The organism is Tissierella simiarum (genome assembly GCF_018917865.1).
Classification (GTDB): Bacteria; Bacillota; Clostridia; order Tissierellales; family Tissierellaceae; genus Tissierella_C; species Tissierella_C simiarum.
The window spans coordinates 1-57,671 of record NZ_JAHLPM010000001.1 but is presented as its reverse complement, the minus strand read 5'-3'; the positions used below and the strand labels follow the sequence as shown (position 1 = coordinate 57,671).

The window sequence follows — 57,671 nt, the reverse complement described above, 5'->3', positions numbered from 1 at the left end:
GAAGAAATAGATGCTAATACTAGAGAGTATAATAATGTATTTCAAAAAGTTGCTACTAGAACAGAGATGATTCATAATGATGTAGAAGATAATACCATTAAAGTCACTGAAGCAAAGAATATTATTGCAAGTAGCTCTAATTTAACTGAAGATATGAAAAATGATGTAGATAAATTAATTGATACGACAAGAAGTATAGAGCAATTATTGCAGGATATTAATGGTATTGCAGAAAAGATAAATATTTTAGCCTTAAATGCGGCAATTGAAGCTAATAGAGCTGGAGAACATGGAAGAGGATTTGCTGTTGTAGCTACTGAAATCAGAAATCTATCCAATAATACGAAGGAATTAGTAAACTCCTTATCTTCTTTTGTAGAAAAAATCCACGAATATTCAGATGAAAGTGCTGTAAGTGTGAAAAGAACAGTAGAAGGAGTAGTCATAATAAAGTCTAGTTTAACAGATATAGAAAGGGTATTTTTTGATATATCAAAAAATACCAAAAGTATAGCAGAAGATATAAAAAACCTAACTTTATCTGGGGAAGGGTTAAGTCAAGCTATTAGTGAGGCAAGCAGTGCTATGTTGGATAGTGCTAATATAGCAGGAGAAGCTGCTTTAGCTAGTAGTCAATTAGTGGATATATCTGAAGAAATAAAAAGTGTAGGTAACTCTATAGAAGAATTAGAAAGAATAGTTATTGATGTAGCTGGAAAAAGTGGTGAAATGGCTACTAGTAAGTATTTTAAACTGGATAATGATAGATTTGTACATAGAGTTGGTTCTGCTATAGGAGCTCATAAAGATTGGATTAGAACTTTAGAAAATATGGTTACAAATATGAAAGTAGTTCCACTTCAAACTGATGATAAGAGATGTGCTTTTGGTCATTTTTATCATTCTGTTAAACCGACTAACCCTAGAATACTAGAAACATGGCAAAAGGTAGATGATTACCATAAAAAGCTTCATGGTTCTGGCGATAAAGCAATAGAGTTTATAGGAAGAGGGAATAGAGAGGGAGCTCTTAGATTATTAGAAGAGACCAAGAAAGATTCTTTGGTATTGATAAATCTATTTCAAGATATGGTAGAAATTGCAGAAGAATTGACCGAAAAAGAAATAAATGTATTTTAGTAAAATCCATACCTTTTTAGGTATGGATTTTATTTATAAAAATGTATAAAAACATGTATAAAAATGTCAAGAAAAGAGATGGTTTAGGTAAATTTATGTAATTGATACTTCATAGGTAATGAAATACAATCGTTTGTAATTGATTAGAAATTTTTGTAAATAGGGATTTAAAGAGAAAAACTTGCAACTTTAAAGGGGATAAAAGTATGTATGAAAATAAGGAATTTTTAGCTATTCATGATTTTGTTAATAATTTACTTAAAGTAAATAAACTATTTGATGTTATAAGAATCATTGATCCTATAAGAAATTTAATAGTCTATTATAATGATTTATCTGAAATTGGAGTACCATATTTTTGTAATAATTTTCTAAATATAGATGAGAAATGCGAAAACTGTATTTCTACTAGAGCATTAAATGAAGATGAGACCTATATAAAGATTCAATATGAAGTAGATAAAATATATATGATAACAGCTGCTAAGGTTTCAATAAATAGAAAGGAATATCTTATGGAAATGATAAAAGATATTACTATTAGCTTAGTTGCTGACTTAGGAGAAAAAGAGGAACTTAAAAATATTATATCCGACCTTAATAAAAAATTAGTTATAGATGAGCTGACAGGAGTATATAATCGAAGGTACATAAATGAAAGGCTTCCAGAAGATATATATAATGTAGACTTAAATAATAAAAAGATTTCTATTATTATGGCAGATATAGATGGATTTAAAGAAATCAATGATAACTTCGGCCATATGGCAGGAGATGTTGTTTTGAAAGAAGTATCTAATATAATAAAGAAGAATATTAGAAACAAGCATGATTGGGCAGCTAGATTCGGTGGAGATGAATTTCTTATAGTTGTTCAAAATACAAATAAAGATATTGCATATATGATATGTGAGAAAATAAGGAGAAGTATAACAAATAAATCTTTTTTTTGCAGAGACAAGGAAATAAAAGTGACTGCAAGTTTTGGTGCATATACCCTTGAACCTAATATTAAAAATATTGAAGAAGTTTTAAAGAATGTTGATGAAAACCTATATGAAGCTAAACGACTTGGTAAAAATAGAACAGTATCTTCCTAATAAAATGTAATATACAAAGTTTAAGACGAAGTTCTTAACGTAGATATAGAAAAAAGAAATTGGTATTGTTAAGTAGATAACAAAGGGTGATGTACGTATGAAAAGTAAAAATGATGAGTCTATATCTGAGACAGTAGATATATTGTTAAAAATGGAGAATTTTTATGATGCGGCTAGAATAATAAATCCAATTAAGAAACAGGTAGTATATTGCAATAGTTCTACTGTAGAAAATATTCAATCCATTTGTTATGATTTATGGAATTTAGGAACCGAATGTGAAAATTGTATTTCTACACGAGCCATTGAGGAAAATAGAACATTAACCAAAATAGAATTTAATGAAGATAAGGTTTTTCTAATTATGGCTTCTCCTATGAAAGATAATAACTATGTAATAGAAATAATTAAGGATATAACAGATAGTAGCATAAAGGATTTAGAGATAGGTAATATAAAAGAAGTAAAGAATCGATTTTATGAAATAAACGATAAAATATATATAGATCAGTTAACTGGGGTAAATAATAAAAAATTTATGAAAGAAAAATTACCTTATAATATATATAACGGATATAAGTTAAAAGAAGAAAGAACCTTTATTATTGTAAATATCGGGTTTTTCAATTACATAAAAAATACGTATGGTGAAGAAGTTATAAATAACTTTGTAGTAAAAATATGTAGTATTATTCAGTCGAATATTAGAAATGGATATGATTGGGTTATAAGATATTCAGAAGATGAATTTATTATTTCCATAATTAATGGAGGAAAAGATGTAGCTTTAAGAGTAATAGAGAGAATTCAGGATGAAGCAAAACAATATGCTTTAAAACATAATAGACTATATTTAGATAATATATTAAGTTTTAGTATATGCTTTGTAAAATTAGGATGTAATGATACTCCTAAAATTATGTATATTAAGAATAAATACCACGAAAAAGAAAATACATATCCTATGAAGGATACTATAGTATATATTTCAGAAATGATACAGACCTATGAGAAAAAGTTTGATAAAAATATTTTCCCTAATATAATGGATAAAAAGTTAGCAGAAATTCTACACTATATATACGATAACATGAAGGATGTCACCTTAGAAAAAGTAGCTAGAAAATTTCATTTTAATCCTAGCTATTTAAGTAGATTGATTAAAGAAAGTACCAATAGAAGTTTTAGTGAAATTTTAAAGAATGCTAGATTAAAAAAATCCAGCTTACTTTTAAAAAATACTGATATTAGTATAAGTAAAATTTCAGAAGAAATAGGATATAAAAATCCTAATAGATTCTATAAAGTTTTTAAAGATAAATATGGAATGACTCCAGGTGAATATAGAAATTCAATATACAATAAAGAATATAGCGAAAGACAAGAAAACGCTTGAGTAGATAATTTAACATATTCTTTTTATATGACTTTGTAGTTTTGTATTATATAATAATTAGTAAAGATAAAAGTCTTCACTAATATGTTTAATTTTATTATCTATAGTTGAAATTTACTTTGAAATATCTTAAAACAATAAAAAAACATCTCAATTTGTAAAGGGATGTTTTTTTATTGGATAAATTCTTTCTTTATTATATAATGGAAAGGAAACAAATGTTTTTTAGGATGGTGAAATTTAATGGATTATTTATCTGGACTTAATGATAGACAGAGAGAAGCAGTTCTTCATACAGAAGGGCCGTTGTTGATATTAGCCGGAGCAGGATCGGGCAAGACTAGAGTAGTTACTCATAAAATAGCATATTTGATTGAAGAAAAAGGAATTTTCCCGGGAAATATTTTGGCAATAACTTTTACAAATAAGGCTGCTAATGAAATGAAGGAAAGAGTAGCTGATTTATTAGAAGAACATGTAGAAGATATGTGGATGGGAACTTTTCATTCCATATGCGTTAGGATACTTAGACGAGATATTGATAAAATAGGATTTAATAGAAGTTTTACTATATATGATAGAGATGACCAAATAACTTTAATGAAAGAGTGTATAAAGGAAAAAAACTTAGATAAGGAAGTGTATAAAGAGAGATCAGTGTTAGCTGCAATAAGTTCTTTAAAGGATACTATGACAGAACCTGATACATATGTAAACCAAAATTATAAGGATTATTACAAAAGAAATATAGGAGAATTATATGAATTATACCAAGAAAAGCTGAAACAATATAATGCATTAGATTTTGATGATTTAATCATAAAAACCGTATTGCTTTTAAAGACCAATCCAATGGTATTAGACTATTATCAGAAAAAGTTTAAGTATGTATTTGTAGATGAATATCAAGATACAAACAAAGTTCAATATGATTTAGTTAAGTTATTATCTGGTAAACATAGGAATATATGTGTAGTAGGGGACGGGGACCAATGTATTGCCGAAGGCATGAAAGTAAATACACCTAATGGAGAAGTAAATATAGAAGATTTGGAAAAGGGGAACATGGTTTATTCATCTGGTGGCTGTGGAAAAGTGATGGCAGGTACTATAGATGCAATAATGAAAAAGGAATACCAAGGACCCATTATATACATTAAAACAGAAAGCGGGAAAGAATTAAAGCTTACACCCAATCACATTATGTTTTCTAAGTTAAATCCAGAACCTGGAGTATTTTATGTTTATCTCATGTATAAAAAGGAGTTGGGATATAGAATAGGACAAACTCAAGGTGTTAGATCTTATGAAAAAGGTGAGATAAAAAACGGACTAGCTGTTAGGATGAACCAAGAAAACGGAGATAAAGCATGGATATTAAGAGTGTGTAATTCTAAGGAGGAAGCTACTTATTATGAATTATTATATTCTACAAAGTATGGAATACCTACAATGATTTTTCATCCACGAGGTAGAAGGGTAGCACTAACACAGGAATCTATTAATAAATTCTTTAATGAAATTGACACAAGAAGTAATGTAATTAAACTTATGGATGATTTGTTAATTTTTGAAGAATATCCATTGATTAGACAAGGAGCAGTAATAAGAAAAGGTGTTTCTAGAAGAATCGTTAATTTAACCTATTTTGGAGGAAAAGTTACTGGAAGTGATGATGGCTGGCATAGCCATAGAATTGATTTCAATACATCAGGAGATGAATTAAGAGAAAAAGCTATAAATAATGAATTCAATACAAGGAAAGGGCAAAGAAATACTTGGAGAATTGAAACAGAAAGAAAAGATTATGATGAGGCTTATAAGCTAGCTGCTGAAATCATTACTTTAGAGGAAGATATTGAAATAAACCAAAGAGCAAAGCTATCTAAAGATACTACATTTAATTTTATGCCAGCTTCTCATATAAAACCTTCAATGAGTATAGCGGTATATAATAATGATGAAATTACTGAAGAGATTGTTAGTGAAGTAAGAGTAGAGGAGTATGATGGTTTTGTGCATGATTTATCTATACCTAATTTAAGACAATATGTATGCCAAGGTATAGTGGTTCATAATTCCATTTATGGTTGGAGAGGAGCAGATATAACCAATATATTAAACTTTGAAAAAGACTTTCAAAATTCTACAACTATAATATTAGAACAAAATTATAGATCTACTCAGAACATATTAAACGTTGCAAATAAAGTTATAAGAAACAATTCGGAAAGGAAAGATAAAAACCTTTGGACTAGTAATCACGAAGGAGATCCTATAAGTTATGATGCTTTATTGGATTCGGAAGACGAAGCTTTATTTGCTGCAAATAAAATAGAAAAATTAATTGATGAAGGATACAAGCCTTCAGATATGGCTATTCTTTATAGGACCAATGCTCAATCTCGTTCCTTTGAGGAAGTTTTTATAAGAAAAAATCTTCCTTATAAAATTGTAGGGGGATTAAAGTTCTATGATAGAAAGGAAATAAAGGATATAATAGCATATTTAAAATTGGTTCAAAATCCAGTAGACAATATATCTTTAAAAAGAATTATTAATGTACCGAAAAGAGGTATTGGAAATGCAACTATTGAAAAGATAGAAGAATATGCCCTAGAGAAAGAGGAATCTATGTATAGCGTTCTTTTAAGTTTAGACGATATACCTGGATTATCAGCTAGAGCAAAAAATAGTCTTAACCCTTTTGTAGACATGATGAATAGATTTATGGCTATGAAGGAGATAATGGGTATAAAAGAGTTTATTGAAGAAGTTATTTATTCTACAGGGTATATAAAGGAACTAGAAAAAGAAGATACAATTGAATCTCAAACTAGGATAGAAAATATTAAAGAGTTTATTTCTGTAGCTGTGGATTTTGAGGTTCATTCAGAGGAAAGTAGTTTAGAAGAGTTTTTGGCAAATATAACTTTACTTTCTGATATAGATAAAACAGAAGATACAGATAATGTAGTAACTATGATGACGGTTCATAGTGCGAAAGGATTAGAATTTCCAGTAGTATTTTTAGTAGGTATGGAGGAAGGTTTATTTCCTATAGCCAGAGCCTTAGATAGTGAAAGTGACTTAGAAGAAGAAAGACGTCTTTGTTATGTAGCCATTACTAGAGCAGAAAAGCTTTTATATATTACCAATGCTAAAATAAGGACTATTTATGGAAATGTTAACTATACATTACCCTCTAGATTTATTGAGGAAATGGGAGAAGTCATAGTAAAAGAAGAGAAGACTAAAGAAAGCTTTAAGGAACAGCTAATATCTGTTAAAGATTTTACCTTAAAGAAAGATACAAGAGAACCAAGACCTTTTATAGTACAGCAGAAACCAGCAGTAAAAAAGGATATCAACTTGGATATCAATATTGGAGATAAGGTAAGACATAAGAAATGGGGAATGGGTACCATAGTCCAAACCAAAGATAGAGAAGGAGATAAAGAATTAGTTATTGCTTTTGATAAGGAAGGATTAAAGAGACTTCTTCTTTCCATAGCACCTATTGAAGTGGTGAAAGGAGATTAGCCATGAATAAAAAAAATAGAATTAAGGAATTAATAAATATAATTGAAGATTTGAACTATCATTACTATACTTTAGATGAACCGAAAGTAAGCGATAAGGAATATGACAAACTGTATGATGAGTTGGTTAACTTAGAAAAAGAAACTGGAATTATCTATTCTTATTCACCAACTCAAAGAGTTGGTGGGCATATTTTAGATAGATTTCAAAAGCATGTTCATCTAGGCAAGCTTTGGAGTTTGGATAAAAGTCAAAATGAAGGTCAGCTTATAAATTGGGATACTAGAGTAAGGAAAATAATTGGAGAATATAACAATGAAAATGAAGATAAACTTCCTCAGCCTACTTATATTGTAGAATATAAATTTGATGGACTTACAATAAATTTAACCTATAAAGATGGAGAACTTGTTCAGGGTGCTACAAGAGGAAATGGCACTATCGGGGAAGCAATTTTAAGTCAGATTAAAACAATAAAGTCTATTCCTTTAAAAATTGATTTTAAAGGAACTATGGAAGTTCAAGGAGAAGGATTAATGCCTTTATCTGTTCTCGAAGAATATAATAGGACTGCTTTAGAACCTTTGAAAAATGCAAGAAATGCAGCAGCAGGGGCCTTAAGAAATCTAGATCCTAAGGTTACTGCTGAGAGAAAATTATCGGCTTTCTTTTATAATATAGGATATATTGAAGGTAAAACATTTAATAATCATAGGGGAACCTTAGAATTTTTAAGAGAAAATAGATTACCTGTTTCTCCTTATGTTAAAGTCTGTCATTCTATTGAAGAAGTTATTCAAGAAATTGAAAGAGTAAAGGAAGATAGACACGACTTAGACTTTTTAACAGATGGATTAGTTATTAAAATTGATGATATTAGGACTAGGGAAGTTTTAGGTTACACTAATAGGTTTCCAAGATGGGCTATTGCCTATAAATTTGAAGCAGAAGAAACTACTACAAAGCTACTGTCTGTAGAATGGAATGTAGGCAGGACTGGTAAGGTTACACCAACCGCTCTTTTAGAGCCTGTAGAAATAGGTGGAGTTACTGTGAAAAGGGCAACTTTAAATAATTGTGATGATATTGAAAGAAAAGGAGTGCGTCTAAATTCAAGGGTTCTAATAAGAAGGTCTAATGATGTAATACCAGAAATTATGGGAATTATGGAAACAGAAGAGGAAACTTATCCTATTGAAAAACCTGTTTATTGTCCTGCTTGTGAAAGCGAGTTAATTCAAAATGGAGTTCATATATTTTGTCCTAACTCATTAACTTGTAAACCACAATTGGTATCTAGAATGGTTCATTTTGCTAGTAGAGACGCTATGAACATTGAAGGCTTTAATGAAAAAACAGCAGAGAAATTATTAGAAGAACTAAATTTAACGGATATTCCTGAAATCTATGAAATAAAATATGAAGATCTTATAAATTTAGAAGGTTTTAAAGATAAAAAAACTAACAACCTACTTGAAGCTATAGAGAAAAGTAAGGATACAACTTTAGCATCATTTATTTATGCTCTAGGCATAAATAATGTGGGAATAAAAACGGCAACAGATTTAGCAAATCATTTTAAATCTCTAGATAACATAAAAAAAGCTACCTTTGAAGAACTATTACAAGTGCCAGAAGTAGGAGATATTATTGCAAATAGTATTTTAGAATTTTTCCATGATGAAAGAATTTTAGCAGGAATAGATAAACTTATTTGGGAAGGCGTAAGGCCCCATTATGAAGAGATAGAAATTAAAGAATCTTTTTTTACGGGAAAAACAGTAGTTATAACAGGAACTATGGAGGGCTTAACTAGAAATGAAATAAAGGATAGAATTGAAAGTATGGGCGGTAAGGTTTCAGGTTCTGTAAGCAAGAAGACGGATTATGTAATTGTAGGAGAAAATCCAGGTTCTAAATATGAAAAGGCAGTTGAATTAGAAATAGAAATCATAGATGAAGAAAAATTATTGGAAATATTGAATAGTTAGTATTTCTACATTCTTCCAATATTCAGAAAAATATTATATAATAGTTAATTAGATAACAATTATATAATTTGAAGGAGGAATATCATGTTTAAGAAAACTAAAAGATTAAGTCTTTTGCTAACAATTATTATGGTATTTTCAATAACTACTACAGCATTAGCAAAAGAACAGAAAGCAGAAAGTTATTTAGATGGTAAATCAGCTCTAGTATTTATGACAGACTTTGGACTTAAGGATGGAGCAGTATCTGCCATGAAAGGTGTTGCCTTTGGTGTAGATAAAGATTTAAGAATGTTTGATTTAAGCCATGATATTACTAGTTATGATATATGGGAAGGGGCTTATAGGTTAAAACAAACAGCTAGTTATTGGCCAAAGGGAACAGTTTTTGTGAATGTAGTAGATCCAGGTGTAGGAACAGATAGAAATTCAATAGTACTAAAAACTAAAACGGGACACTATTTTGTAGGACCAGATAATGGACTATTTACCTTAATAGCTGAAGATATGGGAATAGAAGAAGTACGTAGAATTGATGAAAGTAAAAATAGATTGGAAGGTTCAAGTAAATCTTATACTTTCCATGGAAGAGATATATTTGCATATGTAGGAGCAAGACTTGCTTCTGGAAATTTAAAGTATGAAGATGTAGGACCTAAATTAAAAAATGAAGTAGTAAAGATTTCCTATCAAAAACCAGAGCTAAAAGGCAATACAGTTTCAGGAAATATACCAATATTAGACATACAATATGGAAACATATGGTCTAATATTTCCGATGAATTGTTTGAAAAACTAAATCCTAAGGTTGGAGAAGTTTTTCAAGTAGAAATTTATAATAAGGATAAATTAATTTATAATGAAAAAGTACCTTATGCCAATAGCTTTGGGGATGTAGAAGATGGGAAACCATTATTATATTTAAACAGTTTATTGAATGTATCTGTAGCTTTAAACATGGATAGTTTTGCTGATACATATAAAGTAACTTCAGGGCCAGATTGGACTATAAAAGTGACTAAAATAGTAAAATAGAACTCTTTATTAAATAGTAGGATAAAATTATCCTACTATTTGATTTTTATCTATATAAGATGGTAAAATATATAGGAAATGGTTAGATTGAGGAGGAAAAAGGATGATATCTAAAGAAGATGTGAAACATATAGCTAGTTTAGCAAAGCTAAAATTTTCCGAAGAAGAACTAGAAGACTTTACGAATAAATTTTCCCATGTATTAACCTATGTGGAAAAATTACAAGAAGTGGATACAGAAAATGTAGAGCCAACTTATCAAGTAAATGAACAGATTCAACTTTTAAGAGAAGATGAAGTAGTTGAAGGATTAAGCAGAGAAGATGTATTAAAAAATGCACCAGATAAACAATATGGATACTTTAAGTTACCTAAAGTATTAGATTAGTGAGGTGAAAATTGTGGAGATAACAAAACTTTCGGCAAGAGAAATGAGAAAGAAATTAATAGATAAGGAAATTTCCAGTAAAGAAATAATAGAAGCTCATATAAAGAAGATAGATGAAGTAGATGGTGATATAAATGCTTTTATTACTTTAACTAGAGAAGAAGCATTGAAACAAGCTGATGAAATAGACAGAAAAATTAAAGATGGAGAATCCATAGGTTCCTTAGCAGGAATACCTATTGGTATAAAGGATAATATAGTTACAAGAAATATAAAAACTACTTGTGGATCAAAGATATTAGAAAATTTTATCCCTCCCTATGATGCTGCGGTAATAGAAAAAATCAAAGGTAAAGACGGAATAATTTTAGGAAAAACCAACATGGATGAATTTGCTATGGGTTCATCTACTGAGACTTCCTATTTTGGATCAACTAAAAATCCTATAGATTTAGAAAGAGTTCCTGGAGGTTCATCAGGTGGATCTGCAGCAGCAGTTAAGGCTGGTGAAGTAGCTCTTTCTTTAGGCTCAGAAACAGGCGGTTCTGTTAGAGAACCAGCAAGTTTTTGTGGTCTTGTAGGAATTAAGCCTACTTATGGATTAGTATCTAGATATGGAGTTATTCCTATGGCTAATTCCTTAGATCAAGTTGGGGTATTTGGTAGAGATGTAGCAGATGCTGCTTTGATGCTTAGTGGTATTGCTGGTTATGACATAAAGGACTCTACTTCCATGAAAGTAGAAGATACTGATTATTTAACTAAATTAGCAGAAGATATAAAAGGAATGAGGATAGGGTTACCAAAAGAATATTTTAATATAGATATGGATAAAAGAGTTAAGGAAGAAGTATTAAAGGCTGTTAAAGTCTTTGAAAAACTAGGAGGAGAAGTGGAAGAAATATCTTTGCCTTATGCTGAATACGGACTTCCAACTTATTATATAATTGCTACTTCAGAGATTAGCTCTAATTTAGCAAGATTTGATGGTATTAGATATGGTTATAGAAGTAAAGACTATTCATCTTTAGATGAGATTTATATAAATACGAGATCTGAAGGATTCGGTGAAGAAGTTAAGCGTAGAATTATGTTGGGAACATATGCTTTAAGTAGTGGATACCATGATGCTTACTATAAGAAAGCTCAAAGAGTTAGAACTCTTATAAAGAAAGACTTTGATGAAGCATTTAAAAAATATGATATAATTCTTTCTCCAACAGTACCTACTCTTCCTTTCAAACTAGGAGAAAAAATAGAAGATCCGCTTGCTATGTATATGTCTGATTTAATGACTGTATCTGTAAACTTAGCAGGTATTTGTGCTTTATCTATGCCTTGTGGAATGGTAGAAGGTTTACCTGTAGGATTACAAATAATTGGAGATAGATTTAAAGAAATGAATATACTTAAGGCTGCCTATGCCTTTGAAAGGGAAGGTGAATCAAATGGCATATAAAACTATAATTGGATTAGAAATTCATACAGAGTTAATGACTAAAACCAAAATGTTTTGCGGTTGTACCAATGCCTTTGGGGGAGAAGCAAATACTCACTGCTGTCCAGTATGTATAGGACTTCCAGGTACATTACCAGTACTCAATAAACAAGGTGTGGAATTTGGTATAAAAGCAGGTATAGCTTTTAATTGTGATATTGCTACAAAAACGAAAATGGATAGAAAAAACTACTTTTATCCGGATTTAGTAAAAGGATTTCAAATAAGTCAAGATGATATACCTTTATGTGATGGAGGATATGTAGAGATAGAGTTAGAAGAAGGGACTAAAAAGGTACATCTTCGCAGAATTCACATAGAAGAAGATACGGGAAAATCTACTCATACAGAAGATGGAGATACGCTTTTAGATTATAATAGATCTGGTGTACCTCTAATAGAAATAGTAACAGAGCCAGAAATGAATACACCTGAAGAAGCTAGACTATTTTTAGAAAAACTTAGAGCTACGTTAAAATATATAGAAGTATCTGACTGTAAAATGGAAGAAGGATCTTTACGATGTGATGTTAATATAAATGTGGTAGATACAGAAACAGGAGCAAAGACTAAGATAAGTGAACTTAAAAATTTGAACTCCTTTAGAGCAGCAGTAAAAGCTATGGAATATGAAGAAAAAAGGCATATAGCTCTTTTAAAAGAAGGTAAGAATACAATTAAAGAAACTAGAAGATGGGATGAGGTAAAGAACGAAACTATCTCTATGAGACAAAAAGGAGAAGTATCTGATTACAGATATTTTCCTGAATCTGATATAGCGACTATTGAAATAGAAGAAGAGTGGATTGAGGAAATAAGGAGAAGCTTGCCAGAATTACCTCATGATAAAAAAGAAAGATTTATGAAGGAATATGATCTTCCTGAATATGATGCAGGTGTATTGACTCAATCTAAGGAAGTATCCTTATTTTTTGAAGAAACTATAAAACATTGTAATGATTCAAAGCTAGTTAGTAACTGGATTATGGGAGATGTTTTGAGAAGATTGAAGGATGAAGAATTAGAAATAGAAGATCTTAAATTTGGACCTAAAGATTTATCAGATTTAATTTCTTTAGTTAAAGAAGGAAAAATCAATAATAATACTGGTAAAAAAGTATTAAAGGAAATGTTTGATACAGGAAAAAATCCTGAAACTATAGTAAAAGAACAAGGATTAATTCAAATAAGTGACGAGGGAGAACTTAAGGAAATAATAGAGAAGATATTATCTGAAAATGAACAATCTATTATTGACTATAAAAACGGTAAGGATAGAGCTTTAGGATTTATTGTAGGGCAAACAATGAAAGCTACAAAAGGTAAAGCTAATCCTCAAATTGTAAATAAAATGGTTGTAGATATGATAAATGAAAGGTAGTAACAATTACAATTATATTATTTTTAAATATTTAAATTTCAATTAGATGGGGAATACTAATCCCCATCTTTTTTTTTATTTTTTTCCGTAAAATAAGGACAATCTTTTAGAGGAGTACTAGAAGGAGTAGTTACATGCTTAAGAGTACATAAACCATCTTCTTCATATACACATTTTTCAGAGCAAGCTATCATCAACAGGTGATACCTCCTTTAGTCCATAATGGTAATAGTAGTTTAACCAGAATACATTTAAATATTATCAAAAAGTGTTTTAAAAGTGTACTTAAAGTGTATGAAAAGTGTTATACATTTGGTACAATAGATTTACATGAACTATTTGGAATATTTAAGGAGGAATAGACTGTGGAAATTGGTAAGCTACCTAATGATGTTCTAGAAAAAATTGTTTTTGCTAATATAAAGAATAAAAGAGAAGAAGTTTTAGTAAGGGCGGCTATTGGTGAAGATAATGCTATTATAGATTTTGGAAAAGAAGTTTGCGTAATGAGCACAGATCCTATTACTGGTGCTACTAAAGATGTAGGGAAATTAGCCATACATATATCTTGTAATGACGTAGCTAGCAGTGGTGCTGAGCCTATAGCAGTTTTAATGACCATAATGGCACCACCTACTGCTACAGAAATAGATATAGAAAATATAATGAGAGAAGCAGGACAGGCAGCTAAAGAATTAAATGTTGAAATAGTAGGAGGACATACTGAGATAACAGATGCAGTAAATAGGGTAGTTATAAGCACTACAGTTATAGGAAAGCAACTAAAGGAAAGACTTCCTGATTATAAGGAGATAAAGGTAGGAGATAAGGTATTGATTACTAAATATGCAGGTATAGAAGGAACCTCCATAATTGCCAAAGAATTAGAAAATATATTAATAGATAAAATAGGAAAAGAGAAGGTAGAAGAAGCTAAAGCCATGGACAATATGATTAGTGTAGTAAAAGATGGAGTTCTTTGCGGTAAAATTGGTGTAAATTATATGCATGATATTACTGAAGGTGGTGTTTTTGGAGCAGTTTGGGAGGCTTCCAAAGCTACGAATAAGGGAATCAAGATTTACGAAGATTTGATTCCTATAAAGGAAGTAACTAAAGAAATAAGTGAAATTTTAAATGTAGACCCGTATAGGCTTATATCTAGTGGCAGTATGCTTATAATTGGAAAAGAAAACAAGGTAGAATCTCTTCAAGACATATTAGGTAAAGAAGGTATTAAAGCTACAGTAATAGGTGAAATAATTGAAGATGGAATTATTTTAGAGACAAAGAATAAGGATATAAGAGTCGAGCCGCCTACTAGCGATGAGTTATATAAAGCTTTATCTTTTAATGAATAATATTACATTATGGTTACAAAATCCTTAATTCGTTGACATAATAAATCCCCTAATGATATAAATAACATAGACGGACTTTACTTAGTATTAAAGGGGCAGAAAGGGGAAATGTAAATGAAGAAATGGAAAGTTGTCCTATCCTTTTTGGTGTTTTTTCTATTAATTAACTCAACGGGATTCGCAGCTAGTAAAAATGGTAATATTAATGTCAACATCAATGGTCAAAACTTATCAGTAAAAGAGGTTCCAATAATCATGAATGGACAAACTGTAACGTATAATACCCCATCATTTATTTACATTGATAGAACTTTAGTGCCTTTGACATTTATAACAGAGAAGTATGGAGCTAAAGTAGATTGGAATCAAAAGACAAAAACTGCCACAGTAAACTATAAGGATAAAGAGATTAAACTATCAATCGACAGTCCAATGGTTTATGTAAATGGCAAAACTATGATACTAGATAAAAACTCTATACCGAAACTTGTTACTTTCTCTAATAAGGATTCAAAAACTATGGTACCGTTAGCTTTTATTTCTGAAGTTTTTGGCTATGAAGTAGGCTGGGATGATATAAATAAAGTTCCTTATATTAATTCAAATAGCCAAGATAAACCTGAAGAGAATAAAGGAATCGGTGATATAACCAATATTTCTATCGATAAAGGAAGTACAAAAAATAACAAAGTAATAATAAATGGCAATAAAAGTTTGAACTTTGAAACTTCCTTTTTACAAGATCCTTATAAATTAGTAATAGACATAAAAGATGCTAAGTTAAATTTAAAGAACACAGGGAATGGACAAGGAAGTATTACCGTTAATGATGGTACCATTAATACTATTGAATATTTACAGTTATCCAATGATCCTAACGTAACTAGAGTTACTATTAATGTAAATAAGAAGATAGAATTTGATGCAGTGCCTTCAAGTGATGGAAAGGCTATTGAAGTATCCTTTGTAAATAAAGTAAAATCTGTTGATAAAGAATTAATAGACGGAAAAGAAGCTATAGTAGTACGCGGAACCAAGACTCCAGAAATTAATGTAGTGAAACTTAAGAACCCAGAAAGGCTGGTTATTGACTTAATGGATTCATCTCTAGAAGGAGGAACTTTCTTTAATTATGATTATAACTTAGGTTTCGTTAAAGGAGTCAGAGTATCTCAATTTACGCCAGATAACTTATACAATGCTAAAGATAGAATTGTTAGGATAGTATTGGATGCAAAAGATGGCATGACTGATCCAAATGTCAAAATAGATACTTATGAAGATAAAATAGTTATATATCCTGAAAAGAACTTTTGGGAAAGTATAGACTATACCGCTGATGGAAAAAACAGAATAGTTACTATAAATAATTTAAATGAAACCAGTTATTCTGTAGATTTTGACTCAGGAAAGAAGAAAATGGAAGTAACTATTCCTAGTTCTAGTGTAGATCTTAAAGAGGGAGTAGTCGTAATTAAAGATGGATTAGTTGATGAAATGGAAGTTGTAAAGGTTGGAACTGATACTAAAGTTAGGATTAAGTTTAGAAGAAGCATAGATTATTCAGTACTTTCTAAGCCAGTAGATAACAAAGTTACTATATCACTGAAAAAAGACGATAATGTGACATCTTCTGATAGATTAATTGTTATAGATGCTGGTCACGGAGGAAAAGATCCAGGAGCTGTATCTCCTAACAAAAATAAAGAGAAGGATATAAACTTAAATGTTTCTCTAAAATTAAATGAAAAGTTAACGAGTTTAGGTTATAACACTTTAATGATTAGAGATACAGATGACTTTGTAGACTTATATGAAAGAGCTAGAATAGCTAATGATAACTATGCAGATGTATTTATAAGTATTCATTCTAATAGTAATGACAATAAATCTATTGATGGAATCCAAGTTTTATATTGTCCTGCTGCAAAAAGCGAGAAGAAGGAAGAAGATGACCATCCACTAGCTAAAATTATGATGGAAGAAATGACAAAAGGAACTGGTGCTAAAAATAGAGGAATTGTTCAAAGACCAGGTTTGGTAGTACTTAGAGAAACTAAAATGCCAGCTGTATTACTAGAAATAGGATTTTTAACTAACCCTGATGAGGAAAAACTTATAACTAACAGTGATTATCAAAACAAACTAGTAGATTCTATAATAAAAGGAGTAGAAAGATATTTTGAAACTTATTAATATTTATTAAGGAGAGAGAAATCTCTCCTTATTTTCTAAAAGTTACATAAAAATTAAGATAGATCATATTATACCCAAGAAAAAGCTCTTGGTATGGAATAAAGAAAAAAGTCTATTGTTCACAATTGTGAACAATAGACTTTTTTCTTTATTTTACCCGATTACTATTTTTATTTCTTTTGGTATAATAATATCTATAATAACTGAATTTAAAGGAGGAAAAGTATGGAGATTTTATTAGGCTATTTATTTATTTTCATAGCGAGAGTATCAGATGTGACGTTAGCAACTATTAGAACATTAATGGTAGTTCAAGGTAGAAGAGTGCAAGCAGCCATTATTGGCTTTTTTGAGGTTAGTATTTATGTTACAGCTTTAAGTAAAGTAGTTAGCAACTTGGATAATATTGGAAATCTCCTTAGCTATGCTTTAGGATTTGCTTGTGGCAATTTCATAGGAATAACTATAGAAAATAAAATTGCTCTAGGAAATCTGGCAGCTCAAGTAATATTAAAAACTGCAGATAATAAGGAATTAATTGAAAGATTAAGAGAAAATGGCTTTGGAGTAACAGTAGTAGAAGGCTATGGTAGAGAGGGAACTAGGGAAATTTTAAATATTGCTATAAACAGAAAGGATCTAGATAATTTAAAGAAAACTGTATATAGTTATGATGAAGATGCTTTTATCACAGTTAACAGTATAAATCCAGTTAGCGGCGGATATTTTTCTTCAAGCAAAAAGAAATAGAATTAATTAATCATAGTACTCCAAATCTTCTAATATAATGTAATAGTAAAATGTAGGAGGGTTGGAGATGGATAATAAAAGGATAATATTAATTGGACTAATTATAATCTTGGGCTTAACAGCCTTTGGTTGTAGAGGGAAAATTGGATTTAAAAAGCTATTTTCAAAAGAAGACGATTTAGAAATAATTAGAAGTGATGAACATGAAATTGAAATAACCGAAGAAGATGGTATGCGAAAAACTGTTCTTTATTTTCAAAATAATGAAGGATTCCTAGTTCCATTAATGAGAAAGATACCTTGGGAAGAAGGAATTGCTAAGGTAACTCTAAAGAATATGGTAGATAATCCTGAATTAAGAGAAACTTTACAGCATACTGGATTGCTTCCTGTTATCCCAGCAGGAACTGAAATTAAAGGTATGTCTATAAACGAGGAAACAGGATTATGTAAAGTGGATTTTTCAAAAGATGTTTTAGACTATGATTCGGAAAAGGAAGAAGAGAATTTCATTAAAGGTGTTGTATATACTTTAACAGAATTTCCAGCAGTAAAAGAAGTCCAAGTTTTGATAGATGGAGATGTTGTACCAGCTTTAAAATATGGTTCTACCATAGATAAGCCTCTTACAAGAGAGAATATTAATTTAATAGGTAATTTGGAAGAAGGTAGATCTAAAGTATTAGTTTATTATAAAGGAAATGAAGAAAGTGATTTTGAATATTTTGTACCTGTAACTATTCCTACTTTAGCTCCTATGGCAAATGTATATACTGCTTTAGATTTACTATTTAATGGACCGCCAGCAGAGTCAGGCTTATCTTCAGATATTCCTACTGGGGTAACTCTTCATGGAGTGGAAATAAAAGATGGAACAGCTTTTGTAGATGTATCCTTTATACAGGATGTTGCAATGGAAGAAGAAGCAACTTTTAATGGAATGATTAAAAATATAGGATTAACTTTAAGTCAATTTGAAGAGGTAGAGTCAGTAGAGTTATTGATAGATGGTAAAGCTTTAGAAGAAACGGGTGTAGACTTTTACATAAATGCTACAATACCAGCTTTTGCCAACGAGTATTAATATATTAATGTTTTTTTATTCCGAGTTATAAAATCTAAGCTATTCAAAAGAGCAGAATTCTGCTCTTTTTTTGTATAATAAAAGTTATTAATGGATATACCATATAGAAAAAAGGAGTTAAATTTGATAAAATTAGAGTGAGGATAAAAATAGGAGATGTTAAAATTATGAGAGTTGATAATAGAAAATTTGATGAATTAAGAGAAGTTAAAATAACTAGAAATTATTTAATGCATCCTTATGGATCTGTTTTAATGGAGGTGGGCAATACTAAAGTTATTTGTACTGCCATGATAGATGATAAAGTACCCCCTTTTTTAAAAGGAAGTAATATTGGATGGATAACAGCAGAGTACTCTATGTTACCAGGAGCAACTGTAATGAGAAAAGTTAGAGATGCTGCTAGGGGGAGAATTGATGGTAGAACTCATGAAATTCAAAGATTTATTGGAAGAACTTTAAGGAGTGTAGTAGATTTATCTAGATTAGGAGAAAAAACTATTTGGATAGATTGTGATGTTATACAGGCTGATGGGGGTACTAGAACTGCAGCTATAACTGGAAGCTTTGTAGCACTGGTAGATGCTCTTTATAAGCTTTATAACAGTGGGCAGATAGGATCTATACCTATTTCAGATTATGTGGCAGCAGTAAGCGTAGGAATCGCTGATATGGGACCTGTATTAGATCTATGTTATGAAGAAGATCATAAAGCTTTAGTAGATATGAATGTAGCTATGACGGATAAAGGTCAGTTTATTGAAGTTCAAGGAACTGGAGAAAATAGTACCTTTTCTAGAATAGAGTTAAATACATTGTTGGACTTGGCGGAAAAGGGAAATAAAGAATTAATAAATGCACAGAAAATAGCCCTTGGGAGTATAGGAAAATTAATTGAAGAAAATAAGATTGATTTAGGAGAAGATTATGAAAAATAAAAAATTAATACTATCAACTGGAAATTTACATAAAGTTGAAGAAATTAAAGATATTTTAAAGGACTTACCAATTGAAGTAATTTCAAAGAAAGAGATAGGATTAGATGACTTTGAAATAGAAGAAGATGGTACTACTTTAGAAGAAAATAGTATTAAAAAGGCAAAGGCTTTATCAGATAGAGTAGAAGGTATGGTTATAGCAGATGATTCTGGATTATTTATAGATATATTAAATGGAGAACCAGGAGTTTATTCTTCTAGATATGCAGGAGAAGAAGGTAATGATGAAAAAAATAATAAAAAGCTTTTAGAAGAATTAAAGGATATACCAATGGAGGAAAGAACGGCTAAGTTTAAAGCTGTTATAACTTTAATTACTGAAGATAAGGAGATTAGAACTCTTTATGGTGAATGTAAAGGCACTATAGGATTTGGGTCTAAAGGAGAGAAAGGTTTTGGCTATGACCCATTATTTACTCCTGAAGGCTATGATAAAACCTTTGGTGAACTAGGTGAAGAAATAAAGAATAAAATTAGTCATAGAGCTAAAGCTTTAGCAAATCTTAGAAAAGAATTAAGAGTTTTATTAGAGGATGATATAGATGAAGATAATAGTAGTCAGTGATACTCATGGATATGTAAAAGAGTTTTTAGAAAAGGTTGAGGAAATAGGAATTCCAGATATGATTTTTCATCTAGGAGATTATGCTGATGATGGAATAAAAATAAGTAAAGAACTGGGAGTAGAAGTTTTGATAGTAAAAGGAAATGGTGACTACAATGTATCTAAATTTAATGAAGATGAACTAGTGGAAATAGAAGGTAAAAAGTTTTTCTTAACTCATGGTCATAGATACAATGTTAGATATAATATTTCTAGCTTATATTATAAGGGCAAAGAAGTAGGAGCAGATGTAGTCCTTTTTGGACACACTCATATCCCAATCGTTGAAAAGGAAGATGATATTACTATAATCAATCCTGGAAGCCCCTCTATGCCTAGGGGATTTAATAGAAAAAAGACCTTTGGTTTATTAAATATAGGGGATACTGTAGATGTAAAAATAATAGAAATAAAATAAATAAAATAATTATAATATAATCTATTGACATTATATAAATAACCTGCTATAATTTTAAATTGTTAGCGGTTACAGCTTGGGAGCAAATTGCGGGTGTAGCTCAGTGGTAGAGCACTGGCTTCCCAAGCCAGCAGCGAGGGTTCGATTCCCTTCACCCGCTCCATCAGAGTTGCTACATAGGAAACATTGAGTTATCCTTTAGACACTCGTAAAGAGCAGGCACCTATAGCTCAGATGGATAGAGCAACGGACTTCTAATCCGTGTGCCGGGGGTTCGAATCCTCCTAGGTGCGCCACATTTACAATTAAAACTAATTATGGTGGGTATGGCCTAGATGGTTAAGGCGCCAGATTGTGGCTCTGGAGATCATGGGTTCGAATCCCATTATCCACCCCATTTTGACCCATTAGCTCAGGCGGTAGAGCACCTGACTTTTAATCAGGGTGTCCGGCGTTCGAGTCGCCGATGGGTCACCATACTTGCGGGAGTGGCGGAACTGGCAGACGCGCTAGACTTAGGATCTAGTGTCATTGACGTGGGGGTTCAAGTCCTCTCTCCCGCACCAAAACAAATTGGCGAAAGCCAATTTTTTTTATACTTTTTTGAGGAGGAAAAATAATGGGTTGGAGAAAAATAATTATTTCAATATTATTGCTAGCTCTATTCCTGTTGATATATAATTATATTCAAATTAGTAAAGTTTACATAAATAAAGTAAAAATATCTACAAAAAAGCTTAATAAAGATATTAAAATAACTCAGATTTCAGACTATCATAGTAATAAATATATTAACAAAAATAAGTTAATAAAAGAGATAATAGAATTTAACCCAGACATAATTTTTCTTACAGGAGATATTATAGATTTTAAAACTATAGATATCCATCCTACATTAGATTTTATGAAGGAGATTGTAAAAACAACTCCAAATGTTTATTTCGTTAGTGGAAACCATGAAATTAGAAATATTTTTTATAAAGAATTTTTAAAGGGTCTGAAATCCTTAGGAGTCGCCGTACTAGATAATGAAAGAGATATTATAAATATTGAAGATGAAAATTTAAATTTAGCAGGCATTAGTTTTTATGCAAGTAAAGAAGATTATAGTAAAGTAATGAATAATATAGATACTAATAACTATACTATATTATTATCACATTCTCCAAATAGACCTATATCGTACTTGTCTGGCAAAGAAGATTTAATATTATCGGGTCATACCCATGGAGGGCAGGTGAGACTTCCGCTTATAGGAGCTATAGTAGCACCAGGACAAGGAAGTTTTCCGAAGTATGATAAAGGATTATTTCAAATTGGAGAGACGACCCTTTATATAGATAGTGGGTTAGGAAATAGTGTTTATCCTATAAGGTTTCTAAATAGGGTACAAATTAGTAATATAACTATTGAAAGTGATAAATAATATATCCAAGGAATTACAATAAAAAATGACAAAATTCAGAAATACTATTGTAAAAACCATAGACTTTGATTTATAATGGAATAGTATGCACCCGTAGCTCAATTGGATAGAGTCCTTGACTTCGAATCAAGTTGTTGGGGGTTCGAGCCCCTCCGGGTGTGCCAATAGAAAAGGCTAGAACACTGTGTTCTGGCCTTTTTTTAAACTAAATAAAAATACTCCGAAATTTCGATGTGGCTAACAAGTAACTAACAAATTATTCTTATCTACTAGTGTATTATCTTTTCCTATATTAATTAGCATAAGCAACTAAATTAATTCCTATGTTTTTTATAAGCGTTATTTAAATTATCTTTATTACAGCAGATTAAAGATAATTTAAATTTGTTTAGGAATTCTACTATATTCTTATAATATACCATTTTATGAGAGGTGATAAAAAAATGAGTTTGTTTTTTAATTACTTTAAAAAATATGTATTACTTTATCCTAAAAGTTTCCTTAAAAGTTTCTGTTTTGTATTAATCCTAACTTTTTTTAATGTTTTAATTCCAACAGGATTAAGAAGTTATTTACAATTTTTGGAGACCAATAAAAATACATCTGTTATAATGATAGGTATTTTAGGTTTTATATTATTTCTTTTAATAAAGAATATATTAGATGTGTGTTGGGCTATGTCCTTAAATACTTTAGGTGGTAAAATTATATCCAATATAAGAGTAGAATTAATTAACTCTATATCAAATTCAAATTATGAAGATTTACTAAGAATAGGAAGGGATAAATTAAAAAACATTATATTTATGGATACTTTAAATATTTTCCGTTCTATTGTACATATAAGCGTTAGTATTATTGCCAACATTCTTTTACTTATAGTATTTCTTTTAGTATCTACATACATAAATGCTACCCTTGGAGTTATTCTTTTCGTAGCTTCTTGTTTAGGTTTTTTAATATCTATGATATCTAGAAAAACTATTTTAAAATCTTCTCGATTAGTTAATGAAGCTATGAAGATAGATAATGAAACACAGAATGAGTTAGTAGATTCCATTGAACTTATCAAAACATGGAATCTAGGAAGTTATTTCTTGAATAAAACATCAAAAAGTTTCATAAATTTTATTGAAACTTCTAATAAAGTTGATAAAAAACAAGTGTTTTTAAAGAATCTTATAAACGATTTTCATTTTATAGTTTTAATAGGAATCGTATCTTTTTTAACATTAAAATCAGGAAGTGATACTTCTGCAAATTTTGTTTTTTACATATTTGTTTCGGATTTAGTCATAAGTAAAAGTCAAGAGATAGAAGGACTAATAAATTCTTTATTTAGAATATTATCCATGATACCTTTCAGCATCTTCTTTAGTTTTATGAATTGTACCATGTGGATGTGCCGGTGGTGCATAAATAGAGTATAATTTAAGTGGTTTACAACCTATATTTATTAGATTGTGCCATTTACCAGCAGGTATAAGTATTGCATAGTTAGCACAGACTCTTTCTTGAAAATCCAACATATCTTTTCTATCTCCCATTTTAACAATTCCTTCGCCTTCTTCAATACGTATGAACTGATCAAGGTCGGTATGAATTTCTAAACCTATTTCATCACCAGCATTGATACTCATCAAAGTAAGTTGCAAATATTCTCCTGTCCATAAAGCAGTACGAAAAGTATTGTTTAGCTTAGTAACATTCTCAATATTAACAACAAAGGGTTCTGGGCCATAATCTCTAAACTTGGTAAACTGACTTCCAAATTCTGAGTTATACATTGGCATACTATCCCAGTAAGGATATAAATACGAGTTATAATCATTGTATATATTGTATGGGTTATATATAGGGGTGTTAGCGTAGTGAGGGCATGGATATGGTTGATAAATATTATACATATTGATCACTCCTTTCGTAGGTTTTATTAATATCATATGCACTATGGTGAGGAGATGTGTTTCAATTTATATTTGGATTCATAGTGTAAACTATATAATCAAATTAACTAAAAATTATAACCTTAAAATACACAGTGAAAATTGCTTATAAATTAAAATAGATAGAGATAATAAGGCAATTAATTTGTATTTTGTGTATATTTACTTATTCATGTGAATTAATCAAATCTTTGTTCCCTTGTGCCAGGGTCAAAAATTACTCCTATTAAGTTACCATAAGCTTTTCTTTCACTTTCAGATCCACTGTATCTGCTTGTCTCTTTGTGAGTAGTACCGCCAAAATTTTGTTCATATGGTTCGTTACATTGAGCAAAGCTTAAGCTTTGTACCCATTGAGGCAATATACAAAGCTTGCATTTTTACAGAATACAGGAGAATATGAACTAAGGGTTCAATTGATGAATTCAGGAGATGTAAATGTTCTTGGACCAGAGTTCCGAAAAATGCCTATTAATTGTCAGTAAAATAGATATCTATAAAGTATATACTTTATAGATATCTATTTGTTTGTATTTATACAAATAATGAAATTAAAAGATATTTTTAATTTAAAGTATACTTATTATTTAAGAACATTTTAAGGAGACTTTTATTTTTTATGCTTAATATCAATAAATAATAAAAAAGAACTTATTTTTCTGGACAGCATATATATTTACTGAAAGGAGAGATTATATATGACTGGAAACTATGAAAATATTTATAGTGATAATTTGCATCATTATGATTATGAAGATATAGATGATACAAAAGAGAGATTCATTGATGAAAGGAGAGACCGCAACCTTTGTCAAAGATTTGCTCGTATATTAAATGCTTCGATATTAACATCAATGGATGATTTGTGTGTAGTAACATTTGATAGAAACATTGAAGCTGAAATTGATGGAAGACGTACAAGAAGCCCTCTTGCATTAGCAGCATTATTTTCCTTTGAATCTATGGATAAGAGAGGTAGAACTTTAAATTTAGGTGAAACAGTAATACTTCAAAGAGAAATAAATCCATTTATAAGTGCCCTGAGAGAAAGAGGAATAGAAGTAACTGCCTTGCACAACCATTGGTTATTTGATAGGCCAAGATTATTTTATATTCACTTCTTCTCTATAGAAGATCCCATAACCTTTGCAAGAAAAGTTTCTGAAGCTCTTAGAGTATTAAGAGATTAATTAAGAAATAATCCAACCGAGGGTAACTCCTCGGTTGTTCTTTATATTTTCACCTTAAAGATATACTGTTTTTAATTTTATTCTACAATATTTAATGGTATTTATTATTTAGAATAATAGAATTTTATATAAAATTAATAAAAAATAGCATAATTTAAGGTATTTTAATTATAACGAAATGGAGGAATTTCTATGTCTTCTATAGAAGGTAATAAATTAGAACAACAAAAGGAGGTAAGACAATGAGAAATAATATGAGGTTTATTGTTACTTATTGTTATGTGCTTAGTGTTACTAGGTGGAACAATGACTGCATTTGCACAACAAAAAGAATGTTGCGATAACAAGGTGGTACATACTAGAACAGAACTTGGTTACAAGTATGGCGATCCTGTAATATGGATAATAAATTATTGTGCTAACTGTGGAGCTATTCAAAGCGAACCAATTTTTATACCAAGATAAGCCTAGAGGATTATCCCCTGCTTATTTTTTTAAAGAATTATATTATGTTTTCTTTCATAAATCTATAAGGAATTTAAACTAAACAAATAGTAAATTCAAAATAAACTAGTAAAATTACTAGATTACTTATAATGAATTACTAAAGGCTAGAAAGATCTAGTCTTTTTTTATCTAATATCAGAGCATTTCTTTATTTGAAGCTACCTTACATATATCTTCAATTTGTTGAAAAAGGGTGAGGGGTATATTATAATAGTATCATAATAACGTAGAAAAGTGAGGCAAATTTACATGGATGAATTTGTTAAAATATTAGATAAAAATTTAGAATATGTTGATCATAGTATTGCTAAAGATACTATTTATATAGACATGTTCTCAATTGGAAAAGATGTTGTATGTCCATACCGTAATGCTAGCCTTACAAGAGTTCACTCGCGTTATAAACGAAGTTCTCAAGATTTGCCTGTCCAAGATGAAAAAGTCATGATAATTTTAGATAATAGAAAAATGTTCTATGCTAATCCTAAATGAACTTATAAAACCTTTGCTGAATCTTTTAAATTTCTTCCTTTAAAAAAGAGATTATTGATATATCCCATAACGTAAGTTTGTTGACAACTATAATACTGCTAAACGCTAGAGTTGCAACCATCAATAAAATCAGTGTTTGCAATCTTCTAAAAAAGTACAATATCTTTATTAACTATAGATATTGTTGTTAAACTTATAGAAAGAACTAGTTTTTAATTAATAAATATGCTTACATATTAAGGAATGGTGGTGTGATATGGATTATAAAAATATCCTTGAGTTGATGCTTAACAATCTAGAAGAAGGAATAATAGTTGTAGATTCAAATCTAGATATTGTATATTTCAATGAACCATCTACAAACATTACAGGATTTAATCCTAAAGAGGCAATAGGTAAAAATATTCTCCAAGTATTCTCTAACATTAATAAGAATAATAGTACTTTTCATAAAGTAATTAATAGTAAGAAACCCATAATTGAACATGTTCAAAATTACATAAATTGTATAGGAAAAAGTGTTTCTATAGTTACATCAACAATACCTATAATTAATAACGGTAAAATTGAAGGTGCTATTGAAATCTTTAAAGATTTAACAAATGTAATGGAATTATCAGAAAAGATACTTATGTTGCAAAGCACATTACATAGTAAAGATATAGGAGCTAATAAATTTTTCCAAAATGGAACCCAATATAGCTTATCTGATATAATTGGGCAGAGCTCCGCCATAAAACAACTTAAGATAAAGGCAGAAAAAGTTGCTAATAGCAATTCGCCTGTATTTGTTTTTGGGGAAACGGGGACAGGGAAAGAGCTTATAGTACAGGGATTACATAATTTAAGTTACAGAAGAAATAAACCTTTTATTGCACAAAATTGTGGAGCATTGCCTGAAAACTTATTGGAAAGTATACTTTTTGGGACTGTTCAAGGAAGTTTTACTGGGGCAAAGGACAAGCAGGGATTATTTGAACTAGCTGATGGAGGTACGTTATTTTTAGACGAGTTAAACTCTATGGACCTAGGCTTGCAGTCCAAACTTTTACGTGTAATAGAAGATGGCATGATAAGAAGGGTGGGAAGTGATAAGACAAAAATCGTAGATGTTAGAATAATTGCAGCTTCAAATGTGGAAGCCAGAAAACTTGTAGAAGAAAATAAACTTCGAGAAGATCTATATTATAGGTTAAATGTAATAAATTTCAATATACCTCCTCTTAGAGAAAGAAAAGAGGATATTCCTATTTTAATTGAACATTTTATTAAAACTTGTAACGAAGAAATGAATAAGTCGGTTAAAGGTGTAAATAAGCAAGTTATGGAGTACTTTTTGGATAATGATTGGCCAGGCAATGTAAGAGAACTTCAAAATACCATTGAAAGTGCTATGAATTTTGTAGAAGGTGAATATATTGCATTGGAAGATTTACAAAATTATAGTCTTCCCTATATGAAGAATATAGAAATCAAATTCCTTGAACCCACTATACCAAAGGAGATGGGCCTTAAAGTGGCTGTGGAAGAGTATGAGAAGCAACTAATTAAAGTAGCCCTTGAAGAAGCAGGACAAAACTGTGCACAGGCAGCTAGAAATCTGAAGGTTCCTAAGCAAACTCTTCATAGTAAACTAAGAAAATATGAGTTAATATGTTTAGATAAGGCAAATGAATCCTAATATATAAAGAAAAAATAAAAGTCCGAAAAATCGGACAAAAATAAAGACAATTAAGCTTATAGTATTAAAAATAGTACTTAGGCTTAATTGTCTTTTTTATTTAAATCGTATACATGTTGATATAGCAAAGCTTTAATGTGATGAAATATTGGCATGGAGATTGCAAATGTACAATACTGATGGAGGTGAGAAATGAAAGAAGAAAGTATTTTCATTACTTATTAGCATTAATAAATTTTAATACAAATCATAAGAAAGGTAGATAAATTATGTTTAAATTTATTACTAAAAGAATATTTTATTCACTAATTACTTTATTTTTAATTATTACAGCAACATTTTTCTTAATAGCAGGAGCACCTGGGGACCCTATTGCAGCTAAGGTAGGTCAGATGCCAGATAAAGCTCAGGAGGTTATTAGAGCAAAATATGGTTTGGATAAACCAGTTGTAGAAAGATATTTTTTATATATGAAAAATCTTTTAACAACAGGAGATTTTGGAGAATCAATTATCTATACTGGAAAATCTGCCAATGATGTAATAAAGGCGAATGCACCGATTTCAGCTAAAATTGGTATAATAGCTGTTATTTTACAAATAGTCATAGGGATTTCCCTAGGAATTATATCTGGATTTAATAGGGAAAAGGTAGGAGATCATATTATAAGATTTTGTGTTGTTTTAGCAATATGTGTTCCTAGTTTTGTAGTGGCTGCATTGCTTCAATATTTTGTAGCTTTCAAATGGAAATTAGTACCAGTCTTCGGATGGGGGCAATTAAAGCATTATATTTTACCAGTAACGGCTTATGCTATAGGAGGAATAGCTTCTTATACTAAGTTTATGAGGAGTAGTATAATTTCAGTAGCTAATGAAGATTACATAATTACAGCAAAAGCCAAAGGTTGCAAAAAGAAAAGAGTTATTAAAAATCATATTTTAAGAAATTCAATGATTCCTATTATTACTATGATTGGTCCAGCAGTAGCTGGGATATTTAGTGGTTCTTTCATACTAGAGAAGATGTTTTCAATACCGGGACTTGGAAATTATTATGTAAAATCTGTTTCTAATGGAGACTATACCATGATAATTGGTATTACAATATTTTATGCAATTTTATATACCATAGCTTTAATAGTTGTAGATATTTTATATGGAATAGTTGACCCAAGAATAAGAGTTACAGAATCTTAGAGAAAATAATAGTGAGGTAGGGATAATATGAATAGTTTTGAAAGTAATTTAAACGTAGTTCAAAATGAAAAGATAATAGATAAAAATATGTTCGAACGAGTTGGTACTAAAGGACTTTCAGGTGAAGAAATAAGCAAACCATCTTTAACTTATTGGTCTGATGTTTGGAGAAGATTTAGATCTAATGGCTTATCTATACTAGGATTAATACTTCTTGTACTTGTAGTCGCAACCATATTTGTAGGACCTTTAATATCAGAACATGATTATCAATATATAAATACTGATGTTAAAGATTTAAAGCCAAATAGTGAGTATTGGTTTGGAACAGATGACATGGGAAGAGATCTTTTTACTAGGGTTTGTTATGGTGGAAGAATTTCCTTATTAATAGGTCTTTGTTGTACCCTTGTAAAGTTTATAATTGGATCTTTATTAGGTGCTTTAGCAGGATTAAAGGGTGGAGTAATAGACAATATTATTATGAGGCTTGCAGAGTTTATAGGGAACTTGCCTTATTTAATAATAGTATTGATACTATCAGTTGTTCTAGGTAGAAGTATATTTGCTTTAGTATTAGCAATGAGCATTACATCTTGGGTAGGTACTACAAGAATGGTAAGAGGACAAATACTTCAAATAAGAGAACAAGACTATGTAGAAGCAGCAGCTGCATTAGGATCTAGTACAGGAAGGATTATAATGAAACATCTATTACCAAATACCCTTGGAATTATAATGGTAGAAATAACTATGTCTGTTCCAGGATTTATTTTTGGAGAAGCTTTCTTAAGCTATATAGGATTAGGAGTACAAGCACCAAAAACAAGTTGGGGAGCATTAGCATCAGCAGGACAAGAGCAACTTATGTTCTATCCTCATCAACTATTTTTTCCATGTTTGATGATAGTTATAACCATGTTGGCATTTCACTTAATTGGTGATGGACTTTCAGATGCATTAGATCCAAAGTTAAGAAAGTAGGTGGACTAGATGAATAATAGATTATTAGAAGTAAAGAACTTACAGGTTTCATTTAATACTTATGCAGGTACTGCTCAAGCAGTTAGAGGAGTGGACTTTCATTTAAATAGAGGAGAAAATTTAGCCATAGTAGGAGAATCAGGCTGTGGAAAAACTGTTACATCTAAGGCAATAATGGGATTACTTCCTAGCCCACAAACCATAATTGGAAAGGAAAATTCCTATATAAATTTAGAAGGACAAAATTTATTAGAATTAGATGATGATAAAATGGCAGAAATAAGGGGGAGAGATATATCCATGATATTTCAAGATCCTATGACATCCTTAAATCCAACTATGAAAATAGGGGAGCAGATATCAGAAAGTGTTTTTCTCCATAATAATATATCTAAGGAAGAAGCTAGGAAGGTTGCATTGAATATGCTGGAATTAGTTAGAATACCCAATGCAAAACTAAGAATGAATCAATATCCCTTTGAATTCTCAGGAGGAATGAGACAAAGAGCCATGATAGCCATTGCCCTTGCTTGTAATCCTAAGATATTAATAGCAGATGAGCCTACAACAGCCTTAGATGTTACAATTCAGGCTCAAATTATGGATTTGATTTCTGATTTACAAAAAGAATTGAATATGGGAGTTATATTAGTAACCCATGATCTAGGAGTAGTTGCCAGTGTTTCCCATAGGATACAGGTAATGTATGCAGGACAAATAGTTGAAAGGGGTACAGTAGATGAAATATTTTATAATCCAAAACACCCCTATACCTTTGCACTTTTAAAATCCGTACCAAAATTGAGTTCTAATAATAAAGAAACCCTATATTCCTTAACAGGTACACCACCGGATCTAATAAATCCTCCAAAGGGATGTCCCTTTGCGGCAAGATGTGAGTTTGGAATGAAAATATGTAGGGTGGAAGAGCCAAAACCAATGTCCTTTGGAGATACCCAAGAGGCTTCATGTTGGCTTCATGATAGTAGGGCAGATATTACTGGAGTGCCAAGAGAACTAATATCAAGAGGTGAAACATATGGAAAGTAAGGAAGTATTAATAGAAGTTAAAAATCTAAAGAAATATTTTAAAGTAGGAAGAAAACAAGTACTAAAGGCTGTTGATAATGTTAGTTTTAATATATATAAAGGAGAAACCCTAGGACTTGTAGGAGAGTCAGGCTGTGGTAAAACAACTTGTGGAAAGACCATAATGGGACTTTATGATGCTACAGATGGTGAAGTGATTTATGAAGGAGAAAATATACATAGTTTTAATACACAAGAAAAAAGAGAATTTACTAAAAAAGCTCAAATAATATTTCAAGATCCCTATTCATCTCTAAATCCAAGAATGACAGTAGGAGATATTATTGGAGAAGGAATAGATATTCATCATATATATAAGGGTGCCAATAGAAAAAAAGAAAGACAAGAAAAAATATTTGAATTGTTAGATACTGTAGGATTAAATAAGGAGCATACCTCCAGATTCCCTCATGAATTTTCTGGTGGTCAAAGACAGAGAATTGGAATAGCAAGGGCTTTAGCCATAAATCCAAATTTCATAGTTTGTGATGAACCTATATCAGCCCTTGATGTTTCTATTCAAGCACAAGTAGTAAATTTACTAATAGAGTTACAAAGAGAAAGGGGATTAACCTATTTATTCATAGCCCATGATCTATCTATGATAAAACATATATCAGATAGGGTTGGTGTAATGTATCTGGGAGGTTTAGTAGAGTTTACCACAAGTGATGAATTATATAGAAATCCACTACATCCCTATACTCAAGCCTTATTATCAGCAATACCAGTACCAGATCCAGAAGAGGAAAGGGTTAAAAAAAGAATTCCAATAGACGGAGAAATTCCAAGCCCTATAAATCCACCACCGGGATGTAAATTTGCATCAAGATGTAGTCTTGCTATAGATAAATGTAAGGAAAAGATGCCAGAGTTTAAAGAAATAAGTCATGAGCATTTTGTAGCCTGTCATCTGGTTAAATAATTAAGTCTTTAATAAGCATAGCTTATTAAGTATAAAATCAAATTATGAGGAGGAAATTATGAAAAATCTTAAGAGATTAGTAATTTTTATTTTGATTATGGCTTTATCCCTTGGAGTACTAGTAGGATGTGGAAAAGACAAAGCACCAGCAACTACAGATAATGCTACAGTGGAAACAGATAATGCAGAAGGAAAGAAAGAAGAACTATCAGATGAGCAAGTATTAAAATATAGTGATAGAAGTGAGCCTACAGGTTTAAATCCTATGTTAAATACTTCAGCACCGGATAATGGGGTTCAAAAATTTATCCTTGAAACCTTAGTTGCAGAAATTACAGATGAAAACAGTAATTCAGCAATAGTACCTGGAGTAGCTAAGGATTGGACTATTAGTGAAGATGGATTGACTTATACTTTTAACATTAGAGAAGATGCAGTTTGGAATGATGGAGTACCAGTAACAGCTAATGATTTTTTATTTACATTTAGAACCATGGCAAAGCCAGAGACTGGATCAACAAATGCTTGGTTATTCGATGGGGTTATTGAAAACTTTGGAGAATCCCTTTACAACGATGGTACAGATCCAGAGAAGAATAAACAACCAGAAGATATAGGAGTAAAAGTAATAGATGATAAAACCATAGAATTTACTTTAGTAAAACCTTATGGATATTTCTTAGAGTTGCTTACAGGAGCACAACCAGTAAGACAAGATAAATATGAAGAATGGGGAACAGCTTATGGTTCATCAATAGATAAAGTTATGATGAATGGTAGATTTTTAATAGAAAGTTGGGATCCAAATGTACAGATTACATTTGTAAAGAATCCTAATTATTGGAACGCAGAAAATATTACTCTTGAGAGAATAGAAAGAAAAATCATTCAAGAAACAGCGACTACAGCACAGGCATTATTAAGTGGAGAAATAGATTATATGACTACAAATGAACCAGAGTGGCAAAACCTTATTATGGAAGATGGAAAATTTGAAATGAAAACTGCACCAGATAATGCACCAGAATTTTTAGGATTTAATGTTAAAAATAAATATTTTAAAAATCCAAAAATAAGATTAGCATTTTCCTTAGCTTTTGATAGGGAAAAATATGTTAAAGACTTAAGAGAAGGAAAGGCAGAACCTCTATATTCATTGATACCATCAGTTACAAATGTTGGAGATGAATTATACAGTGAAAGAGTAGGTGGAAGAAACGAAATAATAAGAGAACTTCTAAAGAAATATCCAGATCCAAAGGAACTTTTAATTGAAGGATTAAAGGAAGAAGGATTAGATCCAGATCCATCAAAAATGGATGTAAGTTATTTCACTAGAGGAACGAATGAATATTCTAAAAAATCAGCAGAATGGTTACTTCAAGAGTGGAAGGAGAAACTAGGAGTAGAAATTAAAATAGATATGGTGGAGTGGAATGTAATGTGGGATAAGGTAGATGCAGGAGAGTATGATATCTGTACATCAGGTTGGGGACCTTACTATAACGATCCAAATGGACTTTTAGAAATCTATGATCCAGTAGATGGATATTTTGATAGTACTAAATCAGGTTGGACAGGAGAAGATGCAGATAGATACAGAGAATTACTTCAAGAAGCATCAAATTCTCCAGATAACCAAGAAAGGGCAGAACTTTTATTAGAAGCAGAGAAATTATTAGTAGGTACGGGAGTAATAGCACCAACCTATTGTTTATCATATACTTATTTTATTCCAAAGAATTTAAAAGGATTTTATATAAATCCTCATGCTGAATTAAGTTATAATTTAATGTATTTTACAAAATAATATTAGTTTATTACCCATTTTCAATTATGTCTTGCTTTACAATCCCAACAATAGATATGGCAAGGAGGATTATATTTTGATAATAAGAAATGGAAATATACACATTGGTAACGGGAAAGTATTAAAGGACTATGATATTCTAATAGATAAAGGAATTATAGAGAGAATTGATAAAAATATTATGGATGAAAATAAAGAAATTATAGATGCTGGAGGAAAACAAGTATTTCCAGGATTTATTGATCCTGTAAGTAGCTTTGGTTCTATGGATATATCCTTTAGCATGAAAGATAATAATGAAATTTCCAATCCTATTACCCCAGAATGTAAAATAAAATATTCCTTTAATCATAGAGAAATAGAATTAGAAGAACTATATAAAGTTGGAATTACGACAATAGGAGCATCGCCAGGAAATTCTAATATTATAGGTGGACAAATGGCAGCCTATAGGACATATGGAAAAAACTCCAATACAATGTTGATAAAGGAATTAGTAGGAATGAAGGGTTCAGTAATAAAAAATGTAAAAGAAATATATGGTGAGAGAAAATCAGCACCAATGACTAGAATGGGTATATTTGCTGAACTGGAAAGCTTCTTAAAAAATAGATTAGAATTTAATATGGAAGTCCAATCAATTGTAGAAGATATAGTGGAAGGAAAACTTCCCTTGTTTATAACAGCCAATGAAGCAATGGAAATAAATGGATTAATAAACCTTATAAAGGAGTTCAATATTAATCTGGTAATAGTTGGAGGATATCAAGCCCATAAATGTTTAGATAATTTTAGTGGTTTAAATATATCCTTAGTAATAGGAGAGCTTATATATCTGACCCAAGGAAGATATAATGAAACAGATCTATATAAAATAGGTAAATTTGAAGAAAAAGGAAATCCAGTAAGCTTCACATTAACAGGAGACTATTCACCAAGTGGAAAAGTAAAATATCTTTGGAATGGAATAGAATTCTATAAATCAGGGGTTTCTAGGGAAAGTCTTACAAGAATGATGAGTTTAAATCCTGCTAAAATCCTTGGAATAGACCATATACTTGGAAGTATAGAAGAAGGGAAAATAGCAGATATAGTTATATATGATAATGATCCTATAGAAACCTATAATAGTAGGGTAGAATATACAATAATAAACGGCGAAATAGTCTATTCAAGAGAGGGAGAAAGATGTTAATCATAAAAAATGCTAAGATATATACTATGGCAGATAGGATCATAGATAATGGCTATATAGTAATAGAAGATGGAAAAATTGTAAAAGTAGATGATTATAACAATGAAGATTTATCAAAATTCCAAGGTGAAATCATAGATGCCAATGGAATGGTAGTACTTCCAGGATTAATAGACTGTCACTCCCATGTAGGAGGTATGAACTTCAGTGAAAGAAGAAGTATAGATGATTTAAATGAAATGACCAATAATATAACAGCAGATATGGAAGCAATCTATGGAGTAGATCCACAATCACAGGATTTTAGATATGCCTATGAAAGTGGAATTACAACATTGGGCATAACCCCTGGAAGTGGAAATGTAATATGTGGACTTGTTTTTGCTACTAAGACCTATGGAGATAATATATTTGATATGTCAATTAAAAATCCAGTTGCATTAAAGGTAGCATTAGGAGGAAATCCTAAGAGGACTTATGGAGACAGAAAATTATCACCCTCTAGTAGGATGGCTATACCTAGTATAATAATAGATTTATTCGATAAAACTGAAAGATATATGAAGGATAAAGAAGCAGCACAATTAGGACGAAAGGACATGCCCTCTTATGATAAAAACTTAGAAGCTATTATACCTGTATTAAAAAAAGAAATGCCACTAAAAATACATTGTACACAATTTGATACGATGACAGCTATAGAAATAACCAAGAGGTTTGATTTAAATTTTTCACTTGATCATGCATGGGGAGCAAGTGAATATATGGAGGAAATCGTAGATAGTGGATGTTCAATAGTATTTGGTCCTGTTGGATCTATAAAAAGTTTTGGTGAGGCTAGATTAATAGATATAGAAAGTGTTGCAGAATTAGATAATAGAGGTGTTCTAACTGCACTAACAACTGATGCACCGATACTTAGTATAGATAGTTTAATACATCATGCAGGAGAAGCTGTGAGGTCAGGCTTAGAAGTAGAACGGGCATTAAAGATGATAACAATAAATCCTGCTAAGATATTAGGGTTAGATGATAGAATAGGTTCAATAGAGGAAGGAAAAGATGCAGATATATTATTATTCCAAGGTATTCCAGCATATAACACTAATGCAAAACTTATAAATACAATTATCAATGGTGAAGTTGTATTTTCTTTTAATGCTATATAATAATTTAGAATAAAAATTATATTAATTTTGAATTAATTAGTCAAAGAGAATAAGTTTATTATAATGTTTCTAGTAAAGGCCTTATAACTTAGTAGTTATAAGGCTTTTTTATGTTTTAAAATAGCTTACATAATATAATCAAGTTAAATTTACATTGAGCTTATAAAAGATTTTTATTAAAGCAGGGATATGTTTTTTACTTATATTATTAGAATTTAATAAGGACAAAGTTAATTAAATATGAATATTAGTCTAAAGATAAAAATAGTAATGTAATTAAAAGGGAAAATAGAAAAGGAGGGGAGAAAGAATAGATGTTTGTATACAAGTTAAGATTTTGGACTTTATCAACTATATGGGGAATATGGTTTATATTAGCCCTGATTAAAAAGAAAAATTCAGATGATAGATTTATATGGTTTGGTATAGTTCCAATGGTATTAAGTTTAATGACTATGAATGTTATTTAAAGTTATTGTATATAACTGGCTTAATTTATAGTGAAATTTTAGACAAAAAAAAGAGACTTGAGAAAAATGTCTCTTAAAAGAAAAATAAATAGAATTCATTTATTAATAATCTTATAAGCTTTAGCTAATTCTTCTGGTAATAAATCATCAGGAATTTTTTCTTCACCTAAAGCATCTCCAACTATATATCTTGCACAATTATGTTTATTATCATAGCAATATAATTGTCTAATAACGCTATAGTATATTTTATCAGTTCTATCCATTTGACATGTTTTTATAAAGGGACAAAACAGCATATTATCAACTCCATATAAAGTAATAAGTGGGCTATTGCAGTATATATTACGTTGTAATTATGTATATGTTACAAGCTATTTAAAACTAAATAGAATAAAAATGATACTTAAGTAATAAGCAATAGAAAGAAATAACCCTTTTTAAGACAATACATATACATCTTAATTATTTAGTCATAGTATGTAATAGATAGAGCTATAGATGGCGAAATTAGAATGAGTATTTAAGAGCCGTTAAGAGAGCAAAGGAGGTCAATAAAAAATGATGGATCTTTTAACAAAAATAAAACAAGCTGAAAAAGAACTTAATGCAGCTAGATGTAGATTTAATTATGCTGAAACAGAAAAAGAAATAGACTTTGCAATTTACTTAATGGACATAGCAGAAGAAAATTTAAAAGATTTATATAGAGCAGCTAAAAGAAAAAAGGATGAATACGAGTTCAAGTTAGATAATAGAAGAATATCTTAGTTATATTTGGAAAGAAAATACCTAAGAAAAAATAGATTTCAGAGGTGATGGATAGAGAATATTAGGCAGAAAGCTGTCATAGATTAGATGAGAAAGACATAAGATTTAATGAGAAGAGATTTGAGGATAAATTAACTAGAGCACAAGATTTTGAATAAATCGGTAAGATAATATAATGAGCGGATAAAAGTAAAGGAGGGATAATGTGTTTAATGATTTTATGACTGCAGAAACATTAACTACTTTTGCAGGTCTTGTAGCTGTAGTAGGGGTTATAGTCCAATTTAGCAAATCTATAGTAAAGAAAAAATTCGGAGATTCTATAGTAAGATTATACGCTTTTATAATATCTTTGATAGTTACTTTTATATTTGCTAGAACTGGAGAAGGGTTACAAGGAATAGTTTTAACTATTATTAATGCAATTTTAGTTACTATAGCTTCTATGGGAGCTTATGAAACTATAGCAGATCCTAAAGCAACAAAACAATTTCCAGCAGATAAGGATTAAGTAATTAATATTTTATAACAAATTGATTTTATAGAAAATAATAAAATAGAAATGTTTAAATAAAAAAGATTAGAGAGAATTCTAATCTTTTTTATTTAAATTTGTAATACTAGGTCATAATTTTTAAAATTGATGATATAATATATAGGGAAAAGAAATATAGGGGGAGGCACCCCCCTATATATCTACTTCTTTTTCTCGTTGTTGGAACTCTTCCTTTTTAGGAGAGTTCTTTTTATTTCTTATTGTGGTTTGTAATGATATTATACTAATTAAAAAGTTAAGTAAAGTTGTTAGGAATTTTAGAATATTTTCGTGAGATGTCATTTTATTCACCTCCTAGATATATTAAACTCATATTGAGTCAATAATTCGTAATTGAAATTGAACTAGGAGTGAAACCAAAAGAGCATTAATGATATGCTATAAATCTTGATAAGAGCTTGTTTAAGACTAGTAATTAAATAAGGATATATTATTACTACTATTATATGATGTGTTTACATACTTATTCATTTTTGCAATAGTTTGGAACAAAAAATATATTTAATGCAATAACTAACAAATTTTAACTTTTGTGAAATTTTTGTATAGAGATTTATGTAGCTAAAAATTAAAAGACTCTACAGTAAAGGTAGAGTCTTTCAATCTTCATTTGCAGGGCTATCCATCATTCTCACTAGTTTCTATAATATTACAGAAATAAGATATAAATTAAGACATTAGCAATTATTAGCTCTAATATTCGTAGTGATTTGATGTTAAAAATGAGATCATTTATATCTAAGAAACTGAAATATAACCTAAATCCAATCTAAAAAGTTGATAAATATCTATATATTAGATACAATGGTGCTTGCGGCCTATTGTGCTATAAACTTAAGCTTATAAATCATGTTAAATTATAAGATAAAATATTATATGGAGGGATATTGGAATTGGATGTACTCTTAAAAATTAGTATTGTATTAATGGTAGGAGTTCTAGGAGGAAGATTAGCCAAACTTTTTAAGCTTCCTAATGTAACGGGATACTTAGTTGCAGGATTATTTATTGGACCATCTTTCTTCAAAGTGATTAGTAGTCAAGATGTGGATAGTTTCTCCATAATCAATGAAGTAGCATTAGCAGCTATTGCTTTTAGTATTGGTAGTGAATTTGTACTGAAAGATATGTTAAAGGTAGGAAGAAGCATTATGATAATTACCTTAGCAGAAGCTATTGGTGCTGTATTAGCAGTTTTTTTAGTAACATATTATGTGTTTAATCAATCCTTTGTATTTAGTATTGTAATAACCTCTATGTCAGCTGCAACAGCTCCTGCTGCAACCATTATGGTTATTAGACAGTATAAGGCTAGTGGTCCTCTTACAAGAACCATATTACCTGTTGTTGCCATTGATGATGCTGTAGGCATTATGTTTTTTGGCATTGCTATGTCTATAGCTAAAATATCCATAGGTACAACAGATTACTCGTTTTTACAAATGATTAGTCAGCCTTTTATAGAGATAGTAGGATCTCTAATATTAGGATTTGTATTGGGAGCAATACTTACTTTCTTAGCTAAAAGAGCAAAGTCTAGGGATGAATTATTATCAATAGTCTTAGCTTCAATTGCAGCCAGTACAGGTATAGCAAACCTACTAAAATTATCTCCATTATTAACATGTATGATGTTGGGAGCAACTCTGGTAAACTTAAAGAAAAACTCTAATCGTGTATTTTCACTTATAAACGATTTCACTCCACCTCTTTATTTATTATTTTTTACCTTGGCAGGAGCAAGTTTGAACCTAAAAGTATTATTAGATGTAGGAGCATTGGGTATTGGTTATATTTTAGCTAGAGCATTTGGTAAGATATTAGGAGCTTCTTTAGGAGCTAAATCAGTCAATGCAGATGAATCAGTAGTTAAATATTTAGGACTAGCTTTATTGCCACAGGGTGGAGTTTCCATAGGATTGTCTATGATTGTAAGACAAGAATTACCACAGTTTAGTACAGCTATAACTACAGTTATTCTGTTTAGCGTCCTTGTATATGAAATCTCAGGACCTATTTTAGCAAAAATTGCTATACAAAAAGCTGGAGAAATCAATTCATTAGGGAAAGTTGTTGAGCAGAGATGCTAAAGCTTTAGGAGAATTTATATAATGAAAGTAGGTGATTAAATGTATGCACTATTTTTAGTTCTTAATGAGACTGAATACTTAGATGACATCTTAACCGCTTTTGTAGAAATTGGAGTTAAAGGTGCCACTATATTAGATAGCCAAGGAATGGGTAGTGCTATTTTAAATAATGAGAATTCTCGTGATATTATTTTTGGAGGACTAAAGAGTTTTTTAGACAGCTCTAAACCCTATAACAAGACTATATTTACTATTATTGAAAATGAACAACTTTTAAATAAAGCTGTTAGAGCAGTGAAAGATGTCATAGGAGATATTTATAAACCAGGTGCAGGATTAATGTTTACAGTTCCTGTAGGTAAAGTTTATGGTATTGGAAAAGATGAATAATTAAAAAAATCCTATATGTGTGTACATATAGGATTTTTTTAATTATGGGAATGTTATTCTCTTCTTTCTAAAATTGCTAAGGGTTCAAAATATACAACATAGTTGTCTATCTGATAGTATAATCCATATTTTTCTTTATAATATTTTATTGCTTCTTCAATAAATTCTTCCGTTACATTTAGGTATTCAGATAATTCATACCTGTTCTTAACCCCGTATTTAAAGGCATTTATTAAATCTACAATACCTACAAGTTTCTCATATGCCCATCCTCTAGCCTTTCTTTCTTGCTTTCGATTTTCTAGTTTCGATTGGTCTAGGATATTTCCGTATGAGGTATAATAATGCCCTATTTCTTCAGCAAGAATACATTTTTTCTCTTTTTCCGTACTTATATTACTGTTAACAGTTATTATATTATCTACATATAATCCTTTTATATTTTCACTATTGAATTTTGATTCTATTAACTCAACACCCTCTTTTTCAATTTCCCTTGCCAATTCTTCGTAGCTCATAGTGGTACCCCCTTTTGCTATAGAACCTGTTTCATATCCTATTTTTTCTTTTTGATAATAGAAATTCAATATAATTATTAATTTCTTCTTCTTCCTCTTCAGTGAATTCTATTCCATCAAAATGAGCTGCTATAGTTTTAAAAGATTTTTCTTCTTCTAGACTATTAATTTCTTCAGGTTCATTTATATTTTGACCTTCTTTAAAAAGTTCTTCTATTGGAACTTCAAGAGCATTCGCAAGTTTCTCAATAGTTTCTTTAGAAGGATTAGTGCGTTTATTATTTTCAATCATACTTAAATAAGCAGCAGTCAGTCCTGTTAACTCAGATAATTGCTTTGTTGATAACTGCTTCTTATCCTTGAAGAATTTAATTCTATCTCCTAACATAATAAAACCTCCAGTTAACATTATAACCATATTATAAACTGTGAGTTAAGAGAAATCAACAATAAAATTAGATAACATAAGTAAAGCTTAGGAATTATCTGATAAATAATGATAAATCTTGGAAATAATTAACTAACAGTTATAATACGATTTTACATAACTATGAGTTAAACATATAATTAACTCATAGTTAATCAGAAGCTAAAATTAGTAAGATAGCTCCATTTAACAGAATAAGAGCAAAAATTAAGATCCATTACAAATATATAAAGGTTATTAAACTACATAAATAAAGGGGGATAAAAGTATGGATATAAAGGCAAATAGAAAAATAGAAGAGGTGTTATATGAGTATTATAGAAAAAAGAAAAGAATTGACAGCTTAAAGAGTAAATTAATAAGGATAGATAATAGGATAGAAAGACTGAGAAAAGATATTAAAGAGTGTAATGTAGAATTGGACAATCCTCTTAAAGCTATAGATTATTCAAGGGAATACGTTAAATCTAATAGTATCGTTTCTAGTATTGAAAGGGAATTAGATATGGCAGTGGATAGAATAATGAGAGAATTAGAGCTTAATCTAAAAGAAAAATATAAGGTAAAAGGTAAGATAATGAACTTAGAGAAACAAATCGAGAATACAGAAGCCTTATTACAAAAGCTTAATGAAGAAGAGCTAAGAATAATAGAATTGAGATATAACAAAGAACTAAGTTATAGACAGATGGAAGAAGAATTATTTATGGCTAGAAGTACATTACAAAGAAGAAAAGATAAAATAATAAGATCCTTAGTATATGAAACAAATAAAATGGGAAAATATGGTGGGTAAAAAGTGGGACAACAATGAGGCAAAACTTATGAAATTATATGTTAATATAGTAATGTGGAAAGCTTTCCAGAAATCATATAACAAAGTTACAAAATAAGAATTAAAAAATCTCACTAAAAATAAGTGAGGTTTTTTATTATAAACCTATTTCCTATGGCACATCAATTTTGATGTGCCATTATGATTTTACTATAAAAGTGAGGTGGAATAATGAAAATAGAAGAACACTTAAGAAAAAATGATATGAATACCTATATGGAGTTATCAAAGCTTTATAAAAATGAAAACAAGAAAGAAAAGAAGATAAAGCTTGGAGATACCATAGAAAATCTTATGGGGCATGATTCATATCAAAGAAAAGGAAGAAGGATTAAACAAAGGAGGTGGGGATAAAAGAATTTAAAGAATTATACTATATGGAAGGTTTTTGGAGGGATAGTTTTATGAAGGGAATAACTCTCAATGATCTTAAAAAGGAAATAATAAAAAAGATAGAGTTATTTAAAGATGAAGATACAAAAGTATATGATGGATTAGTTAAAGAAGAATTTGAGAAACCTTGCTTTTTTATTGAAAATGTAAAAGGAAATCAAGCTAAACAATTAGGAAATAGGTATAAAAGAAAACAAATATTTAAAATCAGCTATTTTCCCAAGCAGGGAGATAGTATAAGCGAAGAAATGCTTAGAGTAGCTGAAACCCTTTATGACGAACTTGAGCATATAAGGCTTGAGGAAATCACAATTATGGGTCAGGATATGAGTTATGAAATAATAGATAATGTACTTCACTTTTCTATAGATTATACATTTTATATAGTTAAAGAAAATTTAGAAGTACCTATAATGGAAAAACTCTATCAGAAAGGAGAAGTAAAAGATGACCAATAAAACTAAAAGTAAAACAATTGAAAACAGATTTACCAAAGAACAAGTCTTTGCAAGTAAGAAATTATCTTATAGCAAAGACTTATTTAATGCAATTTTAAGTGATGGGGAAACCTACACACTTAAAGAAGTAGAAACAGAAATAAATAAATTTTTAAAAAGGAAGGTGGATTAATATGTCATTAGGTGGAGGTACATTTACAATTCAAAACAAAGTATTACCAGGAGCATACGTTAACTTTGCATCAAAAGCAAGAGCTTTAGGAGGTTTAGGAGCTAGAGGTACTGCTGCATTACCATTAGAGTTAAACTGGGGAGATGAGGCAAATATAATAACAATTGAAGCAGCTGAGTTTCAAAAAGAAGCTTTAAATATTCTTGGATACAGTTATACATCTGAGGAGTTGAAACCTGTTAGAGAATTGTTTAACCATGCAAAATCCCTTAAATTATTTAGGATTAATGGTGAAGGAGGCAAGAAAGCTACTGCAACTATAGGTGGATTGACTGTTACTGCTAAATATATAGGAACTAGAGGAAACGATATTAAGGTAGTTACCCAAGTTAATATTAATGATGAAACAAAATTTGATGTTATAACTTATATTGATTCTATTAAGGTAGACAGTCAAACAGTAGGAAGCATAGCTGAATTAAAATCTAATAACTTCGTTATATTTAGTGGTACTGGGGAACTTGAAGCCACAGCAGGAATAAATCTTACTGGCGGTGAAAATGGAAAAGCAACAGGAGAGTCCTATAGTAGATTTTTAGAAAAAATTGAAGCAGAAGACTTTAGTGTATTAGGATATGCAGGAGATGATGAAACTACTAAGGCATTATTTACTTCATTTACTAAGAGATTAAGGGATGAAGAAGGCTATAAAATAGTTACAGTACTATATAACTATTCTAAAGCTGATTTTGAAGGCGTAATAAGCATTAAAAACAACGTAGAGTTAGTTCCATGGGTAGTTGGAGCAGTAGCAGGAACAGCAATAAATGAAAGTCTTACAAACAAAGTTTATGATGGAGAGTATGAAATAAATACTAAATATAAGAAATCAGAGTTTATAAAAGCTATTGAAAATGGAGAATTTGCTTTTTATCAAGATGGAGATACAGTTAGAGTATTAAAGGATATCAATACTTTTACAAGTTATACACCTAATAAAAACGAAGATTTTTCAAGTAATAGAGTTATTAAAGTATTAGACCAAATTGCTAATGATACAGCTAGAATATTTAGCAACCATTTTCTAGGAAAAGTAAATAATGATGATACAGGAAGAGCATTATTTAAAACTGAACTTGTAAATTATCATGAACAACTTCAAAGTATAAGAGCTATAGAAGACTTTACTCATGAGGATATTACAGTAACTATAGGAGAAAATAAAAGAGAAATAATTGTAAATGAAGTAGTAAAACCAACTGATGCTATGGAAAAATTATATATGACCGTAGAGGTACAATAGAAAGGGGAGCTGATTTATATGACTTTTATGAAATCACAAGATGTTATAAGCGGTAAATTAGGTAGAGTTTATGCTACTATTGATGGAAATATAGAAGAAATGTTATATGTTAAAAATATAGAGGCTACTATAGAAAAGCAAAAAACAGAAATACCTGTATTAGGTAAAACAGGAGTACAACATAAAGCTGGAGGCTGGAATGGTACAGGCTCTATGACTATATATTATGCTACAAGTATATTTAGAAAGATGATGCTAGACTATATAAAAAATGGTAGAGATATATATTTTGATTTATTAATTGAAAATGAAGACCCTACAGCAAGTATAGGAAAACAATCTGTAGTCTTAAAGGGTGTAAATCTAGATAGTATTACAATAGCAAAATTAGACGTTGAGTCAGAAATATTAGATGAAGAAATTAGCTTTACTTTCCATGATGTAGATATGCAAGAAGAATTTAAAGCTTTAGGAAGATAAGAGGAGGAAAATAAATGAGTGGATTAAGTGGGTTTTTAAGTCAAAATGCTATAAAAGTAGAAAACGAAAAATATGTAATATCAGAAAGATTTGTAGATGATAAGGGGAATCCTATTCCATGGGAAATTAGGTCTTTATCTGAAGAAGAAAATGAAGCCATAAGAAAGTCTTGTGTAAAAAAGGTAAGAAACAAAGGAGTAGTCAGTCAAGAAACTGACTATGACTTATATCTAGCAAAATTTGCTGTTGAATCTGTAGTATTTCCTAATTTAAAGGATGCAGAATTACAGAAATCCTATGGTGTACTTGGAGCTGAAAAGCTTTTAAAGAAAATGTTAACAGGTGGAGAATATGCTCTTCTGCTTAAAAAGGCACAGGATATAAATGGGTTTGACTCAGATATGGAGGACTTAGTTGAAGAAGTAAAAAACTAATGGAGGAGGGAGATAGTGAGGCTAACTATGCCTACTATGCCCTCCATAAACTTAAAATAAGGCCTAAAGATTTTGTGGAGATGGATAAGTATGAAAAAGCAGTGGTAATGGCTTATATAGATATTAAGATAGATAGTGATAAAAAACAGGCAAGTAAATTAAAGAGATAATAAAAGCATCCTTAATTGGGATGCTTTTATTATTTTTAAAAAGGCAGGTGATTAAATGGCAGATAAAAAGGTAAGTATTAGGCTTATTGACGACTTATCCAAGAATATAGATAGTATGGAAATTGCTAGAAGAAAATTTGAAATATTAGTAGAGCGGTATGAGCGACAAGCTAAAAATGTAGAAGCATTAGCTAAAAGATATGAAAAAGTATCATCGAAAAAGAGAGCAAAAGAAATAGATATAAAAAAGGCGAGGAATGATTTAATATCAGCACAAGAGAAGGAAATAGCTTTAGCAGAAGAGCTAGCGAATACTAAAAAAGCCTTAGAAGTTAAGGAAGAAAAAAGAAATGGGTTTGGAGCGAATGATGATTTTTCTAAAAGAATGAAAAATATTTTTGGAAAATTTATTAATGTAGATAACGTTAAAAAAGGTTTTCAACAAACCATAGGAGCCGCAGCAAAACTTAATGAGCAGTCAGTTTCAATGCAAGCAGCTTTTGGAGATGTTGATATGGGAAAAAGTTACTTTAATAATCTAAAAGCCTATGCTATTGAAACAGGGCATGACTTAGAAAGTTTGATAGGAATAACAAAAAAGTTTACAGGAATAACAAAAAATGCAAATAGTTTGATGGGATTAACAGATACGGCTAGTAAATTAAGCTTAAAAACTGGAGATTTAGGCAGTGCAGGGGATTTGATACAAGAAGCTATGGAAGGGCGTTATGACAACCTACAGAACGTATTAAATCTAGATGATAGTCAAATGGAACCGTTAAAACAAGCAATAAAAAAAGGTAGTATGGATGGAATAATAGATGCTTTTGGTGAAACTTTAAATACAGCTGGATTAACAGATGAAATAATGGAAGCATATAAAAATTCTCCAATAACAAAATATGAAAAAATAATGAATGGTTTCAAAACAAAGTTGGCAGAAACAGGAGAAGGTGCTTTAGAAAGGCTTGTTCCTATCCTTGAAAAGGTGGAAGAATGGTTGCAATCTAGTAACGCAGTACAATTTTTTGATAATATATCTCATGGGATTGCCTGGATAACAGAGAAAGCAATAGAACTATTTTCTTTTATATCAGATAATTGGGGAATTATAGAACCAATGCTTTTTGGAATCGTTGCAGCTGTGCTAGCATGGGAAATGGCAACAAGTATTCTTGCTATAAAGCAGGAGATACTTAATTCAATTTTATTAAAAAATCCATGGACCTGGATAATCATGGGGATAGTCACTCTAATTGCATTTGTATATAAATTGTGGCAGACAAATGATGAGTTCGCACTTGCAATAATGAGAACATGGTATAATATTATGGATTTTTTGAGTGATGTTTATTTATTCTTTCTGAAACTTAAAAATGGTATGGTCAACATTGTTGCTGATGCAAAGATAAAGATAATACAAGACATAGAGGATTTGATAAATAAAGCAATTAAAAATATTAATAGTTTTATAGAAAAGTTAAACAAAATATCTATAATATCTATAGATTTAATTGAATCAGCAGATTTTGCAGCACATGCTGCTTTAGAAGTAGAGGCAGAAAGACAGAGCAAAAATGATTCTATTGCAGCTAAAGAAATAGACATTGCTATTCAAAAATCAAGAAGGCAAGAAAAATTATTAGATTTTGAAAAAAGAAGAGCGTCCAGTCAGGAACCTATCATAAAAGCCATAAATGATTCCACAGAGCAACAATCAGTTTTCAATGTCAAACAACAAGATAATTTAGCAGCTATTAATAATAATGGTGTTGGTATTAAAGACAGTATAGATAAATCCAATGAAGAACTACAATGGATGAAAGACTTTGCAGAACAAGAAGCAATAAATAAATTTACTTCTGCCACATTAGCTCCACAAATAAGTGTACAATTTGGAGATGTTAGAGAAACAGCTGATGTAGATGGTATAGTAGACCATATAGAAAGAGTATTAACAGAACAAATAAATATAGCGGCAGAGGGGGTGTATAGTTAATATGTATTCCTTTTATTTAAAACTTGAAAAAGAAGAAATACAATTGCCAGTTCCTCCTACAGATTTTACATTGAAAGTGAATAATAAAAATAAAATAATAGAATTACTTAATCTAGGAGATATAAATATATTAAAAGATCCAGGATTAACAGATATAAGTTTTAAGATACTACTGCCAGGTCAAAAATATCCCTTTGCAGAGTATCCTGATGGATTTAAAATGCCTAGATATTATTTAGAGAGGTTTGAAAAGTATAAAGTAGATAGAAAACCCATTAGACTTATTGTCAGCAGAGAGGCTCCTTGGAAGGAGCCTTTATTTGATACTAATATGGCAGTATCCTTGGAAAGCTATACTATAGAAGAAAAAGCAGGAGAAGAAGGGGATATTTATGTAAGTTTAGAATTGAAACAATATAAAGATTATAAAACAAAAGTAGTCACTATCCAAGAAGTTAAAGATGGTAAAACGACTGCTACAGTAAAAGAAAAAAGACCAGCTAAAACTCCAGAGAAAACCTATAAGGTTAAAAAGGGAGATACTTTGTGGAATATAGCAAAAAAAGAATTAAACGATGATAATAAGTATATGGAAATAGCTAAACTTAACAATATATCCAATCCTAATAAGATTAAAATAGGACAAGTATTAAAATTACCTTAGGAGTGATTAAATGGCATATGAATTAGTAATACGAAATAAAGGCAAACAATATATGCCTCTAGTAGAAGGAGATATTACTTGGGAAACTGTAAGAATAGGGCAGCCGGGAAAATTGACTTTTAATATTTTAAAAGATGATACTATAGATTTCCAAGAAGGAAATTCAGTTACTTTTAAAGTAGATGGAAAAAATTTGTTTTGTGGTTTTATATTTTCTAAGGATAGAGATAAAAATCAGATTATTAGTGTTACAGCTTATGATAAATTAAGATATTTAAAAAACAAGGATATTTATCAATATACAGAAAAAAAGGCTTCAGAGGTTTTAAAAGAAATAGCACAAATTTATGATTTAAGTATAGGAACCATAGAGGATACAGGTTATGTAATACCACACAGAGTAAAAGAAAATGTAACTCTTCTTGACATAATATATGATGCTTTAGAACTGACTCTTAGAAATAAAGGGAAAATGTATGTTTTATATGATGATTATGGAAATTTAATGCTCAAGGATATAGAAACAATGAAGATTCCTGATTTAGTTATAGGAGAGTATAATTCACAAAATTTTAGCTATAAAACGGATATTGATACAGATACCTATAATGTAGTTAAACTTTATAGAAGTGGTGAAAATGTAGGTAAAGAAGAACCTTGTGTAGACAAAGATGACAATAATATAGATAACTGGGGAGTTCTACAGTATCTCGATAAAATTGATGAAAATGTTAATCCAAAGGTTAAAGCTGAAATCTTACTAAAAATGAAGAATAGAAAAGGTAGAACTCTACAACTAAAAGACTGTCTAGGAGATATAAGAGTAAGAGCAGGCACAAGTGTTATGGTTCTTATGAGAGATATAGGGGATATATCTATTCAGCAATATATGTTAGTAGAAAAGGTGAAGCACACCTTTAGAAATGATGAACATTTTATGTCCTTGGATTTAAGGGGTGATATATAAATGAGTATGATTAGTTTAATAAAACAAGCGGCTATAGAAGCAGTAGAGCAAAATTCTCCTACCTCTATAACTTATGGTGAAGTTACTTCTGTTAATCCGTTAGAGATAAATATAGATCAGAAATTTTCTATTTCTAAGGAATTTATACTTCTAACCTCTAATGTCATCGATAGGGAAACAGAAATAACCATAGATGATGGGATTAAAAATAAGGCAGTTATTTTTGATGGCTTAAAAGAAGGAGATGAGGTACTGCTTCTAAGAGCTCAAGGAGGACAAAAATATATTATTTTAGATAGGTTGGTGAGAGTATGATACCAAAGCTTGAAGATATAAATATTGGAGAAGAAATAGAGATAGTAGAGCAGCCAACTTTCACCTATAGATTCAATTTTGAAACTGGAGAAATAACTGGATACAAAGATGGAAAAGAAGCTATGGAACAGGCAATATATAAAATATTAGAGACAGAAAGATATAAATACGAAATATATGATTGGGATTATGGATTCGAAGTATCCGATTTATTTGGGAAACCAAAGCCCTATGTATATTCGGAATTAAAAAGGAGAATAAGAGAAGCTTTATTAGATGATGATAGAATTTTAGAAGTTGATAATTTCATATTTGAAACTTCTGAAAAAGATGTTGTTCATACTAGATTTACAGTTCATACAATATTTGGAGATATAGATGGATTGAAAGAGGTGAATGTCTAATGCTTGAAAATACCAGTTATGAAAATATATTAAAAAGAATGTTGGATAGAGTACCAAATAGTATAGATAAAAGGCAAGGCTCTATTATATACGATGCTTTAGCTCCTGCAGCAGCAGAATTAGCACAGGCATATATAGATTTACAAAACATAGAAAATAGAACTTATGCTGATACTGCAGTAGGTGAAGATTTAACAAGAAGGGCAGCAGAGAGAAACATAAATAGAACACCTGCAACGAAAGCCATTAGAAAAGGCATATTTAAAGGAAGCAATAATCAGCCTTTTAATGTATCAATAGGCAATAGATTTACAGGAAATAATCTTAACTATGTTGTTAAAGAAAAAATTGCAGACGGAGAATTTAAGCTTCAATGCGAAGAAGCAGGGGAAAAAGGCAATTTTTATATTGGAAAATTAATTCCTGCTGAATATATAAGTGGACTTGAATCGGCAATGCTATCTGATGTTTTAATTCCAGGAGAAAACGAGGAAAACGACGATCATCTTAGAAAAAGGTATTTTCATAGCTTACAAAGTGAATCCTTTGGTGGAAATATAGCTGGATATAAAGAAAAAACCAATGAATTAAATGGAGTTGGCGGAGTAAAAGTATATCCAGTATGGAATGGAGGAGGCACTGTAAAACTTGTTGTTATAGATAGTGAATACAAAAAACCTTCTAATACATTAATAGATAATATCCAGACTTCTATAGATCCAATACAAAACCGAGGACAAGGTCTTGGAATAGCACCAATAGGTCACATTGTAACTGTAGAAGGGGTAGAAGATAAGACTGTAAATATTGAAACAAATATTATTTTTCAAAAAGGATATACATGGATAGACGTAAAACAAAGGGTGGAAAATGTAATTAATGAATATTTCTTGGATTTAAGAAAAGAGTGGGCAGAAAGTGAAAGTGTTGTAGTTAGGATTAGTCAGCTTGAAACTAGGATTTTAAATGTTGTAGGAGTTTTAGATATACAAAATACTAAGATTAATGGAGCAGGACAAAATCTTATATTATCAGAGGTAGAAATACCAGTTTTAGGTGAGGTAACATCAGTATGAAACGGTTAGAAGAATATTGGATAGAAGAAATTAAAAATATAAAAGAGTTTAAAGAAATAGCAAAAGCTGAGAATCCAGAAGTTAAAAAAGTATGGGAAGTTATTGAGGATTTAATAGACGATCAATTCATTGAAACTGCTACTGAAAGAGGAATAGCTAGACGTGAAAAAATTCTTGAAATCATTCCATTTGCTGATGACGATATAGAAAGTAGAAGATTTAGAGTAAAAGCACGTTGGAATGAACAGCTTCCCTATACTTATAGAGTGTTACAAAATACTTTGGATCAATTATGCGGAAACAATGGCTACTCAATGGTACTGAATTCAAAAGAATATTCATTGAAGATAAAAATAGAATTAACTAAAAAAAGAATGTTTGATGAAGTAAAAGAACTTACAAGGAAGATGGCACCAGCTAATATGGTGATTACTGTAGAACTAAGATATAACCAGTATAAAAAGTTAAATAATTCTACACATAATTATTTAAATAGATATTCACACGAGGAATTAAGAAGTGAGGTGATTATTTAATGGCAGAGTATACAAAGAATTATAATCTAAAGAAACCGTCGCAAGATGATTTTTATAATATTGATGATGCCAATTTAAACATGGATAAGATAGATACAAAATTAAAAGAAGTAGAAGATAAAATAGAAAATTCATCTCCAATAATAGTATCAGAAAGCCCACCTATCCCCAAAGATAGGAAAAAAGGGGCTTTTTATTTTATAGTTACAGATGAAAATGAAATACCAATAAGCCCTGATGAGAATATAAGGGTATCACCTAATATGGGAATAAAAATTAAGGAGGGGTAGAAATGTCAGCTAAAAGTATAATTCAAATTCAATTACTTGATGAAAAAACGGGAAATGTTATAGAAACAGTTATTCCTGAAACAGAAGCTAGAGCTATAGCATTAGAAAATGGTCAAGATTTACAGACTTATTTAAATAATTTAGTATTACAAAAAGGTGAAAAGGGTGACAAAGGAGATAGAGGACCTCAAGGAATTCAAGGTCCAAAAGGCGATAAAGGAGACAAAGGCGACACTGGGGCACAGGGGCTAAAAGGGGCGGATGGAGCTAAAGGAGCAACTGGTGACAGAGGACCTCAAGGACCTGCTGGAAAAGATGGTGACAACGTAAAATATGGTACTACTAAAGAAAATGCACAGGAGATAAAATTATTCTTTAAGAAGATATAGGGGTGGTGATATAAATGGCTGAAGAAAGAAATATAAGAATTGAAGATAGTGATGGAAATATATATTATCCTCATACAAAGGCTTCTAATGTGAAAACCAGTGACGGAAAAAATGTAGAAACTAAATTAACAGAGGTTTTTCAGTCTGGACTTGATGGTAAAAACTTATTAGAAACCTCCATCAAGTCCAAAGGTGGAAGGGTTTCTAAACAAGGAACAGTCGCTACATTTAATGAATTAGATTTAGGAATAAAGTCTATAGAAACAGATAAAACAGGAGATGCAACAGCAATAGCAGGAGATATATTAAGTGGTAAAACTGCTTATGCTAAAGGGAAGAAGTTAATAGGAAGTATGGCTAATAGAGGAGCAATAGATAATACCATAACAACCCAAGGAGGACAGATAACAATACCAGCAGGTTATCATAATGGTAGTGGTAAAGTTAAGGCACAGTTTTCTAACTTAGTGGCAGGGAATATTAAGCAAGGTGTTAATGTTGGTGGGGTAGTTGGGACATTGGAGAGTTCAAACTTCAGGGAAGAAATATGGAAGCCTAATTTTTTTATAGAGAAAGATTCTTACAATCAAGAAGAAAAGATTTTTGATATACCAGATTGGGCTAAATATTTCATTATCGAAATTGACAAGAAGGATTTTAGGGGAATAAATCTTACATTTTTTCTAACCTTATCAGATTTTCCTGTTGGAGAAAGGAGAGAATCAATTGGGTACTATTTAAGGTGGTGGAACTTGACAACCACTACTTATACATTAGAAGCAAGAAGAAGATCTGATGTAGAAATACATGTAAAAATAAGAGCTGATGCCTATCAATACAATGAATCATTTAACACACCAATTATTGTAACTTTATTATAATTTAGGAGGAGAAAAAATACATTAAAATAGAAGATTACAACGAAACCCTACTATGGAGAAAATGAGATGGACAACAATGGTCTCAAGAAAGATATGAGCCTTCAATTGAAGCAGAATTATAGGAGAAGATTAAAGAGCTAGAAGAACAAAATATGGTTACTATAGAGTTTTAAATAATAAAGTATCAGAACTAAAAGGCACCACAATGAAATTAATAGCAATCATAACTCAATTACAAGAAGTTAATTAATATGACTTTACAGAAAACAGTTACTTGTAAAGTTTTATATAAGAAAACTAATATAGATATTAATGAAGTTTTTCATATACTTCTTTAATATGTTTTAATACAAATTGATAAAGACATAATTCTAACAAAAAGTATAGGAGGTGAACTTATAGTGCTTGAAAATGTAAGTTATGAAGATATTTTAAAAAGAATGTTAGATAAAATACCAAATAATATAGATAAAAGACAAGGTTCTATTATATATGATGCTTTAGCCCCTACAGCTGCGGAATTAGCACAGTCCTATATAACATTGGAGTATATTTATAGTAAGCTAGATGTAGAAAATCTACAAGACGAAGAATTAGAACGATTTATAAAATTTAGAACAGGTATAAATAGAAAAAAAGCTACCAAGGCTATTAAAAAAGGTGTATTTAAAAAAGCTGATGGTAGTTTTTTTAATGTTCCTATAGGCAGTAGATTTACTGGAGAAAATCTATATTATAAGGTTACAGAAAAAATTATAGATGGTGTATTTAAACTGGAATGTGAAAAGGCTGGAGAAATAGGAAATGCATATATAGGTAAGTTGATTCCAGTCGATTACATTAGCGGATTGGCTACTGCTGAATTAACAGATATATTAGCTATAGGATATGAAGTTGAAGAAGATAAAAGCCTACTAGAAAGGTATTATGAAAGAATAAAAACTCCTGCAACATCAGGGAATAAGTATCACTATTTGAATTGGGCTAAAGAAGTAGTAGGAATAGGAGATGCTAAAGTAGTACCACTTTGGAATGGAAGAGGTACAGTTAAGGTAGTAATAGTAGATTCAAATAAGAATCCAGCAGGGGAAGAACTTGTAGAAAAGGTATTTGAGCATATAGAAAAAGAAAGACCTATAGGTGCTAAAGTAACAGTAGTATCAGCAGTTGATAAAAATATAAGTATATCATCAAAAGTAAATTTAGCAGAAGGATATAGAATACAAGAAGTACAACAAAAATTTAAAGAAAACATAGATAAATATAGAAAAGAAATAGTATTTAAAGATTCATATATTAGTTATGCGGCTATAGGAAATATTCTCTTTAATACAGAAGGAGTATTAGACTATGACGATTTAAAACTAAATGAAGAAATGAAAAACATATCATTAGGAGAAGAAGAAATACCTGTATTTAACTTAGTAGAATTGGAGGTGATATAGGTTGTTTGTAGAGAAACTAAATAAGAAACCAAGTGGAGTATATATTATAGAAGAAGAAAAAATCATAACTGAAGGTAAGTGGGAAGGTTTTTTGGACCATGATAATGTAAATCATCAATCTATATCAATATATACAGGATCTAAATATACAGGGGAAAAGGTAGAAAACTTCTTTATATCTACACCATCAGAAACTCCCTGGAAAACTCACTTAAAAATATTCTCTAATAGTGAGAAAGTATATATTACCTATGAAACTACAGGGGATCAAGTAGAAGCAGAGGACATAAATGAGTTACAGGAAGCTATAACTGATACAAGTAATAACCTAAATGATTATAAGGATAGCAACAATAGGGAAATAAAACAGTTAAAAAATAGAGCAACTACTCTCGAAAATAATAAAGCTGAAAAAACTTATGTAGATACAGAATTAAATAAAAAAGCTAATAAAGATAATGTGTTTACCAAAGAAGAAGTATTACAGAAAATACAAGAAATAATAGGAGCAGCACCAGAAGCTTTAGACACGTTAGAAAAATTAGCTACAGCCTTAGATAATGACCCTAATTTTGCAACTAATATAATAAACCTTCTATCAACTAAAGTAGATAAGGAGCAAGGGAAAGGACTTTCTACAGAAGATTACACTACAGAAGAGAAACAAAAATTGTCAGGGATTGAAACAGGAGCCAATAAATATATTCATCCAGCTACTCATAGCGCTGATATTATAGTTCAAAATGCAAACAAAAGATTTGTATCTGACACTGAAAAGGCTGATTGGAACGGCAAAGAAACAGTAGAAGGTTCACAAGCTAAAGCAGACAATACCCTTAAAAGTGCAAAAGAATATATAGATACACATGACAGTAATACGATTAAGCATATTACAAGTGAAGAACGCACTAACTGGAATGATTCTAACAATAAGAGACATATCCATGAAAATAAATCTATCTTAGATAAAATAACTCAAACTCTAATAGATAGCTGGAACAATGCAGTAGAACATACTACAGATACAGTAAAGCATATTACATCTACAGAAAGAAATAAATGGAATACCGTTTCAAATAAAGCTGATAAAATCTATGTAGATGAAACCTTTGCAACTAAAGAAGAACTTAGCGGTGCTGGTAATGGAGATATGCTTAAATCTATATATGATAAAAATAATAATGGTAAAGTAGATGTGGCTGAAAGTGCTGATAGTGTGCCTTGGACTGGAATAACAGGAAAACCATCTACTTTTACTCCAGCGATACATGAGCATAATATACAAGATTTACGGTATAGAACAATGGACTTTTATGTTGATGGTAATGCAAACACATACTATCCAGTTGTAATATCCAATATTAGTTCTTTGGATGATGGGCAACCGAGTCAAAAAACCTTGGAAATAGTTAGAGGTTATAGTTGGGATGCACCAGATGTATGGAATACTGCTACTCATAGGGGTGGATTACAGGTATATTTAAATACTTACGCACTTGGATGGGGTGGAATGAATTACTTTATGGATATAACTATGGGGCAAACATATAGCAAGATGGTTGCTGATATAATAATACCACTACCAGATACTAATAATATATTAATTTGGTTAAGGGGTGGACATGCAAAGTATAGACTTATTGCATACGATAGAAATATAGAGATAACTCCATATATAGGAGATTTTATAAATAAACCTGGCACTCAATATGAGCAAGTTTATTCACCTAGAACAGATAGAGAAACTCCATTTGATTTTATAGGATTAAAGAAGTTTAATTCTATACCTGAACATTTTATTGGTGGGGGATATAGGAATATTAAAGCTGGTAATAGATTGGCAACGATTAAAGATATACCTACTAAGCTAAGTCAACTATCCAATGATAAAGGCTATCTCTCTAAAAGGGTAACTTGGAATAACCTCAAGGGGGTGTAAGTTATGTATGGACAATATAAATATGGTGAATATAGATATGGCGAAGAAGACACACCAACAGGTCCAGAAATAGACGATTTAACTCCTGATTTAATGAAATATCTACCCTGGTACTATCAAGAATCTAATATAATGAAAAGTATTCAAAATTCAATAGAGAAAGAATTTGGTGTATCTGCTTATTATATAGAAGATGTATATAAGCAGTTTTTTATTGATACTGCAACATGGGGATTAAGTGTTTATGAAAAGGAACTAGGATTAAAAACTAATATGAGCTTATCTCTAGAAGAAAGACGAGAAATAATTAAAGCTAAATTAAGAGGAACTGGTACAACTACTAAGGAAATGATAAAGAATACAGCAGAAGCCTTTAGTGGTGGGGAAGTTGATGTAATAGAGTTTCCAGAAGAAGAATATTTCATAGTAAAGTTTATAGGAGTTAAAGGAATACCCAGAAACATGCAAGGGTTTATAGATATGTTAGAAATGATTAAACCAGCTCATTTATATTATGAATTTAAGTATACTTATACAGTTTGGAATTATTTAAAAGAGTTAACTTGGAAACAGACTAATGTAATGACTTGGGATGAATTAAGAGTATATGAAGGAGAGTGATAAAAAGTGAAATATACAACTAATTTAAAGCTAAAGAAACCAGAAGGTGCAGATGTAGTAAATATTGATGATTTAAATGATAATGTTGACATCATTGATAGTGAACTAGCTAAAAAGGTAGATAAAATAAGCGGTAAAGGATTAAGTACAAATGATTATACTATAGCGGAAAAGAATAAATT

General features: G+C 30.3%; 62 protein-coding genes and 6 tRNA genes (1 of these 68 running past the window's edge). 61 read left to right on the top strand and 7 right to left on the bottom strand.

The features are described from left to right. The 9 genes from KQI42_RS00340 to gatB all read left to right on the top strand — a co-directional run. A protein-coding gene (locus KQI42_RS00340; protein ID WP_216515642.1) for a methyl-accepting chemotaxis protein crosses the window boundary here: on the top strand, positions 1-1,140 show its 3' portion. 309 nt of this gene lie to the left of the window's left edge; the window shows 1,140 of its 1,449 coding nt (coding positions 310-1,449); the start codon falls outside the window, past its left edge; its stop codon occupies positions 1,138-1,140. A 206-nt stretch (positions 1,141-1,346) separates the two neighbouring features. Further along, a complete protein-coding gene (locus KQI42_RS00335) occupies positions 1,347-2,240 on the top strand; it encodes a GGDEF domain-containing protein (protein ID WP_216515640.1) in 894 nt (297 codons plus the stop codon). A gap of 97 nt (positions 2,241-2,337) precedes the next feature. Continuing rightward, positions 2,338-3,636: a helix-turn-helix domain-containing protein gene (locus KQI42_RS00330; RefSeq protein ID WP_216515638.1), complete on the top strand. Its 1,299-nt coding sequence runs from the start codon at positions 2,338-2,340 to the stop codon at positions 3,634-3,636. Positions 3,637-3,879: 243 nt separating this feature from the next. After that, positions 3,880-7,179, top strand: a complete 3,300-nt coding sequence (locus tag KQI42_RS00325; protein ID WP_216515636.1) for a UvrD-helicase domain-containing protein — start codon at positions 3,880-3,882, stop codon at positions 7,177-7,179. 2 nt (positions 7,180-7,181) lie between these two features. Next, the gene (gene ligA / locus KQI42_RS00320) at positions 7,182-9,170 is read left to right on the top strand and encodes an NAD-dependent DNA ligase LigA (RefSeq protein ID WP_216515634.1); all 1,989 of its coding nucleotides are present in this window, start codon (positions 7,182-7,184) and stop codon (positions 9,168-9,170) included. Positions 9,171-9,254: 84 nt separating this feature from the next. Further along, positions 9,255-10,205, top strand: coding sequence for an SAM hydrolase/SAM-dependent halogenase family protein (locus KQI42_RS00315; RefSeq protein WP_216515632.1), 951 nt, complete (start codon positions 9,255-9,257; stop codon positions 10,203-10,205). A gap of 103 nt (positions 10,206-10,308) precedes the next feature. Then, positions 10,309-10,593, top strand: coding sequence for an Asp-tRNA(Asn)/Glu-tRNA(Gln) amidotransferase subunit GatC (gene gatC / locus KQI42_RS00310; protein WP_216515630.1), 285 nt, complete (start codon positions 10,309-10,311; stop codon positions 10,591-10,593). Positions 10,594-10,606: 13 nt separating this feature from the next. Then, on the top strand, positions 10,607-12,052 hold the full coding sequence (gene gatA / locus KQI42_RS00305) for an Asp-tRNA(Asn)/Glu-tRNA(Gln) amidotransferase subunit GatA (RefSeq protein WP_343231626.1): 1,446 nt from the start codon (positions 10,607-10,609) through the stop codon (positions 12,050-12,052). Then, entirely contained in the window at positions 12,042-13,472 is a 1,431-nt protein-coding gene (gene gatB / locus KQI42_RS00300) for an Asp-tRNA(Asn)/Glu-tRNA(Gln) amidotransferase subunit GatB (protein ID WP_216515628.1), read from the top strand. The genes gatA and gatB overlap by 11 nt, the downstream gene beginning before the upstream one ends. Positions 13,473-13,528: 56 nt before the next feature. Here gatB and KQI42_RS00295 read toward each other — a convergent pair whose 3' ends face one another. Further along, positions 13,529-13,669, bottom strand: coding sequence for a hypothetical protein (locus KQI42_RS00295; protein ID WP_216515626.1), 141 nt, complete (start codon positions 13,667-13,669; stop codon positions 13,529-13,531). 168 nt (positions 13,670-13,837) lie between these two features. Between KQI42_RS00295 and KQI42_RS00290 the strand changes: the two genes are divergently transcribed. The 15 genes from KQI42_RS00290 (at position 13,838) to KQI42_RS00220 (ending at position 23,739) form a co-directional block, all read left to right on the top strand. After that, a complete protein-coding gene (locus KQI42_RS00290) occupies positions 13,838-14,833 on the top strand; it encodes an AIR synthase family protein (protein WP_216515624.1) in 996 nt (331 codons plus the stop codon). A 114-nt stretch (positions 14,834-14,947) separates the two neighbouring features. Continuing rightward, positions 14,948-17,029 carry an N-acetylmuramoyl-L-alanine amidase family protein gene (locus tag KQI42_RS00285; protein WP_216515621.1) on the top strand — a complete coding sequence of 694 codons (2,082 nt, stop codon included), beginning with the start codon at positions 14,948-14,950 and terminating at the stop codon, positions 17,027-17,029. 225 nt (positions 17,030-17,254) lie between these two features. Further along, on the top strand, positions 17,255-17,779 hold the full coding sequence (locus tag KQI42_RS00280; protein WP_216515619.1) for a DUF2179 domain-containing protein: 525 nt from the start codon (positions 17,255-17,257) through the stop codon (positions 17,777-17,779). Positions 17,780-17,846: 67 nt separating this feature from the next. Further along, a complete protein-coding gene (locus KQI42_RS00275; protein ID WP_216515617.1) occupies positions 17,847-18,863 on the top strand; it encodes a GerMN domain-containing protein in 1,017 nt (338 codons plus the stop codon). A 167-nt stretch (positions 18,864-19,030) separates the two neighbouring features. Continuing rightward, positions 19,031-19,801 (top strand): ribonuclease PH, encoded by a 771-nt coding sequence (gene rph / locus KQI42_RS00270; protein ID WP_216515616.1) that lies wholly within the window; start codon positions 19,031-19,033, stop codon positions 19,799-19,801. Then, positions 19,791-20,426: an XTP/dITP diphosphatase gene (locus KQI42_RS00265; protein WP_216515615.1), complete on the top strand. Its 636-nt coding sequence runs from the start codon at positions 19,791-19,793 to the stop codon at positions 20,424-20,426. Before rph ends, KQI42_RS00265 begins: the two co-directional genes overlap by 11 nt. Further along, positions 20,404-20,883 (top strand): metallophosphoesterase, encoded by a 480-nt coding sequence (locus KQI42_RS00260; protein ID WP_216515614.1) that lies wholly within the window; start codon positions 20,404-20,406, stop codon positions 20,881-20,883. Before KQI42_RS00265 ends, KQI42_RS00260 begins: the two co-directional genes overlap by 23 nt. An 89-nt stretch (positions 20,884-20,972) precedes the next feature. Further along, a tRNA-Gly gene (locus KQI42_RS00255) sits at positions 20,973-21,046 on the top strand. A 56-nt stretch (positions 21,047-21,102) separates the two neighbouring features. Beyond that, positions 21,103-21,179 (top strand) — tRNA-Arg (locus KQI42_RS00250). Between the two features lie 24 nt (positions 21,180-21,203). Next, positions 21,204-21,280: transfer RNA gene (locus tag KQI42_RS00245), tRNA-His, on the top strand. A 4-nt stretch (positions 21,281-21,284) separates the two neighbouring features. Further along, positions 21,285-21,360: transfer RNA gene (locus KQI42_RS00240), tRNA-Lys, on the top strand. A gap of 5 nt (positions 21,361-21,365) precedes the next feature. Continuing rightward, positions 21,366-21,449, top strand: a tRNA-Leu gene (locus KQI42_RS00235). Positions 21,450-21,502: 53 nt separating this feature from the next. Beyond that, positions 21,503-22,309 carry a metallophosphoesterase gene (locus KQI42_RS00230; protein WP_216515613.1) on the top strand — a complete coding sequence of 269 codons (807 nt, stop codon included), beginning with the start codon at positions 21,503-21,505 and terminating at the stop codon, positions 22,307-22,309. A gap of 87 nt (positions 22,310-22,396) precedes the next feature. After that, a tRNA-Arg gene (locus KQI42_RS00225) sits at positions 22,397-22,473 on the top strand. A 279-nt stretch (positions 22,474-22,752) separates the two neighbouring features. Continuing rightward, complete coding sequence (locus KQI42_RS00220; protein WP_216515612.1) at positions 22,753-23,739, top strand: ABC transporter transmembrane domain-containing protein; 987 nt, start codon at positions 22,753-22,755, stop codon at positions 23,737-23,739. On the opposite strand, the gene KQI42_RS00215 is transcribed toward KQI42_RS00220, so the two are convergent. Both KQI42_RS00215 and KQI42_RS00210 read right to left on the bottom strand, forming a co-directional pair. Then, on the bottom strand, positions 23,656-24,096 hold the full coding sequence (locus tag KQI42_RS00215; RefSeq protein ID WP_246565981.1) for a cupin domain-containing protein: 441 nt from the start codon (positions 24,094-24,096) through the stop codon (positions 23,656-23,658). The two genes, KQI42_RS00220 and KQI42_RS00215, sit on opposite strands and share 84 nt — an antisense overlap. A gap of 338 nt (positions 24,097-24,434) precedes the next feature. Continuing rightward, positions 24,435-24,617, bottom strand: a complete 183-nt coding sequence (locus tag KQI42_RS00210) for a hypothetical protein (protein WP_216515610.1) — start codon at positions 24,615-24,617, stop codon at positions 24,435-24,437. A gap of 336 nt (positions 24,618-24,953) precedes the next feature. Here KQI42_RS00210 and KQI42_RS00205 point away from each other — a divergent pair, with 336 nt between their 5' ends. From KQI42_RS00205 to KQI42_RS00150, 12 genes are all read left to right on the top strand, one after another. Continuing rightward, entirely contained in the window at positions 24,954-25,445 is a 492-nt protein-coding gene (locus KQI42_RS00205; protein WP_216515607.1) for a DUF1259 domain-containing protein, read from the top strand. A 279-nt stretch (positions 25,446-25,724) separates the two neighbouring features. After that, positions 25,725-25,910, top strand: a complete 186-nt coding sequence (locus KQI42_RS00200) for a hypothetical protein (RefSeq protein ID WP_216515605.1) — start codon at positions 25,725-25,727, stop codon at positions 25,908-25,910. A 276-nt stretch (positions 25,911-26,186) separates the two neighbouring features. Beyond that, positions 26,187-26,444 carry a hypothetical protein gene (locus KQI42_RS00195; protein WP_216515603.1) on the top strand — a complete coding sequence of 86 codons (258 nt, stop codon included), beginning with the start codon at positions 26,187-26,189 and terminating at the stop codon, positions 26,442-26,444. 256 nt (positions 26,445-26,700) lie between these two features. Continuing rightward, positions 26,701-28,125, top strand: coding sequence for a sigma-54 interaction domain-containing protein (locus KQI42_RS00190; protein ID WP_216515600.1), 1,425 nt, complete (start codon positions 26,701-26,703; stop codon positions 28,123-28,125). Between the two features lie 269 nt (positions 28,126-28,394). Further along, a complete protein-coding gene (locus tag KQI42_RS00185) occupies positions 28,395-29,324 on the top strand; it encodes an ABC transporter permease (protein WP_216515598.1) in 930 nt (309 codons plus the stop codon). 27 nt (positions 29,325-29,351) lie between these two features. Next, entirely contained in the window at positions 29,352-30,308 is a 957-nt protein-coding gene (locus KQI42_RS00180; protein ID WP_216515596.1) for an ABC transporter permease, read from the top strand. A 9-nt stretch (positions 30,309-30,317) separates the two neighbouring features. Further along, positions 30,318-31,358: an ABC transporter ATP-binding protein gene (locus tag KQI42_RS00175; RefSeq protein WP_216515594.1), complete on the top strand. Its 1,041-nt coding sequence runs from the start codon at positions 30,318-30,320 to the stop codon at positions 31,356-31,358. Then, a complete protein-coding gene (locus KQI42_RS00170) occupies positions 31,348-32,322 on the top strand; it encodes an ABC transporter ATP-binding protein (RefSeq protein ID WP_216515591.1) in 975 nt (324 codons plus the stop codon). The genes KQI42_RS00175 and KQI42_RS00170 overlap by 11 nt, the downstream gene beginning before the upstream one ends. Before the next feature lie 58 nt (positions 32,323-32,380). After that, positions 32,381-34,132, top strand: a complete 1,752-nt coding sequence (locus KQI42_RS00165) for a peptide ABC transporter substrate-binding protein (protein WP_216515589.1) — start codon at positions 32,381-32,383, stop codon at positions 34,130-34,132. A 76-nt stretch (positions 34,133-34,208) separates the two neighbouring features. After that, entirely contained in the window at positions 34,209-35,327 is a 1,119-nt protein-coding gene (locus KQI42_RS00160; protein ID WP_216515587.1) for an amidohydrolase family protein, read from the top strand. Continuing rightward, a complete protein-coding gene (locus KQI42_RS00155; RefSeq protein ID WP_216515585.1) occupies positions 35,321-36,496 on the top strand; it encodes an amidohydrolase family protein in 1,176 nt (391 codons plus the stop codon). Before KQI42_RS00160 ends, KQI42_RS00155 begins: the two co-directional genes overlap by 7 nt. Positions 36,497-36,810: 314 nt before the next feature. Further along, positions 36,811-36,966, top strand: coding sequence for a hypothetical protein (locus KQI42_RS00150; protein WP_216515583.1), 156 nt, complete (start codon positions 36,811-36,813; stop codon positions 36,964-36,966). Between the two features lie 95 nt (positions 36,967-37,061). Here KQI42_RS00150 and KQI42_RS00145 read toward each other — a convergent pair whose 3' ends face one another. Beyond that, positions 37,062-37,232 carry a hypothetical protein gene (locus KQI42_RS00145; RefSeq protein ID WP_216515580.1) on the bottom strand — a complete coding sequence of 57 codons (171 nt, stop codon included), beginning with the start codon at positions 37,230-37,232 and terminating at the stop codon, positions 37,062-37,064. A gap of 295 nt (positions 37,233-37,527) precedes the next feature. On the opposite strand from KQI42_RS00145, the gene KQI42_RS00140 reads away from it, so the two are divergent. Then, a complete protein-coding gene (locus tag KQI42_RS00140; RefSeq protein WP_216515578.1) occupies positions 37,528-37,737 on the top strand; it encodes a hypothetical protein in 210 nt (69 codons plus the stop codon). Positions 37,738-37,942: 205 nt separating this feature from the next. Beyond that, on the top strand, positions 37,943-38,248 hold the full coding sequence (locus tag KQI42_RS00135) for a hypothetical protein (RefSeq protein ID WP_216515576.1): 306 nt from the start codon (positions 37,943-37,945) through the stop codon (positions 38,246-38,248). Between the two features lie 177 nt (positions 38,249-38,425). On the opposite strand, the gene KQI42_RS00130 is transcribed toward KQI42_RS00135, so the two are convergent. Continuing rightward, positions 38,426-38,575, bottom strand: a complete 150-nt coding sequence (locus tag KQI42_RS00130; RefSeq protein ID WP_216515573.1) for a hypothetical protein — start codon at positions 38,573-38,575, stop codon at positions 38,426-38,428. Positions 38,576-39,186: 611 nt separating this feature from the next. Between KQI42_RS00130 and KQI42_RS00125 the strand changes: the two genes are divergently transcribed. Both KQI42_RS00125 and KQI42_RS00120 read left to right on the top strand, forming a co-directional pair. After that, positions 39,187-40,383 (top strand): cation:proton antiporter, encoded by a 1,197-nt coding sequence (locus tag KQI42_RS00125; protein WP_216515571.1) that lies wholly within the window; start codon positions 39,187-39,189, stop codon positions 40,381-40,383. Between the two features lie 39 nt (positions 40,384-40,422). Further along, positions 40,423-40,773, top strand: a complete 351-nt coding sequence (locus KQI42_RS00120) for a P-II family nitrogen regulator (protein ID WP_216515569.1) — start codon at positions 40,423-40,425, stop codon at positions 40,771-40,773. A gap of 53 nt (positions 40,774-40,826) precedes the next feature. Here KQI42_RS00120 and KQI42_RS00115 read toward each other — a convergent pair whose 3' ends face one another. Next, positions 40,827-41,291, bottom strand: a complete 465-nt coding sequence (locus KQI42_RS00115) for an ImmA/IrrE family metallo-endopeptidase (protein ID WP_216515567.1) — start codon at positions 41,289-41,291, stop codon at positions 40,827-40,829. A 31-nt stretch (positions 41,292-41,322) separates the two neighbouring features. Continuing rightward, positions 41,323-41,679, bottom strand: coding sequence for a helix-turn-helix domain-containing protein (locus tag KQI42_RS00110; protein WP_216515565.1), 357 nt, complete (start codon positions 41,677-41,679; stop codon positions 41,323-41,325). 307 nt (positions 41,680-41,986) lie between these two features. Between KQI42_RS00110 and KQI42_RS00105 the strand changes: the two genes are divergently transcribed. The 21 genes from KQI42_RS00105 to KQI42_RS00005 all read left to right on the top strand — a co-directional run bounded on the left by KQI42_RS00105 (position 41,987) and on the right by KQI42_RS00005 (position 57,489). After that, on the top strand, positions 41,987-42,514 hold the full coding sequence (locus KQI42_RS00105) for a V-type ATP synthase subunit I domain-containing protein (RefSeq protein ID WP_216515563.1): 528 nt from the start codon (positions 41,987-41,989) through the stop codon (positions 42,512-42,514). Positions 42,515-42,724: 210 nt separating this feature from the next. After that, complete coding sequence (locus KQI42_RS00100; RefSeq protein WP_216515561.1) at positions 42,725-42,907, top strand: hypothetical protein; 183 nt, start codon at positions 42,725-42,727, stop codon at positions 42,905-42,907. 50 nt (positions 42,908-42,957) lie between these two features. Then, the gene (locus KQI42_RS00095; RefSeq protein WP_216515559.1) at positions 42,958-43,404 is read left to right on the top strand and encodes a phage tail terminator family protein; all 447 of its coding nucleotides are present in this window, start codon (positions 42,958-42,960) and stop codon (positions 43,402-43,404) included. Further along, positions 43,394-43,576, top strand: a complete 183-nt coding sequence (locus KQI42_RS00090) for a hypothetical protein (RefSeq protein WP_216515557.1) — start codon at positions 43,394-43,396, stop codon at positions 43,574-43,576. The genes KQI42_RS00095 and KQI42_RS00090 overlap by 11 nt, the downstream gene beginning before the upstream one ends. A 1-nt stretch (position 43,577) precedes the next feature. Beyond that, positions 43,578-44,879, top strand: a complete 1,302-nt coding sequence (locus tag KQI42_RS00085; RefSeq protein ID WP_216515556.1) for a phage tail sheath family protein — start codon at positions 43,578-43,580, stop codon at positions 44,877-44,879. Positions 44,880-44,897: 18 nt separating this feature from the next. Further along, positions 44,898-45,359 (top strand): phage tail tube protein, encoded by a 462-nt coding sequence (locus tag KQI42_RS00080; protein WP_216515554.1) that lies wholly within the window; start codon positions 44,898-44,900, stop codon positions 45,357-45,359. Between the two features lie 14 nt (positions 45,360-45,373). After that, positions 45,374-45,793 (top strand): phage tail assembly chaperone, encoded by a 420-nt coding sequence (locus tag KQI42_RS00075; protein WP_216515553.1) that lies wholly within the window; start codon positions 45,374-45,376, stop codon positions 45,791-45,793. Next, positions 45,793-45,963 carry a hypothetical protein gene (locus KQI42_RS00070; RefSeq protein ID WP_216515551.1) on the top strand — a complete coding sequence of 57 codons (171 nt, stop codon included), beginning with the start codon at positions 45,793-45,795 and terminating at the stop codon, positions 45,961-45,963. The genes KQI42_RS00075 and KQI42_RS00070 overlap by 1 nt, the downstream gene beginning before the upstream one ends. Before the next feature lie 55 nt (positions 45,964-46,018). Next, a complete protein-coding gene (locus KQI42_RS00065; protein ID WP_216515550.1) occupies positions 46,019-47,962 on the top strand; it encodes a phage tail tape measure protein in 1,944 nt (647 codons plus the stop codon). Between the two features lies 1 nt (position 47,963). Beyond that, entirely contained in the window at positions 47,964-48,626 is a 663-nt protein-coding gene (locus KQI42_RS00060; protein WP_216515548.1) for a LysM peptidoglycan-binding domain-containing protein, read from the top strand. A gap of 10 nt (positions 48,627-48,636) precedes the next feature. Further along, complete coding sequence (locus tag KQI42_RS00055; RefSeq protein WP_216515546.1) at positions 48,637-49,593, top strand: XkdQ/YqbQ family protein; 957 nt, start codon at positions 48,637-48,639, stop codon at positions 49,591-49,593. Continuing rightward, on the top strand, positions 49,594-49,908 hold the full coding sequence (locus tag KQI42_RS00050) for a DUF2577 domain-containing protein (protein WP_216515544.1): 315 nt from the start codon (positions 49,594-49,596) through the stop codon (positions 49,906-49,908). Next, positions 49,905-50,312, top strand: a complete 408-nt coding sequence (locus KQI42_RS00045) for a DUF2634 domain-containing protein (RefSeq protein WP_216515542.1) — start codon at positions 49,905-49,907, stop codon at positions 50,310-50,312. Before KQI42_RS00050 ends, KQI42_RS00045 begins: the two co-directional genes overlap by 4 nt. Beyond that, complete coding sequence (locus KQI42_RS00040) at positions 50,312-51,388, top strand: baseplate J/gp47 family protein (RefSeq protein WP_216515539.1); 1,077 nt, start codon at positions 50,312-50,314, stop codon at positions 51,386-51,388. The genes KQI42_RS00045 and KQI42_RS00040 overlap by 1 nt, the downstream gene beginning before the upstream one ends. Continuing rightward, on the top strand, positions 51,385-51,924 hold the full coding sequence (locus KQI42_RS00035) for a putative phage tail protein (protein ID WP_216515537.1): 540 nt from the start codon (positions 51,385-51,387) through the stop codon (positions 51,922-51,924). Before KQI42_RS00040 ends, KQI42_RS00035 begins: the two co-directional genes overlap by 4 nt. Continuing rightward, positions 51,924-52,214: a hypothetical protein gene (locus KQI42_RS00030; protein WP_216515535.1), complete on the top strand. Its 291-nt coding sequence runs from the start codon at positions 51,924-51,926 to the stop codon at positions 52,212-52,214. The genes KQI42_RS00035 and KQI42_RS00030 overlap by 1 nt, the downstream gene beginning before the upstream one ends. Positions 52,215-52,216: 2 nt before the next feature. After that, on the top strand, positions 52,217-52,603 hold the full coding sequence (locus KQI42_RS21135; protein ID WP_216515532.1) for a collagen-like triple helix repeat-containing protein: 387 nt from the start codon (positions 52,217-52,219) through the stop codon (positions 52,601-52,603). Positions 52,604-52,617: 14 nt separating this feature from the next. Continuing rightward, positions 52,618-53,484, top strand: a complete 867-nt coding sequence (locus KQI42_RS00020; RefSeq protein WP_216515530.1) for a hypothetical protein — start codon at positions 52,618-52,620, stop codon at positions 53,482-53,484. A gap of 401 nt (positions 53,485-53,885) precedes the next feature. Beyond that, positions 53,886-54,929 carry a baseplate J/gp47 family protein gene (locus KQI42_RS00015; protein WP_216515528.1) on the top strand — a complete coding sequence of 348 codons (1,044 nt, stop codon included), beginning with the start codon at positions 53,886-53,888 and terminating at the stop codon, positions 54,927-54,929. A gap of 1 nt (position 54,930) precedes the next feature. After that, on the top strand, positions 54,931-56,868 hold the full coding sequence (locus KQI42_RS00010) for a DUF4795 domain-containing protein (protein WP_216515526.1): 1,938 nt from the start codon (positions 54,931-54,933) through the stop codon (positions 56,866-56,868). Positions 56,869-56,871: 3 nt separating this feature from the next. Next, entirely contained in the window at positions 56,872-57,489 is a 618-nt protein-coding gene (locus tag KQI42_RS00005; protein WP_216515524.1) for a YmfQ family protein, read from the top strand. Positions 57,490-57,671: the final 182 nt, after the last annotated feature.

Coding starts and splice junctions, on each gene's coding strand:
- KQI42_RS00335 (WP_216515640.1), top strand. CDS start 1,347: ATGTATGAAAATAAGGAATTTTTAGCTATTCATGATTTTGTTAATAAT.
- KQI42_RS00330 (WP_216515638.1), top strand. CDS start 2,338: ATGAAAAGTAAAAATGATGAGTCTATATCTGAGACAGTAGATATATTG.
- KQI42_RS00325 (WP_216515636.1), top strand. CDS start 3,880: ATGGATTATTTATCTGGACTTAATGATAGACAGAGAGAAGCAGTTCTT.
- ligA (WP_216515634.1), top strand. CDS start 7,182: ATGAATAAAAAAAATAGAATTAAGGAATTAATAAATATAATTGAAGAT.
- KQI42_RS00315 (WP_216515632.1), top strand. CDS start 9,255: ATGTTTAAGAAAACTAAAAGATTAAGTCTTTTGCTAACAATTATTATG.
- gatC (WP_216515630.1), top strand. CDS start 10,309: ATGATATCTAAAGAAGATGTGAAACATATAGCTAGTTTAGCAAAGCTA.
- gatB (WP_216515628.1), top strand. CDS start 12,042: ATGGCATATAAAACTATAATTGGATTAGAAATTCATACAGAGTTAATG.
- KQI42_RS00285 (WP_216515621.1), top strand. CDS start 14,948: ATGAAGAAATGGAAAGTTGTCCTATCCTTTTTGGTGTTTTTTCTATTA.
- KQI42_RS00280 (WP_216515619.1), top strand. CDS start 17,255: ATGGAGATTTTATTAGGCTATTTATTTATTTTCATAGCGAGAGTATCA.
- KQI42_RS00275 (WP_216515617.1), top strand. CDS start 17,847: ATGGATAATAAAAGGATAATATTAATTGGACTAATTATAATCTTGGGC.
- rph (WP_216515616.1), top strand. CDS start 19,031: ATGAGAGTTGATAATAGAAAATTTGATGAATTAAGAGAAGTTAAAATA.
- KQI42_RS00265 (WP_216515615.1), top strand. CDS start 19,791: ATGAAAAATAAAAAATTAATACTATCAACTGGAAATTTACATAAAGTT.
- KQI42_RS00260 (WP_216515614.1), top strand. CDS start 20,404: ATGAAGATAATAGTAGTCAGTGATACTCATGGATATGTAAAAGAGTTT.
- KQI42_RS00230 (WP_216515613.1), top strand. CDS start 21,503: ATGGGTTGGAGAAAAATAATTATTTCAATATTATTGCTAGCTCTATTC.
- KQI42_RS00220 (WP_216515612.1), top strand. CDS start 22,753: ATGAGTTTGTTTTTTAATTACTTTAAAAAATATGTATTACTTTATCCT.
- KQI42_RS00215 (WP_246565981.1), bottom strand. CDS start 24,096: ATGTATAACTCAGAATTTGGAAGTCAGTTTACCAAGTTTAGAGATTAT.
- KQI42_RS00205 (WP_216515607.1), top strand. CDS start 24,954: ATGACTGGAAACTATGAAAATATTTATAGTGATAATTTGCATCATTAT.
- KQI42_RS00200 (WP_216515605.1), top strand. CDS start 25,725: ATGTGCTTAGTGTTACTAGGTGGAACAATGACTGCATTTGCACAACAA.
- KQI42_RS00190 (WP_216515600.1), top strand. CDS start 26,701: ATGGATTATAAAAATATCCTTGAGTTGATGCTTAACAATCTAGAAGAA.
- KQI42_RS00185 (WP_216515598.1), top strand. CDS start 28,395: ATGTTTAAATTTATTACTAAAAGAATATTTTATTCACTAATTACTTTA.
- KQI42_RS00180 (WP_216515596.1), top strand. CDS start 29,352: ATGAATAGTTTTGAAAGTAATTTAAACGTAGTTCAAAATGAAAAGATA.
- KQI42_RS00175 (WP_216515594.1), top strand. CDS start 30,318: ATGAATAATAGATTATTAGAAGTAAAGAACTTACAGGTTTCATTTAAT.
- KQI42_RS00170 (WP_216515591.1), top strand. CDS start 31,348: ATGGAAAGTAAGGAAGTATTAATAGAAGTTAAAAATCTAAAGAAATAT.
- KQI42_RS00165 (WP_216515589.1), top strand. CDS start 32,381: ATGAAAAATCTTAAGAGATTAGTAATTTTTATTTTGATTATGGCTTTA.
- KQI42_RS00155 (WP_216515585.1), top strand. CDS start 35,321: ATGTTAATCATAAAAAATGCTAAGATATATACTATGGCAGATAGGATC.
- KQI42_RS00150 (WP_216515583.1), top strand. CDS start 36,811: ATGTTTGTATACAAGTTAAGATTTTGGACTTTATCAACTATATGGGGA.
- KQI42_RS00145 (WP_216515580.1), bottom strand. CDS start 37,232: ATGGATAGAACTGATAAAATATACTATAGCGTTATTAGACAATTATAT.
- KQI42_RS00140 (WP_216515578.1), top strand. CDS start 37,528: ATGATGGATCTTTTAACAAAAATAAAACAAGCTGAAAAAGAACTTAAT.
- KQI42_RS00130 (WP_216515573.1), bottom strand. CDS start 38,575: ATGACATCTCACGAAAATATTCTAAAATTCCTAACAACTTTACTTAAC.
- KQI42_RS00120 (WP_216515569.1), top strand. CDS start 40,423: ATGTATGCACTATTTTTAGTTCTTAATGAGACTGAATACTTAGATGAC.
- KQI42_RS00115 (WP_216515567.1), bottom strand. CDS start 41,291: ATGAGCTACGAAGAATTGGCAAGGGAAATTGAAAAAGAGGGTGTTGAG.
- KQI42_RS00110 (WP_216515565.1), bottom strand. CDS start 41,679: ATGTTAGGAGATAGAATTAAATTCTTCAAGGATAAGAAGCAGTTATCA.
- KQI42_RS00105 (WP_216515563.1), top strand. CDS start 41,987: ATGGATATAAAGGCAAATAGAAAAATAGAAGAGGTGTTATATGAGTAT.
- KQI42_RS00100 (WP_216515561.1), top strand. CDS start 42,725: ATGAAAATAGAAGAACACTTAAGAAAAAATGATATGAATACCTATATG.
- KQI42_RS00095 (WP_216515559.1), top strand. CDS start 42,958: ATGAAGGGAATAACTCTCAATGATCTTAAAAAGGAAATAATAAAAAAG.
- KQI42_RS00090 (WP_216515557.1), top strand. CDS start 43,394: ATGACCAATAAAACTAAAAGTAAAACAATTGAAAACAGATTTACCAAA.
- KQI42_RS00085 (WP_216515556.1), top strand. CDS start 43,578: ATGTCATTAGGTGGAGGTACATTTACAATTCAAAACAAAGTATTACCA.
- KQI42_RS00080 (WP_216515554.1), top strand. CDS start 44,898: ATGACTTTTATGAAATCACAAGATGTTATAAGCGGTAAATTAGGTAGA.
- KQI42_RS00075 (WP_216515553.1), top strand. CDS start 45,374: ATGAGTGGATTAAGTGGGTTTTTAAGTCAAAATGCTATAAAAGTAGAA.
- KQI42_RS00070 (WP_216515551.1), top strand. CDS start 45,793: ATGGAGGAGGGAGATAGTGAGGCTAACTATGCCTACTATGCCCTCCAT.
- KQI42_RS00065 (WP_216515550.1), top strand. CDS start 46,019: ATGGCAGATAAAAAGGTAAGTATTAGGCTTATTGACGACTTATCCAAG.
- KQI42_RS00060 (WP_216515548.1), top strand. CDS start 47,964: ATGTATTCCTTTTATTTAAAACTTGAAAAAGAAGAAATACAATTGCCA.
- KQI42_RS00055 (WP_216515546.1), top strand. CDS start 48,637: ATGGCATATGAATTAGTAATACGAAATAAAGGCAAACAATATATGCCT.
- KQI42_RS00050 (WP_216515544.1), top strand. CDS start 49,594: ATGAGTATGATTAGTTTAATAAAACAAGCGGCTATAGAAGCAGTAGAG.
- KQI42_RS00045 (WP_216515542.1), top strand. CDS start 49,905: ATGATACCAAAGCTTGAAGATATAAATATTGGAGAAGAAATAGAGATA.
- KQI42_RS00040 (WP_216515539.1), top strand. CDS start 50,312: ATGCTTGAAAATACCAGTTATGAAAATATATTAAAAAGAATGTTGGAT.
- KQI42_RS00035 (WP_216515537.1), top strand. CDS start 51,385: ATGAAACGGTTAGAAGAATATTGGATAGAAGAAATTAAAAATATAAAA.
- KQI42_RS00030 (WP_216515535.1), top strand. CDS start 51,924: ATGGCAGAGTATACAAAGAATTATAATCTAAAGAAACCGTCGCAAGAT.
- KQI42_RS21135 (WP_216515532.1), top strand. CDS start 52,217: ATGTCAGCTAAAAGTATAATTCAAATTCAATTACTTGATGAAAAAACG.
- KQI42_RS00020 (WP_216515530.1), top strand. CDS start 52,618: ATGGCTGAAGAAAGAAATATAAGAATTGAAGATAGTGATGGAAATATA.
- KQI42_RS00005 (WP_216515524.1), top strand. CDS start 56,872: ATGTATGGACAATATAAATATGGTGAATATAGATATGGCGAAGAAGAC.